This is a genomic window from Lysinibacillus alkalisoli (assembly GCF_014643595.1).
Taxonomy (GTDB): Bacteria; Bacillota; Bacilli; order Bacillales_A; family Planococcaceae; genus Metalysinibacillus; species Metalysinibacillus alkalisoli.
In genome coordinates this window covers 173,015-230,685 of sequence record NZ_BMJT01000004.1, presented here as the reverse complement: position 1 = coordinate 230,685, position 57,671 = coordinate 173,015, and the positions used below count along the sequence as shown (strand labels likewise).

Below are 57,671 nucleotides of genomic sequence, written 5' to 3'. Positions count from 1 at the left end.
CCTTCTTCAGAACCCATTAATGTAACACGTGATGTAGCACGGTCAACAACTAAGCTCAGATAATATTCTTTTTGAATATCCGATCCTTGCTCAATATAAAGGCGTTTAATTTCTTTACCTTCTGGTCCTGTTTGATGCGTTACTAAAATTTTACCTAGTAACTCTTTTGCATACGAGCGCACTTCCTCAAGCGTTTTTGCGATTTTTACGCCACCTGCTTTACCTCGGCCACCTGCGTGGATTTGTGCTTTTACTACAGTAACATTTGCATTTAATTCCTTTGCTACCTTTACTGCTTCGTCAGGTGAAAATGCGACATTCCCTTTTGGAACCGCTACACCATACTTTCGCAAAATTTCTTTCGCTTGATACTCATGGATATTCATATTCCATCCTCCCATCAGACATTTGCATGAATTGTGTTCACAATCTCTATTCTATACAAACATTCTGATAATGTCTATAATCCTCTTTTATGTTCTCAAATCTTTCTTTTATGCAGAATTTTCCTAGAATAACTAATCTGATTATTTCGAACTATTTATTATACTACTATTTCTTTCTTCGATGAAAATTGTGTTCTTGGTCGACATGATAAATGAAAGCAAAAACCTCAGCTACTGCTTGGTAAAGTTCTTCTGGTATGGACTCATTTAAATCAAGTTGCCCTAATAACTCCACTAAATTGGGATCCTCATGGACGGGAATGTCATGTTCAGATGCTTTTAATAAAATATTTTCTGCTATTTTCCCTTTACCTTTTGCTACTACTTTTGGACCCGCATTCTCACCAGGTGTATAGGTTAAGGCAATGGCTTCCTTTCGCGTATGTTTTTGCTCACTCATATGCGATAATCCACCCCTCCACTAGCAGTCGGCGCATGTCTAACAGTAGATTTTTTTGGTTGATTTTGTTCAGCAAATGTTTTCACATGGACAGCTGATAATGTATAGCCTTTTTCATTCAAACCAGTTGTTAATTGCGCTTGAAACGGCTCTGCTATGGTCTTTAACAAGGGCTCATCATTAAATAAGGTCACTGTTACAACACGATTTTGCACCTGCATGTCAATCACCGTTTCTTCTAATGAAGCCATCTGCAAATAAAATAGGACACGTGCATAATTGGCATCAATTTTACCATTTTCTTTCATTCGCCCATTCCATTGTAATGTAGCATCTAGGCGTTTCCCTAAGAAATCAAGCGGTAATTGCATAATAAGTTGATGTTGATGGCCATTTTCACCTGATAAAAGTTGTGTACCTTGCATACGTAGCATCATATGTTCCACAGCCTCTCTTGTTTGAGGTTGCATCGCTTGTTCTAGCAAACCTTGCAACTGAGGCTTTAACTGATGAGCAATAGCATGCATATCTGCCGCTTTTTGATTAAGCGCTGCTTCATAACTTATGCCTAAACCACGCGTAACATGTTGCATAGCATGCATCATCGCTTTACTATCCAATGAGGCTACTACTTGAGCTTCACTTACCGTTACCAAATTTTGAATAACAGGAGCTTGTGGTTTACTCATTTGCTGTACTAGTCGCTGTAATAGTTCTGTAGGTGACTGATTGCTATTTGGACGAATTAACGATAACAATTGTTCTCTAGCTGATGATTCATTTTGAAATGGTTGACTTTGCATAGCATCATTAAATGCCTTGGTCAATGTTTGATGTAACGTGTTACTAAAAGCTTTTACAGCCTCTGTTGTTTGGGGTAATTCGCCAAAACGATTTGCTAATTGTACAATAGTATTTTTTTGTTGATTGGTTAAATTAGGTTCTGCTAACACCCATTGTTTTAATTGTGTAAGAAGCGCTGGCATATCCTGTGTTTTAGCTTGACTAATTTGTTGTACAACACCGCCTGCTGTATGACTAGAAGCACCTGCTGTACTTTGCCAATTTTGCAACGTCGCCTTTTGAGACACCATGCCAACTTCTTTTAACAATTGTAAAGCCTGCAAACGATCACCAACAGGCATTTTATTATCTTGCAATAATTCTATCATTTTACCAAGCAATAAATTACTACTCTCTGTAGCAAATGGTTTCTGAATTGTTTGTATTTGATTCATAATATTTTGTTTTACTTGTAGTGGAATCATCGCATCTTTTTGTAAAACACTTGATAAATTTTCTAAAATATTATTCATCCCTGCCATTTGTTGACCACTCATTAATGCACGAAAGACCTCATTCGTAAAAGGCATTTTATTTTCTATCATTTTGCTTAGTGCTAACAGAGCTTGCTGTTTCTCAACTGGTGATAGATTTTTCAACCACGCTTCTGCTTGGATGAGCTGCTCTTTTGTCACAGGCATCTGCTCTTTCATAAAATGAGACATTAATTTCTGCATATCGGTTGTTTTAGACAAATTCATTGTATCTAATAATTGATTCATTTGTTGTTGTTGTGTCATTTGTGAACCCATAGGACCTGTGACCACTTTTAGCTCTGGCTGTGGTTGAGTAGTAGTGACTTGGAAAAAATGAGCATCGCCAGCTTTTAATGGCACTTCAAGCTTAGCAATCATCTTTTGCCCTCCCACTTGGATTTCCGCCATTTGGTCTGGATATAACTGTTTAATTGTGCCATGAAAGACTTGACCTTGTTTGAATGTTGTTGTACTCGTTACAGCTTGGGTATTTGTTGTTGCCATATTTTGTATCGAGACATTCACGTTAACCAACCTCCCTCCGTCATTGATTTTATTGGCTCAAAAGATTTACGGTGCTCATCTAATACACCATGTTTAGCAATCGCTGCTAAATGTTGTTTTGTACCATAGCCCGCATGCTGCTCAAAGCCATACTCAGGATACTTTACAGCCAAATCATCCATATAAGCATCTCTTGCTGTTTTAGCTAATATAGAGGCTGCTGCAATACTCAAGCTTTTTTCATCTCCTTTAACAATACTCTCTTGGTCATACGTAATAGGTAATGTCATAGCATCTACTAGCACAAAGTCAGGTATTTCATGTAACAAGCCTACACTACGTGCCATAGAGCGCTTCGTCGCTTCATAAATATTGAGTTGATCAATAATATTGACAGGTTGAAAATGAATCGCATAACTTAATGCATGTTCCTTAATTATGGTTGCATACTGCTTACGTTGCACACGACTTAATTGTTTTGAATCGTTAATCCCCATTAATGCTTCACAATCTACAGGTAGGATAACTGCTGCTGTTACAACTGGCCCTGCTAAAGGCCCTCTTCCTGCCTCATCTACACCAGCTACTCGCGTGCCATATCCCTTATCAAAATTTACCCGTTTGGTGTGCGCTTGTTGCTTTTCTTGTTGTTTGGCTTGCTTTGTATAAAATTGTTGTAAAGCTTTTTGCACACCTTTTCTCTCATCATTTTGTAAATCTTTAATCCATGGCTCTTCACCTATTGCTTGTTGCAAAGCTATTGTAATTTCTTTAATCGTTTTCACACACATACGCTCCTAACATTTCATTACTATTATTATCGGTTATTTTTCCTATTTCTCAAAGTAAAAGTATTTATGTCGATACTGTTAAAGAGAGGGAGGTGTCTTATGACAATTTCACGCATAGCCTTAGATCATCAATTACATATGTCTAATTATGAAAAAGAATCGACTATCATGGATAAAGTAACAGATGAAGAAGGCGTACGTATCACTGTTTTCGAAGAGGGCTTTCAACGTGAATATTTAGTAACTTCAAGTGGTAAGCGCATTTTACTTGGTCAAAAACTTATCTTTTGGTTAAAGGTGGCGGAAGAAAGCAAAAAACATGATGAAGAACACGTAACTCATCAACAGCCAGATCACAGTGAACTTTTAAAATCTCAACTTGCCACCACATTGCCACGCCTCTAAAAAAAAGAGCGCTATCTCATCACACTGGAGATAGCACTCTTTTTTATAAATCATCAACAAAATCTAAAGTTAATCGACCAAAATGTAAACCACGCACATCACGAATGATAAGTTCTGCCACTTGATCATAATCAATTTCGCCACCTTGTGCATAAACACGACGCAGCTTACCAATATGATCAAATGTTTCTACTAAGTCATCATGAACCATGCGAATCTGATACCGTGCTTCTAGACGCTCAGGATAATGTGCTGATAAAAAGTTCAAACCATACACAGCGACATCTTCCATATTCGTAATTGTATCTTTAATAGCACCTGTCAATGCTAATTTATAACCTACTTGTTGGTCTTCAAATTTAGGCCATAAAATACCTGGTGTATCAAGCAATTCAATTTCTTTTCCTACTTTAATCCATTGCTGTGCTTTTGTAATACCTGGTGTATTACCTGTTTTCGCTACATTTTTTTTAGCTAAACGATTAATTAATGTTGACTTTCCTACGTTAGGAATACCAATAATCATCGCGCGAATGGCTCTTGGCTTCATACCTTTTTGACGCATACGTTCAAACTTATCATGCAGTATCGTTTGAGCTGCTTTCGTTACTTTTTGCAACCCTTTACCCTCTAGAGAGTTAATCGCTACAGCTAACTGTCCCTGGTCGTTAAAATAGTCTATCCAGCGTTGGGTTTCTCTCTCATCTGCCATATCTGCTTTATTTAAGACAATTAAACGTGGCTTTTGATGAATGATGGCATCCAACATGGGGTTACGTGATGACAGGGGTAAACGTGCATCCACCAGTTCAAATACGATATCTACAAGCTTTAAATTTTCTGTTACTTCTCTTCGGGCTTTAGCCATATGCCCGGGAAACCATTGAATCGTCATACTATTACCTCCTATATAAAACCATTAAAAAAGGAAGCCTATGCTCCCTTATTTCACTGTTCGAATAGATGGGATTGGCCAAAAAACAAAGCTTGTTGTACCAATTACCTCATCTTGTTTAATTAATCCGATATGTCGACTGTCTTGACTAAAACGTCTATTATCTCCCATTACAAAGATATAGCCTTCTGGAATTTCTTTAATACGTGGGTCTACATCTTGTAAAGTAAAATCTTCTGTCAACGTACCTTCGTTAATTTCAGATTTATATTGCGCTAAATAAGGTTCTTCTATTTTTTCGCCATTAATATATAATTGGTCCTCATGATACTCTAGTGTATCGCCAGGTAAACCAATAACACGCTTAATATAATTTTTGTTTTGAGGAGCATGAAAGACGACAATATCAAAACGTTCTGGTCCCCCTATTGTATAGCCTATCTTATTCACAATCATGCGGTCTCGATCTTCTAATGTTGGCATCATTGACTCGCCATCTACTACAATGGGGGTGAATAAAAAATACTTCACTAAAGCAGCAATTGCTACTGCAATTAATATCGCTTTAATCCATTCCCAGAGTTCATTTTTAGGTTTTTCCTGTTTTACTGTTTGTTGCTCTTTTTCTACCATCTATTCATTCACTCCTTCACTACTTTATATTGTAGTTGAGTTCACTAATATTTGACAAGCCAAAAGAAAAGGAGCTTGATAGCCAAGCTCCTTTTTTTGCGTCGATTATCGAATTTCTCGGATACGAGCTGCTTTACCACGTAAATTACGTAAGTAGTAAAGTTTAGCACGACGAACTTTACCACGACGAGTAACTTCTAATTTAGCGATTTTTGGTGTGTGTACTGGGAAAGTACGTTCAACACCTACACCGTAAGAAATTTTACGAACTGTGAAAGTTTCGCTAATTCCGCCACCACGACGTTTAATTACAACACCTTCATAAACTTGGATACGCTCACGAGTACCCTCAACAACTTTAACGTGAACTTTCACTGTATCACCAGGACGGAAAGTTGGTAAATCTGTACGTAGTTGCTCTTTAGTGATTTCTGTAATAATGTTTGTCATTATAATTCTCTCCTTATACACAGATGCTCTTACAAGTAATTTACTTCAGCGGAACACCGTAATCCGGCACTTCTACAAAGAAGTACAAAATGTATGATAGCATAAATAAAATCAACTATCAAGTTTCTCTCGTTGTAAAGTTTGTAAAAAAGCGCTTTGCTCTTTCGTTAATGGGTAGTCTACTAATAAATCAGGACGACGCTCATATGTGCGCTTTAAAGATTGCTCATCGCGCCACTGTTCAATTTTAGCATGATGCCCTGATAACAGAATGTCTGGAACTTTCATGCCTCTAAAATCGGCTGGTCGTGTGTAATGTGGATGTTCAAGTAACCCGGTTGAAAAGGAGTCATGCACGTGTGAGGCTTCTTGCCCTAATACACCAGGTAACAATCGCACAACACTATCAATCACAGTCATTGCGCCTAATTCCCCACCTGTTAATACAAAATCACCAATGGAAATTTCATCTGTGACTAAGTGTTCGCGAATACGCTCATCATAACCTTCATAATGACCACATAAAAATACTAATTCTTCTTCTTTTGCGAGCTCTTCTGCCTTTTGCTGTGTATAGCGCTCGCCTTGAGGGCACATTAAAATAATACGGGGTTGTTTCCCTTTTGTAATCGCCTCTACGGCATTAAACATCGGCTCTGGCTTTAATACCATGCCTGCGCTGCCACCATAGGGATAGTCGTCAACTTGTTTATGTTTATTATCCGCATAATCTCGAATATCGACAACTTGAAGTGTCACAGCACCTTTATCTTGCGCTTTTTTTAAAATTGATTGCCCAAACACACCATCAAACATTGGTGGAAACAAACTTAACACTGTAATATTCATTTATAACAATCCTTCCATTACATGGATGATTATTGTTTTATTATCCACTTGAATATCTTTAACAATATCCTCAATATAGGGAATATAATATTCTTTTTCCTTACCCTTTACAACCCAGACATCATTCGCTCCTGTTTGTAAAATATCAACAATTTCACCAATGCTATCATTGTCCTCAGAGATCACTTGACAACCAATAATTTCATGAAAGTAGTATTCATTTTCCTCTAACACATCATCTTCCATTTGATCTTTAGTTATTTTTAAGAGACCTTCTTTAAAGGGTATAATATCGTTCATATTATCCATACCTTCAAATGTTAGTAAAATAAAATTTTTATGTCGTCGTACAGAGGCAATTGTAACCCAAGTAGGCTTCTTATCATCTTTTTTAAAGGCTGCTAAACGATTTCCTACATAAAAACGCTCATCTTCAAAATCTGTCGTTGATAAAATGCGTGCTTCACCACGTACCCCATGCGTATTCACAATACGCCCTACATTATACCATTCCATCATATTTCACCTCTTTTATAGTTTCACTTACCGTAAACTTGGCATAAAAAAGAAGGAACTTTAAACAAGCTCCTCCTTTTTCAATCCACTATGTCGACGTAAGTTTTCTTATGGTGACTGCCTGCTGCTGAATAAACAATTGTACGAATTGCCTTTGCAACACGCCCCTGTTTGCCTATGACTTTCCCTCGATCCTTTGGATGAACAAAAAGTTTATAAACAACTCGATTATCACTTTCTTCCGTCTCAATACGTACGTCGTTGGGATAATCCACTAATGGTAAAACGATTGTTTCAATCAGCTGCTTCAAAGCGGTCGCCTCCGATTATTTACCGATTTTTTGGTTATGGAATTTTTCCATGATGCCTTGTTCTGAGAACAGGTTACGTACTGTATCAGATGGTTTAGCACCATTAGTTAGCCATTTAAGAGCTTTCTCTTCATCGATTTTAACTGTAGCTGGTTGAGTAAGTGGGTTATAAGTACCTACTGTTTCAATTTGACGGCCATCACGTGGAGCGCGAGCGTCTGCTACTACAATACGATAGAAAGGAGATTTTTTAGCTCCCATACGTTTTAAACGAATTTTAACTGCCATTTTCTTTGCACCTCCGAATAAGTTTCACACAAGATAGTATATTATCAATGATTGGTTTGTTTGTAAAGTGTTTTTTCTTAACACACCATAAAATCATTTAAATAAAGCATCTAAACCTGGCATTTTCATTTTCTTTTTACCTTTGCCAGCTGACATACCTGTCATTTGTTTCATCATCTTCTTCATATCTTCAAACTGTTTTAACAAGCGGTTTACTTCTTGAATAGGGCGTCCTGACCCTTTAGAAATACGTTTTTTACGACTTGAGTTAATAATATCAGGGTTTGTTTTTTCTTCTTTTGTCATGGAATAGATAATCGCTTCGAGATGACCCATTTGTTTGTCATCTACTTGCACATTTTCAATTCCTTTCATTTTGTTTACGCCTGGAATCATTTTTAAAATTTCATCCAGTGGCCCCATTTTTTTAACTTGTTGTAATTGTTCAATAAAATCATCAAATGTAAAACTTTGTGTCTTAAATTTTTCTTCTAGTTCTTTCGCTTTATCTTCGTCTACTTGTGCTTGAGCTTTTTCAATTAACGATAGCATATCGCCCATGCCTAATATACGTGATGCCATACGCTCTGGATGGAATGGTTCTAATGCATCCATTTTTTCGCCCATACCTATAAACTTAATAGGTTTCTCTGTGACTGAACGAATCGATAAAGCAGCACCACCACGTGTATCACCATCAAGTTTAGTTAATACAACACCTGTTATGCCTAATGCTTCGTTAAAATTATTAGCTACATTTACAGCATCTTGCCCTGTCATAGCATCGACAACTAAGAAAATCTCATCAGGCTCTTTAATTGCACGAATATCTTTTAATTCTTGCATTAATTCTTCGTCAATATGCAAGCGACCTGCTGTATCAATAATAACAACATCATTATGTTCTTCTTTAGCTTGATCAATAGCCTTTCTTGCAATCTCTACAGGCGATACTTCTGTCCCCATCGAAAATACAGGAATGGACAATTGTTTACCTAATGTTTCAAGCTGTTGAATAGCTGCTGGTCGATAAACGTCAGCTGCAACTAATAAAGGTTTACGATTATACTTTTTTCGAATCAAATTAGCTAGTTTCCCAGTAGTTGTGGTCTTACCAGCACCTTGTAAACCAACCATCATAATAACAGTAGGTGGTTTATTGTTAAATTGAATAGGGCTTTGTTCGCCACCCATTAAATTCGTTAATTCATCTTGTACAATTTTAATTACTTGCTGTCCAGGTGTTAAGCTCTTCATAACATCTGAACCGACAGCACGTTCACTTACATTTTTAACAAATTCTTTTACGACTTTTAAGTTAACATCAGCCTCAATTAAGGCAAAGCGCACCTCACGCATCATTGCCTTAACATCTTGCTCTGTTACCTTACCTTTACCTTTAATTTTTTGGATCGTCTCCTGGAGTCGTTCTGATAATCCTTCAAACGCCACTAAAGTCGCCTCCTAATCCCATTCCTTTAATTGTTCTACTATGGCTAAAAGTTGTTGTTTTTGCGCTTCATTTTGAATTTCTGTTGTGAGCTGTTGTAATAATTCTTTACGTTTTTGAAACTTGGAGAAGAGCGCTAATTTCTCTTCGTAACCTTCAAGCATTTTCTCCGTGCGACGGATATTATCATATACTGCCTGTCTTGATACGCCATATGAATCTGCAATCTCGCCTAAAGAATGGTCATCTAAATAATAAAGTTCCATATACGTACGTTGTTTATCTGTAAGCAATGCTTGGTAAAAATCAAATAAAAAGTTCATACGCGTTGTTTTTTCAAGTAGCATACGTTTCTACTCCTTCGTCAGTCTACTGTATCATATCCAAAGTTAGGTATTACCGTCAAGGGAAAATACTTGTCTAAAACGTTTATTCTTCTGTCATCTTTTCTAATTCTTTTTCTAAGCCCTCTGCAAATAAACCATACACATAACGTTCTGCATCAAACGGTTGTAAATCATCCATCTTTTCACCTAAACCAACAAACTTGACAGGAATGTGTAGCTTATTACGGATTGCTAGTACAATGCCACCTTTAGCTGTGCCATCTAATTTTGTTAGTACAATACCTGATACATTTGTTGCTTCCTTAAATGTTTGCGCTTGTACTAGTGCATTTTGACCTGTTGTAGCATCTAGTGCTAATAATACTTCATGTGGCGCGTCTGGTACTTCACGCGCAATCACACGATGCACCTTTTCTAGCTCGTTCATTAAGTTCACTTTATTTTGCAAGCGGCCTGCTGTGTCACAAATTAATACATCAACATTACGCTTTTTAGCAGCTTGAATCGCATCATACATGACAGCTGCTGGGTCTGAACCTTCCGATTGTTTAACAACTTCACAACCTACGCGGTCTCCCCATACTTGTAACTGATCAATTGCACCTGCACGGAAAGTATCGCCTGCTGCTAACATCACCGTTTTACCTTCAGATTGTAAACGATGTGCTAATTTCCCAATTGTCGTTGTTTTACCCACACCATTTACACCTACAAATAAAATAACTGTAAGTTCACCCTGTGGCTGAATATTTAATGAAATGGTATCCTGTTCCCCTTGTTCATAAATCTCTACTAATTTTTCGGAAATTAAGGTTTGAATCCCTTCTGTATCTTTGATATTTTTACGCTGTACCTCATAACGAAGCTTTTCCATTAATTCCATTACTGTTTCAAAACCGACATCAGCCTGTAATAATACATCTTCTAACTCTTCAAAGAAATCTTCATCTACTTTGCGATAACGTGCAACTAAATCGTTTACTTTTGATGTAAAAGTATCACGCGTCTTTGCTAGCCCTTCTTTAAATTTAGCTGTAATTGACCAAGCAGAAGGCTTTTTCTCTTCCTCATTTACTGCTTCTGTTTCTTCGGTCTCATCAATGACTTCAATTTCTTCTTTCAATGGCTCTTTAACAGGCGTCACTTCATTTGATAGCGTTTGTTCTTCAACTGATGGATGCTCTACAGGTACAACAACATCTGGGGACTCAATTACAGCCTCAATGGTCTCCATTTCTTCTACGTCTTTTGGTTTATCTTCTGTTACTTCACCTTCAAGTTGATCTTGTTTTTCTGGCTCTGGATTACCCATTAGTTTATCTTTTAATCTTTTAAAAAAGCTCATTATGCTCGCTCCTCATCTTCTAGTTTAACTGATACTAATTTTGATACGCCAGACTCTTGCATAGTAATCCCATACAAAACATCGGCGCCTTCCATTGTACCTTTACGGTGTGTAATCACAATGAACTGTGTTTCTTGACTTAATTTACGCAAATATTGGGTATACCTTGATACATTTGCTTCATCTAATGCTGCTTCTACCTCATCAAGTACACAAAAAGGAACAGGTCGTGTACGTAAAATAGCAAATAAAATAGCAATTGCTACCAATGCTCGCTCACCGCCTGACAACAAGGAAAGATTTTGCAATTTCTTACCTGGAGGTTGCGCTACAATATCAATGCCTGTTTCAAGAATGTTCGTTGGGTCTACTAATACTAAATCTGCTTTCCCCCCACCAAATAACTCTTGAAATGCTTGTTGGAAATGTATCCGTACAGCTTCGAATGTTGTTGAAAAACGCGTAGTCATCTCATCATCCATCTCACGTATAGCCTCATTTAAGGTTTGCTGTGCTTCTAATAAGTCATTACGTTGCGCTTCTAAAAATGTATGACGCTCTTTCACTTGTTCATATTCTTCAATTGCATCTAAATTCACATTTCCCAACTCTTCTATAGATTGCTTTAGCAATTTGACATGGCGTCGCGCTTGTTCTATTGGCATTGTCAATACTGGCACTTCGCTCTCAGCACGCAAGTCCCACTCATATTGATCCCACAATTGTTCTTCCACATATTGAATTTGCGCTTGTGACTTCTCTATCGTTAAAGTATACGCATGAATTTGGGTTGTGTAATTTTTATGTTGTAGACGTAGCTTTTGAACCTGTTCATGATCTGTTTGGATATTTTGTTGTTGATGTGTGCGCTCTTTTTGTAATATTGCCACCTGTTCTTTTGTATCTGTACGTTTCACACGCCACAATGACAATTGCTCTACCACTTCTTCATGCGTGATGCTACTATCTTGTTGTTCAAATAATGTTATTTCCTCGGAAATGATCTGTAATTGATTAATGGTCTTATCAATCTCTGCTGTCAATTCAACAATGCGTGTGCTATGCATTTGTCGCTGCTCTTGTGCTACAGCTAACTGAGCTTTATTCTCACTTAATTGTTGTTGTAATATTTCTCTTTCCGACTCACCTTTTTGTTTCATGATTTCCAGATGATCAATAGTATCACTCAGAGTCGTTAGGGATTCTTGTAATATCTTAAGCTCTGCTAACGCTTGTTGATGTTGTGATTGCAAAGAATGAGATAATTGCTCGGCATCTTGCTGTTCATTTTGTGAGTAATTAGTTTGTGTTTCAAGTTGAATACGTTTATTTTGACATTGTTGAAAATAATGTTGGGCACTTTGCAAATGTTGTTCCACATCTACTAAAGCATCGCGCACTTCTTTTACTTGTTGCTCAGTGTCTTGAGCTTGTTGTGTAGCGACTTGTACATTTTTTTCGGCTTGGATAAGCTGGCTACTAAGCTGTGTAAGTTGTTGTGTTAATGTCTCTAATTCTGCTTTACGAGAGAACATATTGGACTGTCGTTTAGCCGCACCACCAGTTAGTGAACCACCTGCATTTACAACATCCCCATCTAACGTGACAACACGATATCTAAAGCCTGTCATCCGTGCAATCTCTGTTGCACCTTGTAAATGAGCTGCAATGATCGTAGCACCTAATAAATTATGCATGACTGTATCATACATTGCATCATAGGTAACGATTTCAACAGCTATACTACAAAAAGCTTCATGTTGCTTCATTTGTTGGTGCAAACTGCTTGGTATAGTACGTGCCTTTATTACAGAACGTGGTAAAAATGTAGCTCGACCTTTTCTTTTTTGTTTTAAAAAATGAATGGCTTTTTGAGCTTCTTTTTCGTCAGGTGTAATAATATGCTGTGTAGCTGCTCCGAGTGCTGTTTCAATAGCTTGTGTATATTTTGTTGGTACTTGCATAAGCTCTGCTACAGCACCATCTACTAACAACTGCCCCTTTTCTCTAGCTACTAATATCTCACGGACGCCTTCATAATAACCAGAAAAATCTGCTGCTAACTCTGCTAATGTATCCTTACGAGTTTTCAACTTATGCTGATGTTGATAAGCTTCGAATAACATATTCTGTTTTTTCGTTGCTTCTATTTGATATTCTTGCCACTTACTATTTGCTGTTGTTTCTTGTTGTTTCAACTGTTTATATTGCATTTGGTATTGTTCATATTGCTGTTTTGCAGATTGTTCTTGTTGTTGCACTGTTACTAAAGTTTCTTGCATTTGCAAATAAGCATCTGTATTTTTCGTCGATGCTTGATGATGATGTTTTAATTGTTGTTCCACATGTTTAACTTCATTTTTAAGCGCCGCTTCTTTACTTAATAAATCAATATACTGACTCTTCTTATCTTCAATCTCTATGGCAATCTCTTGTGCAGTACGTCCAAGTAAATGTTGTTGCTCTGTAATGACTGTTTTTAACTGTGCTAATTTTTGTTGCGCTTGTTGCAAGGCTTGCTCATGTGTAGATTTTGCTTGTTGTTGCTCTGCTAACTGTTGATGTAACAAGGTTTGTTCTTGATGTAATTTATCTAATTGTTGTGTGCGGTTATTGGACTGTTCTGTGACAAGTGCAATACGGCCTTCATAACGTTCCACTTCTGCACTGGCCTCAACAAGCTGTTGTTGTTCAGCATCCAATTGCTGTTCAATTATAGTTAGCCTTTGATTAGCTTCTTCAATTTTCTGTTCAAGGTCTGTTATATCAAACGCTAAAGCCTGTTCTTTGATTTCCCACTCTTTTTTAGCTTTTGTTGCGTCTTGCATCTTATGCAAGTGTGCTGTAGCATCTGTTACTAAAACAGCAATATCATAGTCTTTCATTTCATTTGTCATATGCAAGTAGTCTTTTGCTTTGGCAGCTTGTTCTTCTAGTGGTAATAGCCTATCTTGTAGCTCATGCAATATGTCTAAAATACGCAATAAATTTTCATCCGCTTCTAACAGTTTAAATTCAGCCTTCTTTTTTCGTGTTTTATATTTTAAAACACCAGCAGCCTCTTCAAAAATCGCACGACGATCTTGCGGACGACTATTTAAAATCTCGTCCACTCGACCTTGTGAAATAATTGAAAAGGCTTCTTTTCCAAGACCTGAATCCATGAAAAGGTCTGTTATATCTTTCAAACGACAAGATTGATCGTTTAATAAGTATTCACTTTCACCTGAGCGATGTACTCTACGTGTAACACTTACCTCTTGATAAGGTAACTTTAAGCGTTCATCTGTATTGTCTAGTATGAGTGTAACCTCTGCTACATTTACTGACTTATGTGCATCACTACCTGAGAAAATAATATCCTCCATTTTCGCACCACGCAAGGATTTAGCAGATTGCTCACCTAATACCCAGCGCACAGCATCTGTAACATTACTCTTACCACTACCATTTGGACCTACAACCGCTGTAACACCTTGTACAAAGTCAATGTTTGTACGCTTGGCAAATGATTTAAATCCCATCATTTCTAAACGTTTTAAATACATGCTAAGCCTCTCCTTGCTGCTCCGTAATTACACGCATGGCACATTGGGCTGCTTGTTGTTCAGCCTCTTTCTTTGACTTACCACGACCTATGCCTAATTCTTCTCCATTTAGCATAACACTAGAAACAAATGTACGATTATGCGCAGGCCCTCGTTCATCAATGATTTCATAACTTAATAAACCATTGTTGGATTGTTGAACCATTTCTTGTAATTGACTCTTGAAGTCCATTACTTGAGAAAATGCCCCTATCTCCACTTTAGGGAAAACAACACGTGCTAAAAATTGAACAACTGTATCTAAATCTTGATCTAAATATAGTGCGCCTATGAATGCCTCAAAAACATCGGCTAATAACGCTGGACGCTCTCTACCACCTGTTAACTCCTCGCCTTTGCCGAGTAGTACAAAGCGACCAAAGTTGAGCTCATTGGCAAAAATCACTAATGAAGGTTCACATACAATTGAAGCACGTAGCTTTGTGAGTTCTCCCTCGCTCATTTGTGGGTATGTTTCATACAAATATTTGGATACGGATAATTCTAAAACAGCATCTCCTAAAAATTCCAAACGTTCATTATCCGTAAATAATTTGCGTCTATGTTCATTAACATAAGATGAATGCGTAAACGCTTGATAAAGGAGCGCTTTATTTTTAAAAACTACTTCTAGCTGTCGCTGTAAAATTTCAAATTGTGCTTTTGCTTTCTCAGGGATCACGCCCTGTTTTTGAGCACTACCTTTTCTTTTATTGACCATACACATTCTGCCTTTCTTAAACAGTTTCTAACGCTTAGTGTACCTTTTTCAACACAATTGTGCAAAAATATTTCTGACTTTTTTTGTTCGCATTGGAATATAAAAGAGGCACGTGCTTGTTCGAAAACTCGAATGCATTGTGCCTCGTAGTGACTGATTAGTCTAATTTACTTTCGATGTATGCCACCGCAGCACCAACTGTAGTGATTTTTTCAGCATCCTCATCTGAAATTTCCATTTCAAATTCGTCTTCAAGCTCCATTACTAGCTCTACAACGTCTAATGAGTCTGCACCTAAATCTTCACGGAATGAAGCATCTACTGATACTTTGTTTTCTTCAACATCTAGTCGATCTACGATTACTTTTGTTACACGCTCTAATACTGTAGTCAAATTGGTCACCTCCCCTCAAATAAGTATAAACAAAAAAGGGCATAAAACATAGCCTATATTTACATCACCATACCACCGTCAATATGTAACGTTTGCCCTGTCATATAACTTGCTGCATCTGATGCTAAAAAGGCCACTACATTAGCAATATCTTCTGGTTGACCAAGTTTAGCAAGCGGAATTTGTTGTAACATTGCTTCCTTTACATCAGTAGGTAGCTCATCTGTCATATCTGTAGCGATAAAGCCAGGCGCTACTGCATTAACTAAAATATTACGTGCAGCTAACTCTTTTGCAGTCGTTTTAGTTAAACCAATTACGCCTGCTTTTGCAGCAACATAATTAGCTTGCCCAGCATTACCTGCAACACCTACAATAGAAGCTACATTAATAATACGACCTGCACGTTGCTTCATCATTTGGCGTGCCACTGCCTTTGTACATAAAAAGACGCCTTTTAGATTAGTAGCCATAACAGCATCCCATTCGTCTTCTTTCATACGCATTAATAAATTGTCACGTGTAATACCTGCATTATTGACTAAAATATCAATAGAACCGAATGTTTGTAAAGCTGTGTTCATCAGCTCTTTTACTTCATCAGCATTCGCTACACTTGCTTGTACAGCAATTGCTTGTTGCCCCATTGCTTGAATTTCAGCAACGACAGCTTCAGCTTTATCTTTAGAGCCACTATAATTTACCACAACATTAGCTCCGTCTTGTGCAAGTTTTAACGCGATCGCACGACCAATCCCTCGTGATGCTCCTGTTACTACAGCTGTTTTCATTTATACCCACTCCTTAGACGCTTCTAGAAATGCTTGTAAACTTGCTTCATCATATACACAATACGTTTTAACTGAACGATCAACTTTTTTTACTAATCCACTTAACACTTTACCAGGGCCACATTCGATAAAGACATCCACACCTTGAGCAATCATTTCTCGTACGCTTTCTTCCCATCTTACTGGGCTGCACACTTGGTCAATAAGCTCTGTACGAATAGCATCTGCTGCGGTAATACTCTGAGCTGTTACATTAGCAATCACTGGTGTTTTAGCATCATGAATTGACATTGGCATTAATACCTCCGCTAATTTCTGGGCTGCTGGAGCCATTAAAGAAGAATGGAAAGGACCACTCACAACTAATGGAATTGCTCGTTTAGCACCTTGAGCCTTGGCTAAGACACATGCTTGTTCCACCCCTTCTTTAGTACCAGAGATAACAATTTGGCCTGGACAATTCAAATTAGCTAACTGCACAGGATAACCTTCATTTGTAATTTGTGTTGTAACAGCTGCTAAAGGTTCTTGAGCCATACCTAAAATGGCAGCCATTGCTCCTTCACCTGCGGGAACAGCTTCTTCCATAAATAAACCGCGTTTATGCACAGCTTGCACAGCATCAGTAAAAGACATTACACCTGCTATAACAAGCGCGCTATATTCACCTAATGAATGCCCTGCAACAAATTGCGGTTGAATGCCCGCTTTTTTAATACGTTCCGCTACCATTACACCTGTTGTTAACAATGCTGGTTGAGCATTAAAGGTTAATGTGAGCTCTTCTTGAGGTCCTTCTAACATCAATTTCTTCAAATCATATGCTAAAACTGTATTTGCTTGTTCGTAAAATTGATTACTATCTTCATGTTGTATCACAAACTCTTGTCCCATCCCTACAGACTGTGAGCCTTGCCCAGGAAAAATAAATGCAATTGTTGCCATGTAACTAACCCCTTTATTTGTCTTTTGCAATCGTATCATGAATCGTTTGAATCACATCATGCTCTACCATTAAGCTTGCTTGACGTATCGCACTAAAAATAGCTTTGGCATTAGATGAGCCATGCGCTTTAATGACAGGTGCTTTTAAGCCGAATAAAGCAGCACCACCATACTCTGTATAATCCATTTTTGTTTTTAACGCCCTTAAACCATCTTTAGCTAAGACCGCACCTAATTTTGCTTTTGTGGATGCTGTAAATGCACCTTTTAACATACTAAATAATGTAGCCGCAGTACCTTCTACAGACTTCAAGACCATATTACCTGTAAAACCGTCTGTCACCACAACATCTGCTACTCCATTTAATAACTCTCTTGCCTCAACATTTCCGATAAAGTGAAGTGATTCTGCCTGAATAAGTGGATAGGCTGCCTTTGTCACTTCATTCCCTTTTTGTTCTTCTGTGCCAATGTTTAAAAGCCCTACTCTTGGCTTTTCATAGCCACGTACTTTTTGAGCATAAATGTTACCCATTAATGCAAATTGTGCTAAATTTTCTGCTTTAGCATCGGCATTAGCGCCTAAGTCTAACATTAAAAAACCATTGCCATCTGCTGTAGGTAACGTAGTTGCTAGTGCTGGTCGTGAAATACCATCAATACGTCCTACTTTAAAGAGGCCGCCTGCCATTAGGGCACCTGTATTTCCGGCTGATAAACAAGCGTCTGCTGTTCCCGTTTTAACTGCTTCTAACACTTTTGCCATAGATGAGTCTTTTTTACGTCTCACAGCTCTTGCTGCATCATCTGTTGCTTCTACTACTTCACTACAATGAATGACAGTTAAGCGCTCATGTTGTTGTAGAAAAGGCGCCATGACCTCTTGCTGTCCATATAAATGCACTGTTAATTGAGGAAATGCAGCTAATGCTTGCAACGCACCTTCAATCACAGATTGCGGTGCATGATCGCCACCCATACCATCTATTGCTATAATCATTTACTTTCACCTCTTGTACGATACATTTCAAATGTACCATGAAATACTTCTTTATTTTCCACTGTGGAAGATACGGTAACATACGTACGATTTTTAGCACTATCTTGCCCTGTTACAATCGCCTTTGTAATGACGCGATCACCCGATTTTACAGGCTTAGTAAATACAATTGTTGATTTTACAGTCAATGCTAGCTCATCATCAATTACAGCAACCGCTAATGAATTGGCTTGCGCAAATAAATGATGCCCTCTCGCAATCCCATTTCGTTGGAAAACATGTTCTTCTTTCACATCAAATATAGATAACGCTCGTTTATCAAGTTCAATATCAATAATTTCACCAATAACTTCATCAAGAGGTAAAGCTTTCACTTCATTCTCATAAGATTTGGAAGCAACATCTTTAATACGCTCTCTCAATTCTGGTATCGCTAACTCCATTCGATCTAAGCGAATTGTTTGTACACTAACTTGAAATTGCTTCGCTAACTGTTCATCCGTAACGAATGGATTGTCAGTAATCGTTTCTACTAACAATTGCTGACGTTCTTTTTTAGGTTTTCTCACGTCAACTTCCACCTTCTCTTATCTGATATTAGCACTTGGTACTAAAAACAGTATAATAATTCACAAAATAGATTGCAAGCTATTTTTAGTCAAAACGCTCACCATCTAATACCCCTGCCTCTCGCAACGTCTCTCTTAATGCATAATAAGTTTCATCTTGCCAAAATGCTTGAGATTGTAATAATTCGTTTGCATCTTGCCTTGCCACATCTAAAATACGGTAATCATGAATTAAATCAGCCATCTTGAACTCAGGTAATCCACTTTGTTTACTGCCAAAGAAGTCACCCGAACCTCTTAATTCCAAGTCCTTCTCTGCTAAAATAAAACCATCATTTGTTTCTGTCATCGCCAACATACGTTCTTTGCCCTCGTCTGTTTTAGGGTCTGCCACTAAAATACAATACGACTGATGCTCACCACGTCCTACACGCCCTCTTAGTTGATGCAATTGAGCGAGACCAAAACGCTCTGCATCTGTGATTAACATAAAGCTTGCATTCGGTACATTCACCCCTACTTCCACTACTGTAGTAGAGACTAATATATCGATGTCCCCATCTGTAAAAGCTCGCATCATTTTATCCTTTTCCTCAGACTTTAAACGCCCATGCATTAAGCCCACCTTCACCTTACCTTGGTAAAATTGCTGTAACTGTTCATATAAGTCGACGGCATTTTGCACATCTAATTTATCCGACTCCTCAATGAGTGGACAAATGACATAAGCTTGCCTTCCAAAAGCCAGTTCTTTTTCCATGCGGCGTAAAATAGCTGTCATTTGCTCTTTACGCAACCAATGTGTTTCTATTTCTTTGCGTCCAGCAGGTAACTCATCAATAGACGAGACATCCATCTCTCCAAATGCCGTAATTGCTAATGTTCTTGGGATTGGCGTTGCAGTCATAAATAATACATCAGGATTTTCACCTTTCTCACGTAATACACGGCGCTGAGCCACACCAAAGCGATGCTGTTCGTCTGTAATAACTAACCCTAACTGCGTAAAAATAACATCGGGTTGAATGAGTGCATGGGTACCTAGTAAAATATCAATTTCTCCTTGAGCTAACTTGGCTAATATCTCTTTTCTTGCTTTCATTTTAGTGGAGCCTGTTAGCAAAGCTACCTTCACCCCCAAAGGAGCTAACCACGTAGTGATCGATGTCTCATGTTGTTCTGCTAATATTTCTGTTGGTGCCATTAATGCACCTTGATAACCAGCTGTAACGACGGCATATAAGGCGAGCGCTGCCACGACAGTCTTACCTGATCCGACATCACCTTGGAGTAAGCGATTCATACGAATAGGCTGTAATAAATCACGACAAATTTCATTAACTACACGTTTTTGCGCATTCGTTAACTCATAAGGTAAAGTGGCAATTAATTGTTTTAAGCGTTCATTATCAAAGGGAATCGCTCTACCTTTCTCGTCTGCTAATCGCATCTGGCGTAAAGCTTGAATTCGTAACTGGAACAGTAATAATTCTTCATAAACAAAGCGACGACGCGCTTGTTTGACCATCTCATGATCTGTTGGAAAATGCAAAGCCTGTAAGGATTCTTGAAGTGACAATAACCGGTATTTCTCTCTTAATATAGCGGGTAATGGGTCTGCAAGCGTTGTACCATATTCTTGTAGAGCTTGTTTCACAAATTGGGAAAAACGCTTTTGAGGTATTTTCCCGCGCAACGCATACACAGGTGCAAAGTTCATCGCATCTGTATGGGGTCCTGGCATAAACTTGGAGCCATTAATCGTTTGACGTCCCCTATCCCACTTCCCTGTAATTGTAACAATAGCCCCTAACTCCATTTTATCCTTTAAATACGCTTGATTAAAAAATACAACTTTAACTAAATGCCGCCCTGCCATAACACGCACTTGTAAGCGATTTTTTTTACCCGTATAAAATACCGTAGGCTCACTCTCGATACGTGCCTCAATCGTTACTTTCTCATTATGTGGTGTATCTGCTAAATCTTTTAACGTAAAATCCTCATGTCTTGCTGGAAAGGTAAACAAAAGATCTTCAATTGTATGAATATGTAATTCATATAAATGAGCAGCTGTTTCTTTACCTACACCCTTTAGTGCCGTAATCGGTTGTGTAAGCTCATTTTTCATTTCACTTAACAACTCCTTTAATTGTTCTGTTTATTGCATTTATTGTATCATGACTTACGTATGTATGTTCTTAGTGGCATAATAAAAAGAACAAATTCATCATAAATAAACTGACAAATTTGTTCTGTATATTAATGAGATAATGATTTAATACTTTGTAAGGAGCCATTTTCTAAAATCGCTTTACTAATGGCCTTACCTGTAGGTGTAACTGCTAAGCCCCCTCGAGCTGTTTCTTTTAAATTGGGGCTCATCGATTGTCCAATGCGGAACATTGCGCCAATAACTTCATCACATGGTATACGACTCGTAACACCTGCTAATGCCATGTCTGCTGCTACCATAGCATTTGCAGCCCCCATAGCATTACGCTTTACACAAGGCACTTCGACTAAACCTGCTACAGGATCACATACAAGGCCTAGCATATTTTTCATCGTAATAGCAAAGGCCTCTGCACTTTGTTGTGCAGTACCACCTGCCATTTCTACAACACCGGCTGCCGCCATTGCTGCTGCTGACCCTACCTCTGCTTGACAGCCTCCAGCCGCTCCTGATATCGATGCATTATTGGCAACAACAAAGCCAAAAGCACCTGTAGTAAAGAGAAAATCAACCATTTGCTCTTTTGTTGGTTGCAATTGATTTTTTACAGCAAAAAGCACACCTGGTACAACACCTGCCGAACCCGCTGTTGGCGTTGCACAAATGGTTCCCATCGCTGCGTTCACTTCGTTTGTAGCTACAGCCTTACTCACAGCATCTAACAGTAAATTGCCTGAGAGCGCTTTGCCTTCTTTCATGTAATTTTGAATGAGTACAGCATCGCCCCCTGTTAATCCTGTAACTGATTGCACGCCATTTAAACCACGCTCAACAGCTGCTTCCATTACTTCTAGGTTTTTTAACATTTGTGTACGAATTTCATCTTCTGTGCGCCCACTAATTAACATCTCTTGTTCAATCATGAGATGAGCAATTTTCTTATTTTCATTTTCCGCTCGCTCTACAAGCTCTCTTACATTGTGAAATAAAACGTCCATAACTCTTCCCTTCCTTTACGTGTTGATTTTAGATACTTTTGTGATATTAGGAATTAAAGAAATTTGTTGTAATACTTTAGGCTCTATATTTTGATCAACCTCAATAACCATTAAAGCCGTGTGCCCTCTTTCGATACGCGACACTTCCATATGAGCAATATTAACATCATGCATGGCTAGACAATTCGCTACATTGGCAATACATCCTGCACGATCATCATGTACAACTAAAATCGCTGGCATGCCTCCTGTTAAACGTAATTTGAAACCGTTTACTTCACTTACTTCAATTTTACCGCCACCAATTGAAATACCAACGACAGACATCTCACCCTCATCATCTTCTAGCACAATACGTGCGGTGTTAGGATGTTCTGTATGTGCTGTTTCAGGTATAAATTCAAATGATAGGCCTTGTTTTTCAGCCTCAATAAATGACGTTTTAATGCGTTCGTCATACGTATCATAATTAAGCAGACCGCCTATTAATGCCACATCTGTACCATGTCCGCGATAGGTCTCTGCGAATGACCCAAATAAATGAATCGTTACTTTTTTAGGTTGCCTACCAAATAAATCACGTGCTACACGTCCAATACGCGCTGCGCCTGCTGTATGAGAAGATGATGGCCCAATCATAACAGGGCCTATTATGTCAAACACAGATGTAAATTTCATCACGTTCCCTCTGCTTTCTTTCCGTTTTGTCACCATTTTATCACAAATTAACTAAAATAAGAACTTTCACGCATGATGGAGAAATTATTCGTTTTAAAGACCATTTTTTATAAAAGCTTGTCTTTATATGATAAAAATAAAAGAGAGAATCGTATTATTATTACGACTCTCTCTTCTTTATTCGGAATTTCCTCTATTCTACGGAAATAATAAATGGATATAAACTTTGTTTTCCATTAAATAATTCAATATCTACGTCTGGATATTGGGTAGAGACAAATGTAGATAGCGCTTCTGCTTGCGCTTCTGTTGTATCTTCGCCATAAATGATTGTTACAATCTCAGCATCTTCATCTATCAATGCTGTCATTAACTGCTGGGCTGCATCTTCCAATGTTTTTGTAGATAAAATAATTTTGCCTTCTGCTAATGCCATAAAATCATCTTTATGGATTTCAACACCATCAATAGATGTGTCGCGCACTGCAAATGTTACTTGACCTGTTTTTACATCTTCAAATGCTTCTGTCATCGTTGCTTGGTTAGCTGTTACATCCGCCATTGGATTGAAAGCTAAAATTGCTGCCATGCCTTGAGGTATCGTCTTTGTTGGCACTACTGCGGCTTCAATATCTAACAACTCTACAGCTTGATCAGCTGCCATTAAAATGTTTTTATTGTTAGGCACGATTAACACTTTCTCTGCACCAATCTCACGTACAGCTTTTACAATATCTTCTGTTGAAGGGTTCATTGTTTGTCCACCCTCAATAACATATGAAGCGCCAATACTACGTAACATATCCGCCACGCCCGTCCCCATAGCGATGGTAACAATAGCATAAGGGTATTGTTGTTGCGTTGGTTGCTTCACTTCTTCACTCACAATGGCAGAGTGTTGCTCACGCATATTATCCACTTTAATTTTCATCAAGCTACCGTATTTTTGACCAATACTCAACACAGTACCTGGCGTTTCAGTGTGCACATGTACTTTTGCTACTTCTTCATCTGAGATAACGAGTAATGAGTCACCTAACTCTGACAACTCTTCGCGGAAGTTTCCTTCATTAAATGGTTCCTTATCCTCTTCTAGACGCACCATAATTTCTGTACAGTAGCCAAATTCAATATCTTCTGTGCTCATAAAATCTTGCACACGATGATGCTCTGCATTAATTAAATCATCTAATGTAGCATCATTGCGTTCTGGCAAAGGCTCGCCTTTAAGAGAGGCTAAAAAACCTTCATAGACAAATAAAAGTCCTTGCCCACCACTATCTACTACCCCTACTTCTTTTAAAACAGGTAATAGTTCAGGTGTTTGCTCAAGCGCCACTTTAGCTTGCTCTGTCACCGTTGTCATAATGGCTACAAGGTCTGTTTCGTTCTCTGCTTTCTCTACTGCCTGCTCAGCTGCAATACGAGCAACTGTTAAAATTGTTCCCTCAACTGGCTTCATTACCGCTTTATACGCTGTATCAACACCTGCTTGAAATGCTTGTGCAAATTGCTGTGCATTTACTGTTTCTAAAGCTTCTACTGATTTACCAAAGCCTCGGAATAATTGCGATAAAATAACGCCTGAGTTACCTCGAGCGCCCATTAAAAGCCCTTTAGATAAAGCTTGTGCTGTACGACCAATATGTGCGGATGCTTGTGCTTTTGTTTCTTCAGCACCTGAAGTCATAGATAAGTTCATATTTGTTCCTGTATCGCCATCAGGCACAGGAAATACATTTAAAGAATCTACATAATTTGCATTTTGCGAAAGATGATGCGCACCCATTTGCACCATCTCTGCAAATTTCAATCCGTCTAAAGATTGCATGAGTTAAAGTTCCTCCTCTTATACGTTCATCACACGAACGCCTTGCACATAAATATTAACAGCCTTAACATCCATGCCTAGCGTTTTATTCACTGTATACTTTACTTTGGATTGCACTTGATAAGCAACCTCTGAAATTTTTGTGCCATAACTTACAATAATGTACATATCAATATGTAGCCCATCTTCTAAATGACGAACAATGACACCTTTTGCAAAGTTTTCTTTGCGTAGTATCTCGGTTAAACCATCTCGAATTTGATGTTTTGATGCCATACCTACGATACCGTAACATTCAATCGCTGCCCCTCCAGCAATTTGTGCTACTACATCATTTGCAATATCAATTTGGCCGAATTCATTTTTAAGTTCAATTGACATAACAATGCCTCCTTGGCTCGTTTTGACTATCTTGTATTGTACCATTGATTCGTTCTTTTAAGCAACAAAGTACCTGTGCTTTTCCTTATTGCAATACGCCAATTGGCTGATTCATCTAGTAAAATAAAATATGCTATATTAAAACGTGGAAAGTGAGGAATACTTATGACAAAACAACCTTATCGCGTATTACTTTATTATAAATATGTCACAATCGAAGACCCTGTAACCTTTGCAGCAGAGCACCTTGCCTTATGCAAAGATATGGGGTTACTTGGGCGTGTGTTAGTTGGAACAGAAGGCATTAATGGCTGCATCTCTGCTACAGCAGAGCAAGCAGAACGATATATGGCTTATATGAAAGAGCATCCCCTATTCCATGACATTATGTGGAAGGTTGATGCATCATCTATCCAGGTGCATCGCAAAATGCATGTGCGACCAAGAAAGGAGATTGTACGCTTAGGTTTAGGCGATGATATTAACCCTCTTGAGATTACTGGTGACTATTTATCACCTCGTGAATTTATGACGCGTATGCAAGAAGAAGACACTGTTATTATTGATGCACGCAACGACTATGAATATGATGTGGGACATTTCCGCAATGCTATCCGCCCTGATATTCATAATTTCCGCGACTTGCCACAATGGATGGAAGATAATCGTGAATCATTTGAAGGAAAACATATTTTAACTTACTGTACAGGTGGCATTCGCTGTGAGAAATTTTCTGGTTGGTTAAAACGTGAAAACTTTGGCGAAAGTGTGGGACAACTTCATGGCGGTATTGCCACATACGCTAAAGATGCTGATGCTAAAGGACAATTATGGGACGGTCAAATGTTTGTCTTTGACGATCGTCGCACAATACCCATTAATCAAGTGGAGCATGTAGTAGTGGGGAAAGATTATTTTACAGGAGAACCTTCAGAACGCTATGTAAATTGTGCTAATCCAGATTGTCATAAATTAATATTATGTGAGGAAAAACATGAGGCATTTTATATGCGCAGCTGCTCCGATGATTGTCGTCGCGCAGAGCGCAATTATTTTGTAGCACAACAGCAATGGACACCCGAGCAAGTAGAAGAACAAATTCGAATCATTGCACAACAACAAATGATTCCGCAATAAATTTAAGCTGTAAAGGTTTTTTTCTTGAAAGGTTATGTAAAATGTCTTGCGCTCAATTTGTCAGTATGTTAAATTATTATGGTATGTGAAATACCGAACTGAAAAGTAATCTTTCAGCATTAACTGTAAGGAGGGAATACAACATGCCAAAAAAATGTGTCATCACTGGTCGTCGTGCGCGTACTGGTAACAACCGTTCACACGCTATGAACGCTAACAAACGTACTTGGGGCGCTAACCTTCAAAAAGTTCGTATCCTTGTAGATGGTAAGCCTAAGCGTGTATGGGTTTCTGCTCGTGCATTAAAATCAGGTAAAGTAGAACGCGTATAATAACGCTAAAAACACCGATAGTCATCGGTGTTTTTTTATACAGTAAAAAGAACGTGTCTCGTAACGACACGTTCTTTTTATTTTTAATATGCGCGACCGAACCACACTGTATGTTTCGCTTCTTTACCACAATTAATACACACTTTTTTCTCTGTTGGTGGATTAAATGGCATATTGCGTGTTGTGAATTTTGTTTCTTGCTTCACATGCTCTTCACATGCATCATCGCCACACCAACCTGCTAACACCCAACCTGGAATCTCCTCCATTGCTTGTTTTTCTGTAATATGTTGGTGCAATTGCTCTAATGTATCTACATCCGTATGTGAATGTTCTTCACGGAAAGCTTTTGCTTTATCGTATAAACGTTTTTGCATTGTTGTTAATTCAGTCTCTACAGTTGCTACTACAGCATCTATATCAAGCTCTAATGTGACTTTATCTGCTTCGTCACGCGCCTTCATTAAAATTTGTGCATTATCAAAGTCACGAGGTCCTAATTCTAAGCGGACAGGTACACCTTTTAATTCCCATTCATTAAATTTATATCCTGGTGATTGGTCTGAATCGTCTAAGCGTACACGAATACCTTTTGCTTTCAACGCTGCAAAAATCTCATCTAATTTTTCAATAATTTCAGGACGCTTCTTCCATGGTCCTACAGGGATTAATATTACTTGTGTTGGCGCAATTGTTGGTGGTAAAACCAAACCTTGCTCATCACCATGCACCATAATTACTGAACCAATCAAGCGAGTTGATGTACCCCAAGATGTTGTATGTGCATACACATGTTTATTTTCCTTATTTAAATATTTAATATCAAATGCCTCAGCAAATTTTGTGCCTAAATAATGTGATGTACCAGCTTGTACCGCTTTGCCATCCTTCATCATTGCTTCAATGGAAAATGTATCTACAGCACCAGCAAAACGCTCTGAAGGTGTTTTTTCACCGTCATAAACAGGAATGGCTAAAAAGTCTTCAACGACTTCTTTATAAATTTGTAACATGCGCATTGTCTCTTCACGTGCCTCGGTCTCGTCAGCGTGCGCCGTATGCCCCTCTTGCCATAAAAACTCAGATGTACGAATGAATGGTAATGTTTTCTTTTCCCAACGGAATACATTAGCCCATTGGTTAATTAATACGGGTAAGTCACGGTAACTTTTAATCCAGTCAGAGTATAAATGGCCAATCATGGTTTCTGAAGTGGGACGCAGTGCTAAACGCTCTTCTAACTTTTCGCCTGCTGCTTCTGTTACCCATGGTAGTTCTGGTGAGAAACCTTCAATATGATCTTTCTCTTTTTGGAAGAAATTTTCTGGAATCAACATAGGGAAATAAGCATTTCTATGCCCTGTCTCTTTAAAGCGACGATCCATCTCTCCTTGAATATGTTCCCAAATTTCAAAACCATCTGGTTTAAAAGCGATACAACCGCGCACTGGAGTATAATCCATTAAATCTGCCTTTTGAATTGTGTCGATATACCAACTTGTGAAATCATTTTTCTGATTTGTCATTACAAATTCCTCCTTAAAATAAATAAAGCACGCCCTAGAAAAAGGACGTGCTTACAAAGACGTGGTACCACCTTAGTTAAAGCTATAACAGCTCACTCAACATTCATTAACGCGAATGACACGGTTAGGATTAACTAACTTCTCCGTGGTAGGTGTTCAATACATAGTCATGTACCTAACTCTCAGCAAATATTAGGCTTTCTGTCCATATATGTTATTTACTTGGCCACATCATTGAAATCATATTTGTCTCAAATATACCAAACTTCGCTTTTTTAAACAACTAACTTTCCACGTTTGCTTCAAATATTTTATACAAAACAGCGCCAAAACAAACACCGATAAATGAAATACTAGCTAATACAAGATAAAATTGCTGCCCTGCTAAAATGCTGTACAAATAACCGCCTAAATAAGAAGCAACAATACCAGAAATCCCAAAGAATAATAAGGCAAGGATTGTTTGACCTGTTGCTCGCCATTCTGCTGGTACAATTCGGTATAAATATTGAATAGCTGCTGTATAAAAAATAGGGAAGGTCAACATTTGCAACACTTGTAATAAAGCGACAAGTTGTGGATCTGTTGTTAAAGCTGTCGCTAAAAAACGAAGACAATAAAAACTTGTAGCGATTGTAATTGTTAATAATTCTTTGCCTTTACGTAACCACCAAAAGCTCAGTGCAAAAATAATAATCTCACTACTCGCTGCAAGGAAAAAAGCTTGCCCAATAAGCTCTGTGCTTCCATTCAATGCCCGTATATGCACACCTAGAAAAGTATCATTCATCCTGGCTGGTATGGAGCTCATAAAAACGAGCAATAAAAATAATACGGTTTGTTTATCTTGTAAAAATGACTTTAACGCCGTCACAGTGACAGATGATGAAGCGGTTGTTACATTGGGCAAAGTTAACATCACAACAAACCCTAACAGACCTAAGCCAACAAATAGATAGGCAATGGCATTCATTCCTAAGCCATTCATAATATAGCCTGCGCAAAGAGAAGCAAGTGCATAGCCTAGGGCGCCATATGTACGAATAGAACCATAACTAATGCGTGCACGTTCTGCTATTGTAAAATTCAAGCTTTCTGTTAAAGGATCAATAGCCATTAAAAAGAAGTAGACAGCCATTGAAAATGTAACGAGCGCACCAAATTGCTGTGAAGTAAATAAAAAGTAACCAAACCATGTCGATAAAAGTAATAATATACTTAATACTTTTCGAATGGCTTGTGTCTTATCACTAATAATGCCCCACAAGGGTTGTGTAATAATCGTGACAATTCCTCCTGTGCCCACAATAAATCCAATAGCTTTTGTAGTAAGCCCTTGCTCTTGCAAAAATACAGGTAAAAAAGGAATGAATAAAGCAAGCATACCAAAATACAATAAATTAAAGCCTTTTAACCTTTGATGTGTTTGCATAATTTGGCTACCCCACTATTTTTCATCACTATGTATGACCATTACCATACCTGTTGAAAACTGAATTACAGCTGTCTCTTTAATAATCTCATTACTGGTGAAACGTGATGAAGTTAATAATAAAGGTTCATTTGTTGTTTCGTACTTCACACCTCTAATGGTCATATCTTCAATATCTGCTTCATAGGCAAATAATGATAAATACTTAAAGTGATGTTTTTTTATCGCATGACTGCCTGGTGCTAGAAAAGCGATACGATTCATTTTATTTTCAATGCAAAAAGCAATATGTGGGTACTGCTTTTGCAAACGATACATCACGCGAATCACACTTTCATAGTGATCTAATCGACCACCTGTCACACCTGTGATAATTATTTCTTTAGGTTGCCACTCTACAGCGCGCATAAGTGCTAACTCTGTATCTGTCTCATTTTTTTCATCTTCAAATCGCTCAACTTTCGAAGCTACCACTGATACCCATTGCCATTCTGACTCTGTTAGGGAATCAAAGTCACCAATAATTAGCTTTGGTGTGATGGCTCGTTCAATACAATACAAAGCACCACGATCTGCGCCAATGAAAACCGCATCACCTTGTTTAGAGTAGCGAATAATATCTGTCAATTCATCAGCTGGTCCTCCAGCACAAATGACAACTTTGGTCATTGAATTGCTTGTTCTCCAGCCTGTTTAATCGTTTGTAATGCTTTGGCGCGATCTTCTTGATTATAAATGGCTGAGCCTGCTACAAAAATAGTCGCACCTGCTTGTGCACAAGGTACAATTGTTTCCGCATTAATGCCACCATCAATTTCAATTTCAATATTTAAGTTACGCTCTTTAATAATAGCTGATAATGCTGCCACTTTAGGTATAACAGAAGAGATAAATTGCTGACCGCCAAACCCTGGATTAACTGTCATAAATAACACCATATCAATATCTTCTAACACATGTTGAATACTTTCAATAGGTGTATGAGGATTTAAAACCACACCTGGTTTAACACCAAATGAACGAATTAATTGAATCGTACGATGTAAATGTTTACAAGCTTCGACATGGACTGTAATATAATCTGCGCCAGCTTTCGCAAACTGTTCAATATACTGGTCTGGATTTTCAATCATTAAATGCACATCCATAGGTAATGTCGACAACGGACGTATTGCTTCCAATGCAATAGCACCAAATGAAATATTTGGCACAAAATGACCATCCATCACATCAATGTGAATCAGTGCTGCACCAGCAGCCTCTACTTCTTTGACTTCTTCACCTAATTTTGCAAAATTTGCAGCTAGTATAGAAGGGGCAATTTTAATCATAATTAGTACCTCGGCTTTCTCTCTATAATTTCATTTACAATTTGTTCATAATGCTTAAAGCGATATGTTAAGATATCACCGTTAGCAACAGCTGCTTTAACAGCACATTTTGGTTCCTTTAAATGCAGACACCCTCTAAATTTACACTGTTCTGCATATCGCGCAATCTCGGGGAAACATTGTGTCACGTCTTCTTTATCTAGCTCATCAAAATCAAACGAACTAAATCCTGGCGTATCTGCTAATAGACCACCTGCTACCTCGATTAATTCAACATGCCTTGTTGTATGACGCCCTCGACCTAAACTTTGTGAGATCTCTGCTGTTTTTAAAGCTAGAGATGGTAGTAATGTGTTTAGTAAAGTGGATTTCCCTACGCCAGATTGTCCTGCTAATACTGTTGTTTTATGTGCTAAATGGGGCATTAACTTTGTCTGTAATTCTGCTTCATCTTTATACGCTGTTAATACTGTGTAACCAATATGTTCATAATCTTTAATGTAAGTCGCTATAGCTGATTTTTCTTCATCATCTAATAAATCTAGCTTTGTTAAGCAAATAATAGGCTGTACATGAAAAGATGATAACACTACTAAAAAGCGATCTAATAATACTGTATTAAAATCGGGTTCCTTTACAGAAAATACAAGTAATGCTTGATCGACATTCGCAATTGGTGGTCGCACAAGTGCATTTTTTCTTTCATGTATACGCTCTATGCTACCATCAGAGCCTGCTGTTTCAACTGTATAATCTACATAGTCACCCACAAGTGGCGATTCGCCTCGATTGCGAAAGATTCCTCTACCTCGGCACTGAATCAATTCACCATTATCAAATACATAGTAATAGCCACTTAATGCTTTACGAATTTGTCCTTCCCCCATTGGTCGCCTCCTTATAAATCTTCGTAACGAATCGTTTCCTCCATCACTACTTTGCCTTCACTCATAATGCGGAAAGCCGCTTTTTGTCCCTGTTTAATTTCCATACGCACATGATATTTTGTATCATCTGTAATTTCAATAGTTTCTACAGGGGCTGCCATAGTATGTCGATTATCTTGTACGTAAATTTGTACTTTTTGTTTGGGTCTTTCAATAACTTCCTCAGTTTCCTCATCAATAACACCTAATTCATAAGGAATTGTTACTGTTTGTGTATAAGATTTTGTAGGTTGCTCTGCTGTGCCTTTTGAAATATAAACTGTCACAACACTTCCAGCCTCTATTTTTGCGCCTGCTGCTGGAGATTGTCTCAACACATTCCCTGCAGAAACAGTATCTGAATTTTCTTCGCCAGCTACATGTATTTTCAAACCTGATGTTTGTTCATAACTCGCAATAGCTGAGCTATTGAAACCTTTTAAATCGGCCACAGTCACTAAATCTTTACCTTTACTAATGGTAATTGTAATTTCAGTATTCGCCATGACGACTTTTGTGCCTGATGTAGGATCTTGCGCAATAATCTCACCTGCTGGACGCTCCGAATATTCTTCTTCCACATTTACTTTTTTAAATTCTTCTTCCAGGTTTTCTCTTACTTGTTCATATTTCTGACCAATAAAATCTGGCACTTCAACTTCTTCTATCCCTTTGCTTACAACAAGGTCAATATCCGCATTTTTCATGCGTAATGTACCTGCCTTTGGTGAGGTTTCAATAATTTTCCCTGTCTCTACTTCTTCATTAAAACGCTCTGTTGTTTCACCTACTAAAAATCCTGCTTGTTCAATTTTAACTGTGGCTTCAGCTACCGTTAAATTCGTTACGTCGGGTATTGGTGTTTTTTTAGGCTGAAAAATATCTGTGAACATAAATAAAATCGCAAATGTCGCTAATAAAGAACCAAATAGCCCTAACAAAACAAGTGGCCAGATGCGCTTTTGTTTGCCTGGCTTTTGTGGTTCTTCTTGCTTTTCCATCACCATTGTTTTACCTAAATCAACATCCTCATCTTCGGCTGTATCTTTAATAACTGGCATTGCTTTTGTTGCGTCATCATCAATTGGTACAACAAATCGCTCCTCATTCGCACGCTCTGGAGATAGTACTGTCATCAAGTCTTCATGCATTTCTTCAACTGAGGTGTAGCGTTGGAATGGGTCTTTAGCTGTTGCCTTTAATACAACATTCTCAAGACTCTGCGGAATGGTAGCGTCGAAATGTCTCACTGAAGGTGTCTCACTTTGCAAATGCTTTAAAGCAATTGCCACTGCTGACTCACCCGAAAAAGGTAACTCGCCTGTGAGTAGCTCATAAAGTACAATACCTAGTGCATAAATGTCTGATTTATTCGTTGCAGAGCCACCTCTTGCTTGCTCTGGTGACAAATAATGCACCGTCCCTAAAACAGAATTCGTTTGTGTAAATGATGTCGCCGATAACGCCATCGCGATACCAAAATCCGTAATTTTCACATCGCCACTTTCATCCATTAAAATATTTTGTGGTTTAATATCTCGATGAATAATTTGGTTATCATGCGCATGTGCAATGGCTGATGTTAATTGCTTCATAATATAAACAGAACGTGCTGGTGATATCGGTGCATACTCTTGAATATATTGCTTAAGTGTTTTACCTTTAACATACTCCATCACAATATAATGTAAATTATCTTCATCACCAACATCATAAACATCTACAATATTAGGGTGAGTTAAGCTTGTTGCGGATAAGGCTTCACGTTGAAAGCGCTTCTGTAACTCGGTTTCACTTGAAAAATCATAGCGCATAATTTTAATGGCTACATCGCGGTTTAAAATGATGTCATGAGCTAAGTAAACATTAGACATGCCACCTCCGCCAATCATTTCAATAATTTTATAGCGGTCATTAATACGTTGACCTTCTAACATATCAGCTCTCTCCTTCCTTCATAAGAAGTACGAGCGAAATATTGTCCTCGCCACCGCCATCATTCGCACGTTTTACGAGTTGCTGTCCCTTTTCTTGCAAAGTTGTTTGCTTATCATAAATAATAGTAGCCATCTCTTTTATTGATAGTTTGTTACTCAATCCATCTGAACAAACTAGCACAAAAGAAGTAGGCGTTAATGTCATGCTATAAATATCTGGCTCTACGGATGGGTCTGTACCTAGTGCTCTTAAAATAACATTTTTAGTGGGATGATGTACCGCTTCTTCCTCGCTAATCTCCCCACTATCAATCAATGCATTCACATACGAGTGATCTTTCGTAATTTGTTCGCCTGTACCTGCTGAGAAATGATACACGCGGCTATCGCCAACATGTGCAATTAAACAGCGACTTTCATTCACTAGCACTAAAATTAATGTTGTGCCCATACCACTACAATCAGGATTTTCTTTAGCATGCTGGTACAAGGCTTGATTGAGTTTTCTTACGGTTTGTAATAACCATGCTTTCTTTGTAGATGGCGTCTCAAAATGTTCGGCATGAGCTTCATAAAACAATTTTCTCGCCTCTACAGTAGCCATTGTACTAGCAACATCTCCTGCATTATGTCCGCCCATACCATCAGCAACAAGAGCTAACTGCACACCATCTTCTCTTCTAAAAAAGGCAGCGCGGTCTTCATTAATAGAACGTTTCAATCCGATATCACTTTCGACTGTATATTTCAATCGTGGTCACCTCGTCTCTTGTTCTCTCTCTTTCGCACGTAATTGGCCACAAGCAGCATCAATATCTGAACCTTGCTCGCGACGAATTGTAGCATTAATGCCATGTTTTTTTAATGTTTTCTCAAAATCAAAAATTTTATTGCGAGGCGTCCGTGTATAATCACGTTCTGGCACATAGTTTACAGGAATTAAGTTCACATGACATTTAATATCTTTAATTAAAACAGCTAACTCCTCAGCATGTGCTACAGAATCATTTTCGCCTCCAAACAAACCATACTCAAAACTAACTCGGCGTCCTGTTTTGTTCGTGTAGTAACGTATTGATTCCATTAGTTCTTCTAGTTTATAAGCGCGTGCAATTGGCATTAACTTTTGGCGCAACTCTTGATTTGGTGCATGCAAAGATAAGGCAAAATTAATTTGTAATTGCTCATCTGCAAACTTATAAATTTTAGGCACAATACCTGATGTAGAAACTGTAATATGACGTGCCCCTATATTTAAGCCTTGCTCATGGTTAATGACTTTTAAAAAGCTCATCATAGCATCATAGTTATCAAACGGCTCTCCAATGCCCATAATTACAATATGTGACACACGTTCATTTGTTTCATCGAGTGCTTGTTGCACTTTAACCACTTGTTCAACAATTTCTCCAGCTAACAAATGTCGCTTTAAGCCACCTAATGTTGATGCACAAAAAGTACAGCCAATACGGCAGCCCACTTGTGTTGTAACACAAACAGAATTTCCATATTCATGACGCATTAGCACGGTTTCAATCGCATAACCATCTTGTAATTCAAATAAAAACTTAATTGTACCATCTTGTGACTGTTGTTTAATAATCGTAGAAAGTGTTGTAAGAGCAAAAGCATCCGTTAGCTTTTCACGTAGAGCCTTAGATAAATTAGACATCTCTTCAAATGTTTTAACACGTTTTTCATATAACCATTCATAAATTTGTTTCGCACGAAAAGCTTTCTCGCCATTCTCTTCTAACCACTGTTTTAATTCATGTGGCTCTAAAGAATAGATTGAGGGCTTTAAATTTACTTTCTCTTTCTTTTTACGGATAGGCTGTTCTTTAGCATCATCAACTAAATCGTTAATTCGTTCATTAAATGTTTGTAGTCTATTTTGATCCATTAGTTAGAATCTCCTTTTTTGTAAAAGCAGCGACAAAGAAGCCGTCACTACCAAAATCTTGTGGGAATACTTGCAACATACCATCTTGTTGTTTTTCCATTAATGCTTGTGGTAGAGAATCAATTGCTGTAGATTGCATAGTAGAATGTTGCTGTAAAAACTGTTGTACTGTGCCTTCGTTCTCTACTTTATCTACTGTGCAAGTACTGTAAATCAGCTTACCATTAGGCTTTAACAAAGTTACAGCTGCATCTAATAATGCGAGTTGAATCGTTTGTAGTCGCGCCAAGTCTTGTTCTTGCTTTGTATATTTAATATCTGGTTTACGACGCATTACACCTAAGCCGCTACACGGAGCGTCTACTAAAATCGCATCGAATGAATTAGCTTCAAAGTGCTCAATGGCTTTGCGACCATCTACATGTAAAGTTGTAATATTCGTCAAACCTAATCTCGTCATATTTTGCTGAATCAGTGCTAATTTATGCTCATGCAAATCAAGTGCAATAATAGTGCCTTCATTATTCATTCTTTCTGCTACATGTGTTGTCTTTCCTCCTGGAGCTGCACACATATCTAATACGCGCCAGTCACGCTGAGGTTGTAACACATGAGCAGGAATCATAGAGCTCTCATCTTGAATTGTAACCCATCCTTGACGAAATGCAGCTGTGCGTGATGCTTGTCCTTCTGTAATATAAATACATTCAGACAGGAGTGGGCTCTTATTAGCGGTTACACCATCCTCTGCTAGACTTGTTAACACTTGTTCTACAGTTGCTTTTGTTACGTTAACACGAACCGTTTGGATCGCTGGCTTGTTATTTTCTTCTAACATAGCACGTGTTTTTTCAACGCCATACATCTCCACCCAACGCTCTACTAGCCAATGTGGGTGACTTGTTGTAATAGCAAGTTCATCAATTTCGTTAAAGACATCTACCTCACTAACGCCTTCACGTAAAATCGCACGTAATATGCCATTAACCATTGAGGCTGTCCCTTGATGCCCTCTACGTTTAGCAATTTCGACAGCTTCGTTTACAGCTGCATGAGGTGGAATACGCGATAAATAATGCATTTGGTAGAGTGATAAACGAAGTAACCAACGCATCCAATCCTCCACTTCACCTCGAATATAAGGTTCTAAATAGTAATCCAAAGTCATTTTATATTGCAATGTACCATACGTAATTTCGGTTAATAACGCACGGTCCTTTGGCTCAATTTTATGACGTTTAATTGTGTCATTCAATAATAGATTGCTGTAAGCTTGATTTTTATCAACGGCAAGTAGGATGGATAATGCAGCATCTCGCACATTACCATCCCAAATCATCACATGCTTTTTTTTACTCATTCAAAGCGCTCCCCAATTTGTAGTTTAGCTCCAATACCATTTAAATAATCTTCAGCTGTCATACGTTTTTTACCTGCCACTTGTAAATCATAAATAGCTATAGTACCAGCTGTCGTTGCCACTTCAAAATGGTCCTTATTAATAGCTACCACCTCTCCAGGAGCACCTGTTTTATCACTTGTTCCTATTTGTGCCCACCACACCTTAACATTATGTCCTTGCAAAGTAGTATAAGCGGTTGGCCAAGGGTGTAGCCCTCTAATTAAATTGTATACTTGGTCAGCAGTATGTGCCCAATTGATACGTTCTTGTTCACGCGATATATTACTAGCAAACGTTACTTGTGACTCATCTTGTACAACTCGTTGATTCGTACCATCTATTATGCTTGGTAATGTTTCTTTTAATAAGTCACGTCCGACAAGGCTCAGTTTATCAAATAATAAACCCGTGTGATCTTGTGCCTCAATCGGTATTGCACGTTGGGAAATCATATCACCTGCATCTAACTTCTCGACCATATACATAATAGTAACACCTGTCTCTTTCTCGCCATCAATGACTGCTTGGTGAATGGGTGCACCACCTCGATATTTTGGCAATAAAGAAGCATGTACATTAATACAACCTAAACGCGGTGTCTCTAACAATGTTGCAGGTAAAATTTGACCAAATGCAGCTGTTACAATTAAGTCGGGTTGTAAAGCAATAATTTGTTGTAATGCTTCGCTATCACGTAATTTTTCTGGTTGAATAACAGGTAAACCTAATGTTAACGCTTCTTCTTTTACAGGAGGGGGTGTTAGGATACGCTTTCTTCCCACAGGGCGGTCAGGTTGTGTCACAACAGCTAATATATTGTATCCTTCCTCATGCAACATGCGTAAAATAGGGGCTGAAAAGGCTGGTGTCCCCATAAAAATAATTGAAATCATGCCTCTTCCTCCTCATACATCTCTTCTAACTCTTCTGGTGTGTATTGACGAGTGATTTTATCATGGAAAAGTATGCCATCTAAATGATCTATTTCGTGTAAAATAGCACGCGCATCAAAATCCCATGCCTCTAATTCATAAACACGTCCGTCTCGATCACAAGCCTCTATTTTTACATACGTAGGACGCTCTACATCACCAAAGAGTTCAGGAAAACTTAAACATCCTTCAATATCTTTGGCTGTACCCTCAACCTTTATCACGCTCGGATTAATCATTTCTAAAATATCACGTTCTTCACCAATTTCAACAATAGCGACACGTAAATCTACATTAATTTGTGGTGCTGCAATACCTACACCATCATGCTCAATCATCGTATCGTATAAATCATCAAGCAATTGAATAATATCTTCATTTATCATCGTTACTTCTTTAGTTTGTGTTGTTAAAATCTCCGCTGGATACTTTACTACTTCTTTAATCATCTTTATCCTCTTTTCTAAATCATTGACGGGTCTAAATCCACAGTCAAATGAACACCTTTTTTTTGCCACTCTGCGCGGTACAATGCAATGAGTTGATGTAATACAGGAATCAAATTTGGTTCAATTTTATATTTTATCAAACATTGATAACGATATCTATTTTGCAAACGGCTTATTTGTGCTGCAGCTGGTCCTATAATACGTACATGAGGCAATTGATGACGTAAATAATCTGCGACATGATTGGCATAATCTTGTGCTTGCCATACCTCCTCATGTGCGATTTGTATGAGTGCAATATAAAAGTACGGGGGATAGCCTGCCAAGCGACGCATTTGCATTTCTTGGGTATAAAATGTTTCATAATGTTGCTGTTTAGCTAAGTCAATAGCATAATGCTCAGGAGTATAGGACTGAATAATAACTTGTCCTTCTTTATCATGACGCCCCGCTCGCCCACTAACTTGCGTTAATAACTGAAATGTTTTTTCTGATGCCCGAAAATCAGCAAGATGTAAAGTTGTATCTGCACTCAATACTCCTACTAATGTAATATTAGGAAAATCTAAACCTTTAGCAATCATTTGTGTACCTAATAAAATATCAGCTTCTTGCCGACCAAATGCGGATAGAATCTTTTCATGTGCGCCTTTTTTCCGCGTAGTGTCAACGTCCATTCTTAACACGCGTGCTTCTGGAAATAAACGATAAAGTTCTTCTTCTACTTTTTGTGTCCCTGTACCAAAATAGCGAATACGATCACTCTCGCATGCTGGACATTGTGTAGGCACTGCTTGTTCATGTCCGCAATAGTGACATCTTAAATGCTCTTGTGAACGGTGATAAGTTAATGAAATATCACAGTTTACGCATTGCACAACTGTACCACAATCTCTACACATTACAAAAGAGGAATAACCTCTACGATTTAAAAATAAAACCATTTGTTCTTTTTTTGTTAAGCGCTCTCGTATAGCTTCAATTAAAATTGTAGAAAACATGGAATGATTACCTTGTCTCAACTCTTCACGCATATCCACTACATCAACAACAGGTAGCGCTTGATTGGTCGCTCTTTTTGTAAGCTGTAATAAAGTATACACCCCTTTAGTTGCACGTGCATATGACTCTAAAGCTGGTGTTGCACTCCCTAATACTACAGGGCATTGATAATATTCGCTACGCCAAATCGCAACATCTCTTGCATGATAACGTGGTGTGTCTTCTTGTTTATAGGTTGATTCATGCTCTTCATCTAAGATAATTAAACCTAAATTGGTAAAAGGAGCAAAAACAGCTGAACGAGCACCTACAACTACTTGCACTTCCCCTCGTTGAATCTTACGCCATTCATCAAACTTCTCACCTACAGAGAGCCCACTATGCATCACTGCTACTTGATTGCCAAACCTACCTCTAAAACGCTCTGTCATTTGAGGTGTTAACGAAATTTCGGGTACTAGCATAATCGCTTGTTTCCCTTGCTGTAACGCTTGTTCAATCGTTTGTAAGTAAATTTCTGTTTTTCCACTTCCTGTTACACCTTGCAATAAAAACGTGGTTGCTTTTTTTTGTTTTAATGCATCATGAATGGCATCGGTGGCCATTTGCTGTTCACTTGTCAAAGTATGATTGCTCGTCTGTTCTACAGAATTTTGATGTGGGTCACGCAATACTTCTTTTTGCACAAATTGTAAGCCACCTAATGCAACAACAGCTTGCAGTACAGAGAGGGATGTCGCACTATCATCTAGCACCTTTTGTGGTAAGTATACTTGCTCGGCATGTTGTTTTGCCCAATGTAAAAGTTGGATTTGCTTCTTTGCTCTTTTATTTACTTGCTGTAGCGCTTGTTCAATCTCAGTGTGTGTACCTATTTGCACATAGCGTTGCTCTTTCACTGTGCCTCGTTGTTTAATTACGGTTTTTAACCTTACTTGTTGTTGTTGAATAGCTTTTTTCACTTCAGCCAATACATGTGCTTGCTCAAATACTTCTATCTTAACTTGTGTTTTATCATCAAAATACGATTGCAATCGCTCATCTAATATGGCGCCAGGTACTATCTCTATTATTTTCTCATATTTGGCACGCAATGCTGAGGGGAGCATCACTTGTAGCGCATCAATCTCAAAACAAATCGTTTCATGCTTTAACCACTTGGCTAAAGCTAATAACTCTGATGTGATCACCGGTTCTAAATCTAGTAAGGCTGTAATGGGCTTTAATTTCTTTTGAGGGACTTCGGTTGTAGATGATAAACCTACTACAAAACCTAAAACAGGTCGCCTACCAAATGGCACATGCACACGCATACCAGGCTCAATAATAGAGGCAAACTTAGCAGGTACTCTATAATCAAACGGACGGTCTACATGATACGTTGGCACGTCCACAATGACTTGTGCATACATCGGTTCACAACCCCTTTAATTCATTTATAAGCACTTGTTCTGCTTCTTCTTGCGAATGGAAAGCATGTACACCTTCTAATGTATAACCTTTAGGCAATAAAACATCTGTTAACACAAGGCCATTAGGATGCTGTTGTTGCCATTCTCTCACATACTTTGTAACATCGTCAGCCATCATCATTTGCTCTGTGAATAAGAAGCGGTACTTCCGAGGTTGTTGCTCATGTGTGATTAGTCTTGTGTAAATTTGACGACTTGCAAAAGCCTTTGCTACTTCTGTTGCTAACATGGCAGCGTGAACAGGAGCCGTCAATTGATTGTTCGCTATAGTCCCCATCGCTCCACCTACAACTAGCACTTGTTCATGTGCTGTTGTTCTAAAGTGTTGGAGAGCCAGTGCTGTAATTTTCTCAGGTTCTTCTAGTCTTCCTTTACCCACATAGCCGCAAGCTAAATAACCTTCTGATGGTTCAATAAAGCGATACCCATCTTGATATAATTGCTCAATATTACGTAAAACAGCAGGATGGTCATACATATGAACATTCATAGCAGGCGCAATCCAAACAGGTGCTGTTGTTGCCAGTAATGTCGTTGTCACCATATCATCAGCTAAGCCATGCGCCAACTTCCCTATAATGTTAGCTGTAGCAGGCGCTATAATTACAAGGTCTGCCCAGTCGGCTAAATCGATATGTGCAATAACTTGTGAGTCTTTTTCATCAAACGTATCGTAAAACACATCATTTTTTGACATAACTTGAAAACTTAATGGCTGAACAAATTGTTGAGCGCTTTTTGTCATAAGTACTTTTACTTGAAAGCCTGCTTGTGTCAATTTACTCGTCAAAGCCACTGCCTTATAAACAGCAATTCCTCCTGAAACACAGAGTAAAATATTTTTCATTGTATCCCTCCTATTTTGAGTTTGTAATAAGAAAAGAGTTGCCTCACTAAACGGGGCAACTCCTTTTAACAACAGAAAACTTAAATTTCATCCTCATAAACCGTTGAAGCATCTTGAGCTTTAGGTGTTAAAGCACCGACCACTACTTCCTCTAATGCTTTACCAACGTATTTATATGAACGATATGCCTCTAATTGCTCAGTATTTTGGTGCTCTTGCATTTGGCGTGCACGTTTAGATGCAAGGCTTACTAAGGAATATTTTGAATCGATTTTTGCTTTTAACTTATCAACTGATGGATATAACATATTTTTATTCTCCTTTTAACATGGACAAATAACGTTTTTCTACACGTTCTCGTCGACAATGTTCTGCTTTTATAATAGCATTAATTTTATCACATGCATGTTGAACTTCATCATTTTCAACAACATAATCATATAAACTCATCATTTCTAGTTCTTGACTTGCAGTTGCAACACGCTTAGCAATCACATCTGCTGGCTCTGTGCCACGCCCTTCTAGACGATTTTGTAATGCTGTCAAACTAGGGGGTGCTAAAAAAATAAATAAAGCATCAGGCGCTTTCGCACGAATTTGTGCTGCTCCTTGAACTTCTATTTCTAAAAAGACATCACGTCCCGCATCTAAGGTTTCATTAACATAGGCTAAAGGCGTACCGTAATAATTCCCAACAAACTCAGCATGTTCAAGCAAACCACCAGCATGAATTAAACCTTCGAACTCCTCTTTTGTTTTAAAGAAGTAATCAATACCATCTACCTCTCCCTCACGAGGTGCTCTCGTTGTCATTGAAATAGAATATTCATAATTTGTATTGGGTTGTGTAAACAGCTCTTTACGAACTGTACCTTTACCTACACCTGAAGGGCCTGATAACACAATCAGTAGGCCACGTTGTTTATTCATTTAGACATTCTCCTTACCTATATTCTATTCTACATTTTGTACTTGCTCTCGCATTTTTTCAAGTATTGTTTTTGCTTGTACTACCGCTACTGACACAACTGTAGATTGATTTTTAGAGCCAATCGTATTAATTTCGCGATGCATTTCTTGCATAATGAAATCCAGTTTGCGTCCAATGGCCTCTGTTGATTGTAATGTCGTTTCGAATTGATGAATATGACTATGTAATCGGTCTAACTCTTCAGAGATATCCACTCGGTCTGCAAAAATAGCAACCTCCACTACGGCTCTCTCGTCCACATAATCATCTGAACTTAACATACTTAGGCGTTCTTGTAGGCGTTCACGATATTTACTCACAGCAAGGTCTGATTGTTGTTCAATCAATGCAATTTGTTGTTGGAGTTGTTGTTTTTGTTCCATTAATACGTTAGCTAATAGCTCCCCTTCTGCTTGACGCATAGTTAATAAGTTAGCTAACGCCTCCTGCAGTGCCGTCAACACAGCTTCATTCACTTGTGTTAATGCGACTTCTTCTTGCTGTTGAATAAAGACATGATCCAGAGCATGTAATTCAGCCATATCCCATTGTGTAGGGAGCGGTGCAATTTTTGCTACTTGTTGACGTGCTTTTTCATAGGCTTGAACTAAATCCATATTTACTTCAATGGTTGGTACAGATTGAGTTAGTTCTTTGAAATGAATAGACACATCCACTTTACCACGAGATAATGCTCGTGAAATGGTCTTCTTAGCTAACATTTCAGCTTCCATCCAATCTTTAGGAAAGCGACTATGTACTTCTAAAAAACGATGATTAACTGAACGAAGTTCTATAGTTAATTGGAAATTTGTTGTTGTTGTGACACCTCTGCCAAAACCTGTCATGCTACGTACCAAAGAACGTCACATCCTTCATGCGCAATTTGTCATTAATTATAACATAAGCCGATTATAATCGAAATGTTAGCGTATGGGTATGGATTGCCTCTACAACATGTTAAAATAGGGCAAGAACATAAAAAAATTCGAACGAAAGAGTGAAATTATTATGGCTTTTGATGGCTTATTTACACGCGCTATGACGACGGAGTTACAACAAATCGTCACAGGACGTATTGCAAAAATACACCAACCTAACGCACAAGAAATAGTAATGCATATTAGAGCAAATGGCAAAAATGTAAAATTGTTATTTTCCATTCATCCTTCTTATGCACGCGTTCATTTGACTGAACATACCATTGAAAATCCTTCAGAGCCACCCATGTTTTGTACACTATTACGCAAACATATTGAAGGGGGCATTATACATGCTATCACGCAAGTAGACTGCGACCGCATTTTGTTATTTGAAATCCATAGTACTAATGAGATTGGCGATGCTACTGTTAGACAATTATACGTCGAAATCATGGGACGTCATAGTAATCTTTTACTAGTTGATCCAACAACTAATATCATTATTGATGCATTAAAGCACTTATCACCATTAATGAATCGCCATCGTACTATTATGCCTGGACAGCCATATATTGCACCTCCACAGCAAAATAAAGTAAATCCCTTCTTAGGAGCTGGTGACTTCTTTAATACTGTAAGAACCGCACAAGAAATTACGCAACATTTTGCTGGTTTTAGCCAATTACATGCGCAAGAAGTAATTGTACGCAACGAGTTTGAGCAATACGTGTCACATTTTGCAACGGGTGGCGAACAGCCCACCTATGTTGAAATAGGGCAAAAAATTTATTTCTCTCCCAACAAATTAACGCAGTTTGAAAATCCTATAGCTTATCCCAATAATAGTGCTTTACTTGATCGTGTTTTCTATGCGCGTGCTGAGCGTGACCGTGTCAAACAACAAGCTGGCGATTTAGAACGTTGGTTGCAGAATGAAATTAGTAAATTACATTTAAAAAGTAAAAAATTAACGAAAGACTATGAACGTGCTACTCGTCTTGACGAGCATCAATTATATGGTGAATTGTTAATGGCTAACATTTATGCTTTTCAAAAAGGTGCTACAGAAGTAACTGTGACAAACTATTATACAAATGAAGAGGTAACAATCCCTGTGAGCGCACGCAAAACACCTATTGAAAATGCGCAACAGTATTATACAAAATATAATAAAGCAAAAAATGCACTCATCATGATTCAAGCGCAATTAAATAAAACACAAGATGACATTCAATATTTTGAAATGTTGATGCAGCAAGTGGAGCAAGCTTCTCCTACTGATATTGAAGAAATTCGTGAAGAATTAGCTGAGCAAGGCTATTTAAAACGTCGCATTTTAAAAAAGAAGAAAAAGAATACATTAGCTACACCGGAAAAATTTATATCTTCTACAGGTATTCCAATCTCCGTAGGTAAGAATAATAAACAAAATGATGCATTAACATTTAAAATTGCTAAAAAGTCAGATACTTGGTTACACACTAAAGATATTCCTGGTTCACACGTAGTCATTCATAGTGATGCACCTGATGAAACAACGCTACAAGAAGCGGCTATGCTTGCAGGTTATTTTAGTAAGGCACGTGCATCATCTGCAATCCCTGTTGACTATACTCTAATTAAACAAGTTAAAAAGCCTAGTGGCGCAAAACCTGGCTTTGTTATTTATTTCGAACAAAAAACCTTATATGTAACACCTGATGAAACTAAAGTGATTGCTTTGAAACAATAACTTAGGGATATACTTGCTGATATAGAAAAGTGGTACAGCGAAATGCTGTACCACTTTTTAATAGGCTATTTTACCGACTACTTATCCAAGTGTTTACGACTTGTTCTGTGCCATAAACAAAATGTTCTTCATCCACTTCATAGTATGTAGCATTCTCTGGCATCTCTTGGTGCTCATAAGGAATACGTACACGACGTTGCTCAGACAGTGGATCTGGTAAAGGAATGGCTGATAATAACGACTTTGTATAAGGATGAACAGGATGATGATAAATATCATCTGCCTTACCAATTTCTAAAATTTTACCTCGGTACATTACTGCTATGCGATCACTAATATACTTCACCATAGACAAATCATGCGCGATAAATAAATACGTTAAACCTCGTTCTTTTTGTAAATCTTTTAGCAAATTGACGACTTGGGCTTGTATGGATACATCAAGTGCAGATATTGGCTCATCCGCAATGATAAAGCTCGGGTCTAAACTAAGTGCTCTTGCAATGCCTAAGCGTTGACGTTGCCCACCTGAAAACTCATGAGCATAACGGTTAGCATGTTCACTATTCAGTCCAACCGCATGTAATAACTCATAAATTTTCTTTTGTCGCTCTTGTTTATTTCGATATAAACCATGAATTTTAAAACCTTCACTAATAATTTCACCCGCAGTCATTCTTGGATTCAATGACGCATAAGGGTCTTGGAAGATCATTTGCATTTCACGGTTAAACTGTTGTTTTTCTTTCTTTGACTTATTTGTATGCACATTTTTACCTTTAAAGATAATCTCGCCTGCTGTAATATTGTATAAATTAATGATGGAGCGCCCTGTCGTTGACTTACCACAACCAGATTCACCTACAAGCCCTAGAGTTTCACCTTCATAAACATCAAAACTAATATTATCTACGGCTTTAATTGTCGTTGAACCACTTTGAAAATATTGTTTCAAGGCTTTTACTTCTAAAATTTTATTTTTAGTCATGATGCATGGCCTCCTTCGCTAAAAAACTATCAATGCGCTTTCTAACAATATGAGGCATTTCAATATTTGGTGATTGTTCATGTAACAACCATGTTTTGGCATAATGTGTATCACTTACTTTAAACATAGGTGGCTCCATTTCATAATCAATTGCTAGCGCAAATTCGTTACGAGCTGCAAACGCATCTCCTTTAGGTGGATGAATAAGATCTGGTGGTGTACCCGGAATAGTATATAGTCTTTCTTCTGCTTCATTATCTAAATCTGGCATTGATCCTAATAATCCCCATGTGTAAGGATGTTTTGGATTATAAAAGATATCATTAACCGTACCATACTCTACAATCTGTCCTGCATACATAACAGCAACACGATCTGCCACATTTGCTACTACACCTAAATCATGTGTAATAAAGATGATTGATGTTTTTGATGTTTCTTGAATCTCTTTCATTAACTCTAAAATCTGTGCTTGTATTGTTACATCCAATGCTGTAGTTGGTTCATCGGCAATCAACAACTTTGGGTCTGCTGCTAAAGCAATAGCAATGACAACACGTTGCCTCATACCGCCTGAAAATTCATGAGGATATTGACTATAACGCTTCTCAGGAAACGGGATGCCCACTTTATTTAATAATTCAATTGCTTTTATTTTTGCTTCGCTTCGACTAATAGTCTTATGTTGTAAAATTACTTCTGTAATTTGTTTCCCTACTTTCATAGTAGGATTTAAACTTGTCATAGGATCTTGGAAAATCATAGAGATATCGTTACCTCTAATCTTTGACATCTCTTTATCCGTTAATGGAATCAAATCTGTGCCATTTAATAAAATTTCACCAGCTGCATAAATGCCTGGTGGCTGTGGAATTAATTTCATTAGAGCATTACTTGTTACACTCTTTCCAGAACCAGATTCGCCTACAATTGCTAACGTCTCACCTTCAAAAAGTTCAAAGTTCACACCACGTACTGCCTGCACAGTGCCACTAAATGTTTTAAAATGAACGTGCAAATCTTTTACTTCAATTACTTTTTTAGCCATAACAGCCACCTCCTTATTTACGTAATTTAGGATCTAATGCATCTCGCAAGCCATCGCCTACTGCATTAAATGCAAATATTGTAAGTGAAATAAATATTGCTGGGAAGAATAAGCGCCACGGATAATCCGCAATGGCCTTTGCACCATCAGAAGCCATTGTACCCCAAGATGCTTGAGGCGCTGGTACACCTAAACCTAAGTAACTTAAAAATGCTTCTGTAAAAATAGCTTGTGGAATGGTTAGAGTCATCGTTACTAAAATAGCCCCTAGAGCGTTAGGTACCAAATGCTTTAAAATCAGATGCCATGTATTTGCTCCTAATGTTCTAGCTGCTAATACATACTCTTGATTTTTAATAGATAATACCTCACCACGTACGATACGCGCCATGTTAATCCATCCTGTAATAGATAAAGCTATAATCATCGGTATAATACCTGGTTCCATTACAACTAGTAATACGATTACAACTAATAAATAAGGAACCGCTGTTAATACATCCGCAATACGCATCATGATATTATCAACACGTCCACCCACTAAACCTGAAATACTCCCCCATACTACACCAATAATTAAATCAATTAATGCAGCCACTACACCAATTAACAGTGAGATACGTGCTCCCGCCCAAACACGAACAAAGATGTCTCGGCCCAACTCATCTGTACCAAACCAAAATTGTGCACTTGGTGGTGCATTATATACACCAGACTGGTCGCTGTATTTATATTGAGATACCTCAGGTACGATTAAAGCCATTAATACTACAATAATTAATATAAATATACCGCCTAAAGCGAGTTTGTTTTGAGAGAAACGAAGACTTACTTCTTTCCAAAAGGAAACCGATTTAGCTGCTAAAGCATCTGAATCTTTATCACTCCCACCTACAACTTTAAATAAATCTTGATCTAATGGTTGTTGTGTCATGACTTTTTCTCCCCTTTCAGCTTAATACGAGGATCGATTATACTGTACAAAATATCTACAATAAATACGGTAAAGAGTAAAATAATAGAGTAGAATACCGTAGTGCCCATAATTACAGTGTAATCACGATTCGTAATACTTTGCACAAAGTGTTTACCTAAACCAGGTATTGCAAAAATTTGCTCTACAATAAAACTACCCGTTACAACACCTGCTGTTAAAGGTCCTAAATAAGTGACAACTGGTAAAAGTGCATTTCGTAAAGAGTGTTTAAACACTACCTTCCATTTACCGAGCCCTTTCGCACGCGCCATCTTCACATAATCACTATTGGATTGTTCTAACATGCTAGAACGCGTTAGTTTTGCTATAAAACCCATGTGAGCAAGTGCGATTGCAAATGCGGGCAAAATGCTATAAATAAACCCATTCCACCCTGCTGTGGGGAACAGATCTAATTTATAAGCTAAGAAATATTGCATAACACTAGCTAAAATAAAGGACGGTACAGAGATACCTAACACTGCAATGATTGTCGCTGCATAGTCCGGAAATTTATTATGATAGAGCGCCGATATCACTCCCAGTAAAACCCCCATACCAATCGCAATTAACATGGCTTCGATACCTAGGGTTAAGGACACTGGAAAGCTTTCTGCAATCATGTCATTAGTTGAACGCGCCTTATACTTCATTGATTCTCCGAAATTAAATGTAGCCGCATCGATTAAATAATCTTTATATTGTATATACCAAGGGTTATTTAATCCATACGTTTCGTTTAATTTTTCCTCAATAGCTGGAGGAAAATTACGCTCGCTAGCAAATGGGCTACCAGGTGCTAAGCGCATTAAGAAAAACGTAACCGTAACAATGACGAAAAGCGCGAGAAGCATGTAACCTAATCTTTTTAAAATATATTTAAACATTTCTACGCCTCCTCTTATTTGTCATAGACAAATGTTGCTCTCGTAATAGCAAAACAAAAGCTGCCTATCAACCGACACTTCGGCTATTTAGGCAGCTATTGGTTGTTGAGATTAGTTAATCCAACTTAACATTTTTCAGTTGGAAGTTACCTAATACATCAGGTGCCATATTTTTAACATGGTCACCTACTACATAAAGATTTGTGTAGTAGTAAATAGGCGCTACTGGGAACTCTTCCATACCGATTGCTTCCGCTTGTTTTAATAAATCTAAGCGTTTGTTAGCGTCTAATTCTTTAATCGATTGTTCCATTAAAGATTTATACTCTGGATTCTCCCAACCTGTGTCATTGTTACCGTTATCTGCAGTTGTATACATCTCTAAGAATGAATAAGCATCATTGTAGTCAGCAATCCAGCCCATACGTCCGACTTGATAATCCAACATATTTAATTTTTCTAAATATACTTGCCATTCTGAGTTATCTAAAGTTGTTTTAATACCTAGCTCTTTATTCCAACCTTCTTGAATAAATTGCGCAATTGCTGCATGAGCCTCACTTGTATTCATTGAAATTTTAATTTCTAAATCTTCTGCCTTAGCAATACCTAGCTCTTTTAAGCCAGCCTCTAATGCTTTTTTTGCTTCTTCAATATCGTTATCTTTATAGTAACCGCGGTCTTCTTCAAAACCTTCAATCGCCACTGGTACCATACCTAAAGCCGGTTTTTGTTCACCTTTTGTTACACTATTAATTAATTCTTGACGGTTAATTGCTAAAGTTAACGCTTTACGAATATTTTTGTTTTTCATTACTTCATCTGTTGTGTTTAATTTATACCAATATACACCCGCTTGGTCACTAATATTCAATTTGTCTTCAGATTTGAATGAATCAATAGAATCTAACGCTACTGTTTGGAATGGTGAACCTAAGAAATCAATCTCACCTTTTTTAAATTGGGTTACAGCTGTAGATTCTTCCTCTACCATACCAATTGATACTTTCTCAAGGTCTACATTAGCTGCGTCCCAGTAATCTTCATTTTTCTCTAAAACGATTGAATCATTATGTTTCCAAGAAGCTAATTTAAATGGACCATTCGTCACATAGTCATCACCAGCATCTGTATACCAATCTTCATTAGCTTCTACTGCTTTTTGGTTTAATGGAGCCATTGTTTTAAATGCTGTTAATTGTAAGAAATAAGGTGTTGGGTTTTCTAATGTTACGACTAATGTTTTGTCATCTTCTGCTTTTAAACCTAAGTCTTCTACTGAACCTTTACCTTCATTAAAAGCTTGCGCCCCCTTAATTGGATATAAAATGGAAGCATACTCTGACATGTTCTCTGGGTCTAATCCCCATGTCCAAGCATAAATAAAGTCTTCTGCTACTACAGGGTCACCGTTAGACCACTTAGCATCACGCAAATGGAATGTATAGGTTAGACCATCTTCACTTTCTTCCCATTCTTCCGCCATACCAGGCTGTGGCACTGTATCTGAGTCTAAACGTGTTAAACCTTCAAATACCTCGTTTAATACTGCTCCTGATGTTGTATCTGTTGCTAATTGTGGATGTAGTGATGGTGGTTCTGATGCTACAACTAACTTCAATTCTTTTTTACTAGAACCACTATCGTCTGTTTTGCTGTCATCAGTCGACTTATTATCGTCGCCTGATTTGCTGTCGCCGCCAAAGCCACATGCCGCTAACACTAACGAAAGAGCCGCTATTAATGCCAGCAAGAAAAACTTTTTGTTTTTCATATGATAGATCCCCCTTGCGAAATTTTCTAAGCTTTCTGAAAGCTTAGTATTACTATACCAAATAAATCACTATTTAAAAATAGATATTTTACTTTTTTCTGCTTTATACGTTTTTTTTGTGTTTACCGCATCATTTATCTGAATAGATTTAAAGTCGCAGAACTCTTTATCCTTAGTCTTTTTATTGTTTTAATAATCTTTAAACATTTCAAAATAACAAATAGTTATTAAACACCTGAAATGATATGTGTTAACCTATGTACTATATTTTTGTAAATAAAGAGAAAAAAATTTTTATATTAGTTTTATAAGGAAGAACAGATGTAAGCGTTTGATTAACATTTTTTTCATAAAAAAATATTATATTAGATCACATACTTTATTATGCTAAAGTAACAAAAAAGCGCCTTGACTATAAATATAGCCAAGGCGCTTATTGTCTATTATTTCATTGGTGATTCAGCTGTTAACTCAATTTCATGTAAGTTAGTATCTGAACCTGAAACATAATCAATCGTATAATTTTTCACTCGTTTGTTGATTGGGAAAATTTCTGTACGGAAGTAAGTTGGCACTAAGAATGCTTCATCATTCATGTACTCTTGCCATTTTTTGAATGCTTCTGCACGGTAATCTGCATCCATTGCTTTATCCGAATCAATATCATTTAATAATGCTGTTAAGTCATCTGATACAAAACGTGCAAAGTTAAATTGTGCACCTTTACCAAATAAACCATTTGGCGATGGGTTAGTACCTGTACCCCAAGCAGCCATAAACATGTCGATTTCAGGATCATCAGCTTGTACTTTATCGTAGAAACTGTTGAATTCAATTAAACGTCCTGTTGTTAACTCTACATCAATACCTACATCTTTCCAGTTTTGACGATAGAATTCAACAATTGCTTCATCTGTATCAGAACCAGCCATAGAAGCTAATTTGATAGAGAATTTTTTACCATCTTTGTCTTCACGGATGCCATCACCGTCTGTATCTTTATAACCTGCTTCATCTAGTAATTGATTAGCTTTTTCTGGATCATATTTATAGCCTTCTAAAGACTCATCATAGAATGATGCAAATACTGGTGGAATTAATGAGTTACCACGCTCACGTAAATCTTGATAGAATTTTGATGATACTGATTCAATATCAATAGCATAAGTTAAAGCTTGACGTAATTTTTTATCATTCATTTTTGCATTAGGGTCCATAACATTTTCTTTTGCTTCATTATCATATTTACCTAATTTAAATGCTAAATAAGAATATGAAAGCTCTGGACGACCTACAATATCAATATTTTTAAGATCTTTAATACCATCATACTGTGTTGTTGGATATTTTTTAATAATGTCATACTTACCAGACTTCATTGCTGTTGCAGCTGATGAAGAAGGTACAATCGTAACAATGACTTTATCTAATTTAGGCTCACCTTTCCAATAATGTTCGTTTTTAACGAATTGTACAGATTCACCTGGTGTAATCTTATCTAATTTGAATGCTCCTAATGTTACAGGATTTTTACGCACAGCATCTGATGCTAATAAATCTTTCACAGGAATCTCTTCTAATTGATGTTTTGGTGCTGCATAGCCCCATAAACCATCACCTACACTAAATACTGCTGGTGATACTTTTTTGAATGATACTTCTAATGTTTGCTCGTCTATTTTTTTAAGACCTGAAATTGTTTCTGCTTTACCATCATGGTACTCTTCAGCACCTACAATGTTACGGAAGTCATCATCATAACGTACACCTGTATAATCTTTATGACCAATAATTTCATATGGATAGATTACATCTTCTATTTTTAACGGCTCACCATCAGACCACTTTACGCCCTCACGGATTTTGATTGTTGCCTTATTGTTATCTGCATCAACCTCAAGAGAGGCAATTCCCTCATCTGTTGCCATAAAATCGCCATCTGTTTCAAATAGGCTATTTGTCATATATTCCATGATGTCTGCATCATATCCATCTTCATATAACTCCCATGAGAAAATCCCTTGGAATGGTGTATCATTAACTAAACCTACTTGTAACGTACCACCTTTAATAGCTTCACCTTCATTGTTTACTTCAAGTGCTAATTCAGCTGTAGATTGCTCTTTTTCTGAATCTTTACCATCGCCCTTATCTGTCTCTTTTTCTTTGTCACCACTACATGCTGCAAGAGCAAATAATGCTGCAAGTAAAAGTGTTAATAGTGCTAAACTTTTTTTCTTCATTACTTTTCCTCCTTTGTTTACCCTAATCTTTGTTTTGCGTCAGCCGCACGGCGAAGTGCTTGACCAACATAATTTATACCAAGCATCATTAATAAAATGAATAATGATGCGGGTAACCATACCCACCATTTCTCGGCTAATACAATTGGGTTTGTAGCATAACTCACTAAAGTACCTAAACTAGGCTCTGAAGGTGGTAGACCAAACCCTAAGAAAGAAAGGCCTGTCTCTATCCCCACATTACCCGCAAAACTCAAGGTTAAATCCACGATGATAATGGAACTTAAGTTTGGCAAGATCCCTTTAAACATAATAGCAAAGTCGCTTGTACCCATTGTTTTAGATGCATTAACATAGTCACGACGCGACTCTGATAATGCTTTACTACGCACTAATCGTGCTGTACCTACCCAAGCAAATATACTAATAATTAAGATTAAATGAATCGTAGTATATTTTGGAATCATAGTAACAAAAACAATAATGAACATCAGCGTAGGAATTGTCATAAAGAAGTCAATAATACGCATAAATAAACTATCAACAAAGCCACCATAGTAACCTGTTACAATACCTAAACTAATCCCTACAATTGCTGAGATAACCGTTACAGAAATAGCAATTAATAATGAGTTTTTAGCACCAATAATTAATTGCACTAAAATGTCTCTACCTGCTTCATCAGCCCCTAAAATATAACCGGCTGTTCCTGGTTCTGTATAACGCTCTAATAAGTTAATTTTCATTGCCGCTTCTTGATCGACAAAGAAAAAGGCTGTAATCATTACACCAACAATTAACAATGTGATAAACACGAAAGAAAACATTGCTAACTTATCTTTCTTGAATTCTCGTAATATAACTTTAAAACCTGTAGGTGGTGTACTTTCTGCCACTACAGTTTGTTCAACTTGTTGTTCCATCTTTATTCACCTCTCCTCAATTCATTAATCGATACGTATACGTGGGTCAACAATACTCATAATAATATCCGATAACAAACTTCCTAATAATGTTAGGAAACCAAATAACATAACAAGTGCTGTAATAACACTGTAGTCACGACTTTGAATAGATTGTACGAATAATTGACCCATTCCTGGATAGCCAAATACAGTTTCAATAAAGATTGAACCACCTAATAAACCTGTAATGGTAAATCCAAAGAATGCAGCGATTGGTAATAATGAATTTCGGAAAATATGACGTGAGTAAACTTTACGCATTGGAATACCTTTACTGCGTGCCGTTTTTACATAGTCTTGCCCACTCGCATCAATAATTTCAGTACGTAAATATTGAATAATACTTGTTGTACCTAATAAAGCGAATGTTATAGATGGTAATAAAATATGATAAAACTTACTCCAATAATAATCCATCGTTCCTGGCTCTAAACTAACATCCACTGTACCACTTGTTGGGAACCACTCAAACTGATAGCCAAATAGGAATAAGAAGATTAATGACAATACAAATGTTGGTATTGCATAACTAAGAAAACTATAAAGTACAATTGATTTATCTAAAAATGAATTTTGATAGCGTCCTGCTAATACACCTAAAGGAATAGCAATTAAATACACTAAGATTGCACTTAATAAAGATAACAAGAATGTATTATATGCGCGTTCACCTATAATAGAAGAAACGCTGCGTTTATACGTATAACTCTTACCTAAATCTCCTTGCACTACACCTGATATCCAATTGTAATATTGCACTACTATAGGGTCGTTTAGCCCTGCCTCTTCACGTAGCTCAGCAATACGGTTAGCATCTGTTTCTGGTGTGATTAACCCTGTAAATGGATCACCTGGCATCTGCTTTGCCATAATGAATACAATTAAACTTAAGATGAAAAGCTGAGGTATCATAACTAAGAAACGACGTAATATTGTTTTCCACATATTAGTTGCCCCCTTCTGCATTCAACATAGCAACAAAATGCGTATCTGTAATTGGTTGCAAAGGATGCACTTTACCATTCTCATCATAGTAATTATGTTGCTTATCTTTGTAGTCTTTTTCAACTTGTAAACGCTCTACTTTACGTTCTAAGCGTGTTTCAGGTTCAATATTAGGAATTGCTGATAATAAACGATGTGTGTAAATATGTCTTGGGTCTGCATATATTTCTTTACTCGTACCGCGCTCTACAAAACGTCCACGATACATAATGGCTATATCATCACACATATGTTTAACAACACCCAAATCATGGGAAATAAATAAGTAACTTAAGCCGTATTCATCTTGAATATCTTGCATAAAGTTTAACACTTGTGCTTGTACAGATAAGTCGAGAGCTGATACTGGCTCATCAGCAATAATAAGTTTTGGGTTACAAGCTACTGCTCTTGCAATACCTAAACGCTGTCTTTGACCACCTGAGAACTCATGGGGGTATTTATGTTTTGCGTCTTCAGGCATACCGACAATCGCTAACAACTCATTAATTCTGCGACGTTCCTCATCGGGTGTCATATTTGTAAAGTTACGAATAGGCTCTGCTAAAATGTCTGATACACGTTTTCTAGGATTCATACTTGAATGCGAATCTTGGAAAATCATTTGCACATCGCGATTATAAGCTGAATTACGCTTTCTACGTTGATTTGTTACTTCTTCGCCTTCATAAATAATACTGCCAGAAGTAATGCGTTCTAAACCAATAATTGCTTTGCCTGTTGTTGACTTTCCACAACCTGATTCGCCAACTAAGCCATATGTTTTACCTTTATCAAACTCCATTGTAATACCATCAACAGCATAAACTTGATCAACAACTGTGTTGAAAAAACCACCACGAATTGGATAGTGTACACATAAATCTTTAATTTGCATGAAACTCATTGTACGCTACCTCCCTCATCTTCAAAATGAAACGTTTTCCAACATGTACAACGTACAAAATGGTCTGGTGCTACTTCATGTAATGTTGGGTTATCTTCATGAGTTGCTCGGTCAATCCAAGGTATACGTGGTGAAAAACGGCAACCCGTACGTGGGAGGTTTTTCAATGATGGTACAATACCATGAATGACATTTAATTTATCGCCTTCACTATTCATTTGTGGAATCGAATTTAATAGTGAGCGTGTATAAGGGTGCTTAGGGTTTCTGAATAATTCTACAACAGGTGCTTCTTCAATCACTTGCCCTGCGTACATTACAGCTACTCGGTCAGCTACCTCTGCCACAACGCCCAAGTCATGGGTAATCAAAATAATGCCGGATTCGGTTTCTGCCTGTAACTCTTTTAATAAATCTAAAATTTGCGCTTGAATCGTAACGTCTAATGCCGTCGTTGGTTCATCTGCAATTATGATTGGTGGCTTACATGCCAAAGCAATGGCAATCATAACACGTTGTCGCATCCCTCCAGATAATTGATGAGGGAATTGCTGAGCTACTCGTGGTGGGTTGGGTATACCAACTTGCTCTAACAATTGTAGTACGCGTGCTTGTCTTTCTGCTTTAGCTAATTTCGTATGATAGATCAACGATTCCTCAATTTGTTGTTCAATTTTCATTAGCGGATTTAATGCAGACAATGGATCTTGGAAAATAAATCCGATATCTGCACCTCTGACATTGTTGAATTGTTCGTCTGTCATCGTAACAAGATTTTTACCTTTATAGTTAATTTCACCTGTCACCTTCGTATTATTAGGATTATGTAAGCCAACGATCGATGTAGCTAAGGTACTTTTACCACAGCCTGACTCACCTACAATTGCTAAAATTTCATTTTTCTTTAATGTTAATGAAACATCATCAACCGCAGGGAAAAAATCATCCTTAATACGGAAACTTGTGCTAAGATTTTTAATCTCTAGCAATTCATTTGCTCCACTCAAAACGTTACCTCCTTCAAAAATGAATATTCCGAAATTTCACTTCAAAAGAAAAGCTTCAGAAATTATATTCATACAGTCGATTATCACGCAAATATTGCATAAAGTAAACCTTTTTTATTAAAATTCTAAATATTTTCTCGATTATTTTTATAAGTTTTTGTAAAATTCAAGCACTTTTATGCAAATAGTATTGCCTTAGCATGATTATTATAACTACTCTGTATATAATCCACTTTTTTTATCATTATGCAAAGTTATTGTATAAAAAAATCATCTATTATTTTCAGATAATTTTAAAAAGTGTGAAAGCGTTTTCTGTTTTTAGGACTCTGATACTTTAATACGTTAAATTGAACGTAAAAATAACAGAAGAGGAAAGTGCTATACACTTCCCTCGAAAATATTAGTTCATTTATTGTTTCAAATGTTGGTTCATTTTTTAATTGGCATTACTAAGTCATTTTAATACATGAACTCATTTTTTGTAAAGAGTGTTTTTTATTTTAATGCCCCTGCTTTCAATTTTGCATGCCAATCTTTCAAAAATGGTGCTTCATTTTCCTGAATAACTGCCATATCAATCGCCGCTTCAACCAAATAATCAAAATTGGTTAAACTT

Annotated in this window: 57 protein-coding genes (2 of these 57 running past the window's edge); 4 read left to right on the top strand and 53 right to left on the bottom strand. The window is 37.6% G+C overall.

Going from position 1 to position 57,671, the window contains the following annotated elements; all coding sequences use genetic code 11:
- From sucC to rnhB, 4 genes are all read right to left on the bottom strand, one after another.
- On the bottom strand, positions 1-386 hold the beginning of the coding sequence (gene sucC / locus IEW44_RS07510; protein ID WP_188614431.1) for an ADP-forming succinate--CoA ligase subunit beta. Its footprint begins 775 nt before the window's first position; the window shows 386 of its 1,161 coding nt (coding positions 1-386); its start codon is at positions 384-386; the stop codon falls past the left edge of the window.
- 166 nt (positions 387-552) lie between these two features.
- Positions 553-846, bottom strand: coding sequence for an EscU/YscU/HrcU family type III secretion system export apparatus switch protein (locus IEW44_RS07505; RefSeq protein ID WP_188614430.1), 294 nt, complete (start codon positions 844-846; stop codon positions 553-555).
- Positions 843-2,690, bottom strand: coding sequence for a TP0910 N-terminal domain-containing protein (locus tag IEW44_RS07500; RefSeq protein WP_188614429.1), 1,848 nt, complete (start codon positions 2,688-2,690; stop codon positions 843-845). Before IEW44_RS07500 ends, IEW44_RS07505 begins: the two co-directional genes overlap by 4 nt.
- Positions 2,687-3,454, bottom strand: a complete 768-nt coding sequence (gene rnhB / locus IEW44_RS07495; protein WP_308421631.1) for a ribonuclease HII — start codon at positions 3,452-3,454, stop codon at positions 2,687-2,689. Before rnhB ends, IEW44_RS07500 begins: the two co-directional genes overlap by 4 nt.
- Before the next feature lie 105 nt (positions 3,455-3,559).
- Here rnhB and IEW44_RS07490 point away from each other — a divergent pair, with 105 nt between their 5' ends.
- Positions 3,560-3,865, top strand: a complete 306-nt coding sequence (locus IEW44_RS07490; RefSeq protein WP_188614427.1) for a hypothetical protein — start codon at positions 3,560-3,562, stop codon at positions 3,863-3,865.
- A gap of 43 nt (positions 3,866-3,908) precedes the next feature.
- Here IEW44_RS07490 and ylqF read toward each other — a convergent pair whose 3' ends face one another.
- From ylqF to IEW44_RS07380, 22 genes are all read right to left on the bottom strand, one after another.
- Positions 3,909-4,760, bottom strand: coding sequence for a ribosome biogenesis GTPase YlqF (gene ylqF, locus IEW44_RS07485; protein WP_188614426.1), 852 nt, complete (start codon positions 4,758-4,760; stop codon positions 3,909-3,911).
- A 48-nt stretch (positions 4,761-4,808) separates the two neighbouring features.
- Positions 4,809-5,393 carry a signal peptidase I gene (gene lepB, locus IEW44_RS07480; RefSeq protein WP_188614425.1) on the bottom strand — a complete coding sequence of 195 codons (585 nt, stop codon included), beginning with the start codon at positions 5,391-5,393 and terminating at the stop codon, positions 4,809-4,811.
- A gap of 105 nt (positions 5,394-5,498) precedes the next feature.
- Entirely contained in the window at positions 5,499-5,843 is a 345-nt protein-coding gene (gene rplS / locus IEW44_RS07475; protein WP_188614424.1) for a 50S ribosomal protein L19, read from the bottom strand.
- 111 nt (positions 5,844-5,954) lie between these two features.
- Positions 5,955-6,692, bottom strand: a complete 738-nt coding sequence (trmD, locus tag IEW44_RS07470) for a tRNA (guanosine(37)-N1)-methyltransferase TrmD (protein ID WP_188614423.1) — start codon at positions 6,690-6,692, stop codon at positions 5,955-5,957.
- Entirely contained in the window at positions 6,693-7,208 is a 516-nt protein-coding gene (rimM, locus tag IEW44_RS07465) for a ribosome maturation factor RimM (RefSeq protein WP_308421633.1), read from the bottom strand. It lies immediately after the preceding gene.
- Positions 7,209-7,288: 80 nt separating this feature from the next.
- On the bottom strand, positions 7,289-7,519 hold the full coding sequence (locus IEW44_RS07460) for a KH domain-containing protein (protein ID WP_188614421.1): 231 nt from the start codon (positions 7,517-7,519) through the stop codon (positions 7,289-7,291).
- Between the two features lie 15 nt (positions 7,520-7,534).
- Positions 7,535-7,807 carry a 30S ribosomal protein S16 gene (gene rpsP / locus IEW44_RS07455; RefSeq protein ID WP_188614420.1) on the bottom strand — a complete coding sequence of 91 codons (273 nt, stop codon included), beginning with the start codon at positions 7,805-7,807 and terminating at the stop codon, positions 7,535-7,537.
- A 93-nt stretch (positions 7,808-7,900) separates the two neighbouring features.
- Positions 7,901-9,259 (bottom strand): signal recognition particle protein, encoded by a 1,359-nt coding sequence (gene ffh, locus IEW44_RS07450; protein ID WP_188614419.1) that lies wholly within the window; start codon positions 9,257-9,259, stop codon positions 7,901-7,903.
- 12 nt (positions 9,260-9,271) lie between these two features.
- Positions 9,272-9,604: a putative DNA-binding protein gene (locus IEW44_RS07445; protein WP_188614418.1), complete on the bottom strand. Its 333-nt coding sequence runs from the start codon at positions 9,602-9,604 to the stop codon at positions 9,272-9,274.
- 82 nt (positions 9,605-9,686) lie between these two features.
- On the bottom strand, positions 9,687-10,949 hold the full coding sequence (gene ftsY / locus IEW44_RS07440) for a signal recognition particle-docking protein FtsY (protein ID WP_188614417.1): 1,263 nt from the start codon (positions 10,947-10,949) through the stop codon (positions 9,687-9,689).
- Positions 10,949-14,497 (bottom strand): chromosome segregation protein SMC, encoded by a 3,549-nt coding sequence (gene smc / locus IEW44_RS07435; protein ID WP_188614416.1) that lies wholly within the window; start codon positions 14,495-14,497, stop codon positions 10,949-10,951. The genes ftsY and smc overlap by 1 nt, the downstream gene beginning before the upstream one ends.
- Before the next feature lies 1 nt (position 14,498).
- On the bottom strand, positions 14,499-15,257 hold the full coding sequence (rnc, locus tag IEW44_RS07430) for a ribonuclease III (protein ID WP_188614415.1): 759 nt from the start codon (positions 15,255-15,257) through the stop codon (positions 14,499-14,501).
- A 157-nt stretch (positions 15,258-15,414) separates the two neighbouring features.
- Positions 15,415-15,651, bottom strand: a complete 237-nt coding sequence (gene acpP / locus IEW44_RS07425; RefSeq protein ID WP_188614414.1) for an acyl carrier protein — start codon at positions 15,649-15,651, stop codon at positions 15,415-15,417.
- 59 nt (positions 15,652-15,710) lie between these two features.
- Positions 15,711-16,442 carry a 3-oxoacyl-[acyl-carrier-protein] reductase gene (gene fabG / locus IEW44_RS07420; RefSeq protein ID WP_188614413.1) on the bottom strand — a complete coding sequence of 244 codons (732 nt, stop codon included), beginning with the start codon at positions 16,440-16,442 and terminating at the stop codon, positions 15,711-15,713.
- Positions 16,443-17,387: an ACP S-malonyltransferase gene (gene fabD / locus IEW44_RS07415; RefSeq protein WP_188614412.1), complete on the bottom strand. Its 945-nt coding sequence runs from the start codon at positions 17,385-17,387 to the stop codon at positions 16,443-16,445.
- 13 nt (positions 17,388-17,400) lie between these two features.
- Positions 17,401-18,387 carry a phosphate acyltransferase PlsX gene (gene plsX / locus IEW44_RS07410; protein ID WP_188614411.1) on the bottom strand — a complete coding sequence of 329 codons (987 nt, stop codon included), beginning with the start codon at positions 18,385-18,387 and terminating at the stop codon, positions 17,401-17,403.
- Entirely contained in the window at positions 18,384-18,956 is a 573-nt protein-coding gene (gene fapR / locus IEW44_RS07405; protein WP_188614410.1) for a transcription factor FapR, read from the bottom strand. The genes plsX and fapR overlap by 4 nt, the downstream gene beginning before the upstream one ends.
- 85 nt (positions 18,957-19,041) lie before the next feature.
- A complete protein-coding gene (recG, locus tag IEW44_RS07400; protein WP_188614409.1) occupies positions 19,042-21,087 on the bottom strand; it encodes an ATP-dependent DNA helicase RecG in 2,046 nt (681 codons plus the stop codon).
- A gap of 131 nt (positions 21,088-21,218) precedes the next feature.
- Positions 21,219-22,130 (bottom strand): L-serine ammonia-lyase, iron-sulfur-dependent, subunit alpha, encoded by a 912-nt coding sequence (gene sdaAA / locus IEW44_RS07395; RefSeq protein ID WP_188614408.1) that lies wholly within the window; start codon positions 22,128-22,130, stop codon positions 21,219-21,221.
- 15 nt (positions 22,131-22,145) lie between these two features.
- Positions 22,146-22,808, bottom strand: coding sequence for an L-serine ammonia-lyase, iron-sulfur-dependent subunit beta (gene sdaAB / locus IEW44_RS07390; RefSeq protein WP_188614407.1), 663 nt, complete (start codon positions 22,806-22,808; stop codon positions 22,146-22,148).
- Positions 22,809-23,001: 193 nt separating this feature from the next.
- Positions 23,002-24,639 (bottom strand): DAK2 domain-containing protein, encoded by a 1,638-nt coding sequence (gene fakA, locus IEW44_RS07385; RefSeq protein ID WP_188614406.1) that lies wholly within the window; start codon positions 24,637-24,639, stop codon positions 23,002-23,004.
- An 18-nt stretch (positions 24,640-24,657) separates the two neighbouring features.
- Entirely contained in the window at positions 24,658-25,020 is a 363-nt protein-coding gene (locus IEW44_RS07380; RefSeq protein ID WP_188614405.1) for an Asp23/Gls24 family envelope stress response protein, read from the bottom strand.
- Positions 25,021-25,185: 165 nt separating this feature from the next.
- Here IEW44_RS07380 and trhO point away from each other — a divergent pair, with 165 nt between their 5' ends.
- On the top strand, positions 25,186-26,157 hold the full coding sequence (trhO, locus tag IEW44_RS07375) for an oxygen-dependent tRNA uridine(34) hydroxylase TrhO (protein WP_188614404.1): 972 nt from the start codon (positions 25,186-25,188) through the stop codon (positions 26,155-26,157).
- 143 nt (positions 26,158-26,300) lie between these two features.
- On the top strand, positions 26,301-26,489 hold the full coding sequence (gene rpmB, locus IEW44_RS07370; RefSeq protein ID WP_188614403.1) for a 50S ribosomal protein L28: 189 nt from the start codon (positions 26,301-26,303) through the stop codon (positions 26,487-26,489).
- Between the two features lie 83 nt (positions 26,490-26,572).
- Here rpmB and proS read toward each other — a convergent pair whose 3' ends face one another.
- The 16 genes from proS to IEW44_RS07290 all read right to left on the bottom strand — a co-directional run bounded on the left by proS (position 26,573) and on the right by IEW44_RS07290 (position 43,478).
- Positions 26,573-28,015, bottom strand: a complete 1,443-nt coding sequence (gene proS, locus IEW44_RS07365; protein WP_188614402.1) for a proline--tRNA ligase — start codon at positions 28,013-28,015, stop codon at positions 26,573-26,575.
- 283 nt (positions 28,016-28,298) lie between these two features.
- Complete coding sequence (locus IEW44_RS07360; RefSeq protein ID WP_188614401.1) at positions 28,299-29,447, bottom strand: MFS transporter; 1,149 nt, start codon at positions 29,445-29,447, stop codon at positions 28,299-28,301.
- Positions 29,448-29,462: 15 nt separating this feature from the next.
- Complete coding sequence (locus tag IEW44_RS07355; RefSeq protein ID WP_188614400.1) at positions 29,463-30,116, bottom strand: thiamine diphosphokinase; 654 nt, start codon at positions 30,114-30,116, stop codon at positions 29,463-29,465.
- Positions 30,113-30,778 (bottom strand): ribulose-phosphate 3-epimerase, encoded by a 666-nt coding sequence (gene rpe, locus IEW44_RS07350; RefSeq protein ID WP_188614399.1) that lies wholly within the window; start codon positions 30,776-30,778, stop codon positions 30,113-30,115. Before rpe ends, IEW44_RS07355 begins: the two co-directional genes overlap by 4 nt.
- A 2-nt stretch (positions 30,779-30,780) precedes the next feature.
- Entirely contained in the window at positions 30,781-31,665 is an 885-nt protein-coding gene (rsgA, locus tag IEW44_RS07345; protein ID WP_188614398.1) for a ribosome small subunit-dependent GTPase A, read from the bottom strand.
- A gap of 11 nt (positions 31,666-31,676) precedes the next feature.
- On the bottom strand, positions 31,677-33,641 hold the full coding sequence (gene pknB / locus IEW44_RS07340) for a Stk1 family PASTA domain-containing Ser/Thr kinase (RefSeq protein ID WP_188614397.1): 1,965 nt from the start codon (positions 33,639-33,641) through the stop codon (positions 31,677-31,679).
- A gap of 1 nt (position 33,642) precedes the next feature.
- Positions 33,643-34,392, bottom strand: coding sequence for a Stp1/IreP family PP2C-type Ser/Thr phosphatase (locus IEW44_RS07335; protein WP_188614396.1), 750 nt, complete (start codon positions 34,390-34,392; stop codon positions 33,643-33,645).
- 6 nt (positions 34,393-34,398) lie between these two features.
- Positions 34,399-35,544, bottom strand: coding sequence for a dual-specificity RNA methyltransferase RlmN (gene rlmN / locus IEW44_RS07330; RefSeq protein ID WP_188614395.1), 1,146 nt, complete (start codon positions 35,542-35,544; stop codon positions 34,399-34,401).
- The gene (gene rsmB / locus IEW44_RS07325; protein WP_188614394.1) at positions 35,531-36,904 is read right to left on the bottom strand and encodes a 16S rRNA (cytosine(967)-C(5))-methyltransferase RsmB; all 1,374 of its coding nucleotides are present in this window, start codon (positions 36,902-36,904) and stop codon (positions 35,531-35,533) included. The genes rlmN and rsmB overlap by 14 nt, the downstream gene beginning before the upstream one ends.
- Positions 36,901-37,839, bottom strand: coding sequence for a methionyl-tRNA formyltransferase (gene fmt / locus IEW44_RS07320; RefSeq protein WP_188614393.1), 939 nt, complete (start codon positions 37,837-37,839; stop codon positions 36,901-36,903). The genes rsmB and fmt overlap by 4 nt, the downstream gene beginning before the upstream one ends.
- Positions 37,836-38,327: a peptide deformylase gene (def, locus tag IEW44_RS07315; protein ID WP_188614392.1), complete on the bottom strand. Its 492-nt coding sequence runs from the start codon at positions 38,325-38,327 to the stop codon at positions 37,836-37,838. Before def ends, fmt begins: the two co-directional genes overlap by 4 nt.
- Positions 38,328-38,341: 14 nt before the next feature.
- Positions 38,342-40,741, bottom strand: coding sequence for a primosomal protein N' (gene priA, locus IEW44_RS07310; RefSeq protein ID WP_188614391.1), 2,400 nt, complete (start codon positions 40,739-40,741; stop codon positions 38,342-38,344).
- Positions 40,742-40,745: 4 nt separating this feature from the next.
- Entirely contained in the window at positions 40,746-41,648 is a 903-nt protein-coding gene (gene coaBC, locus IEW44_RS15890; protein ID WP_229704186.1) for a bifunctional phosphopantothenoylcysteine decarboxylase/phosphopantothenate--cysteine ligase CoaBC, read from the bottom strand.
- An 80-nt stretch (positions 41,649-41,728) separates the two neighbouring features.
- The gene (gene rpoZ, locus IEW44_RS07300) at positions 41,729-41,956 is read right to left on the bottom strand and encodes a DNA-directed RNA polymerase subunit omega (protein WP_188614390.1); all 228 of its coding nucleotides are present in this window, start codon (positions 41,954-41,956) and stop codon (positions 41,729-41,731) included.
- A gap of 4 nt (positions 41,957-41,960) precedes the next feature.
- Positions 41,961-42,578, bottom strand: coding sequence for a guanylate kinase (gmk, locus tag IEW44_RS07295; protein WP_188614389.1), 618 nt, complete (start codon positions 42,576-42,578; stop codon positions 41,961-41,963).
- Positions 42,579-42,602: 24 nt separating this feature from the next.
- Positions 42,603-43,478, bottom strand: coding sequence for a YicC/YloC family endoribonuclease (locus IEW44_RS07290; protein WP_188614388.1), 876 nt, complete (start codon positions 43,476-43,478; stop codon positions 42,603-42,605).
- Positions 43,479-43,629: 151 nt separating this feature from the next.
- On the opposite strand from IEW44_RS07290, the gene IEW44_RS07285 reads away from it, so the two are divergent.
- A complete protein-coding gene (locus tag IEW44_RS07285) occupies positions 43,630-45,273 on the top strand; it encodes an Rqc2 family fibronectin-binding protein (protein ID WP_188614387.1) in 1,644 nt (547 codons plus the stop codon).
- 70 nt (positions 45,274-45,343) lie between these two features.
- Here the strand turns inward: IEW44_RS07285 and IEW44_RS07280 are convergent, their stop codons facing one another.
- The 11 genes from IEW44_RS07280 to pyrE all read right to left on the bottom strand — a co-directional run.
- Positions 45,344-46,261: an ABC transporter ATP-binding protein gene (locus IEW44_RS07280; RefSeq protein WP_188614386.1), complete on the bottom strand. Its 918-nt coding sequence runs from the start codon at positions 46,259-46,261 to the stop codon at positions 45,344-45,346.
- Positions 46,254-47,309 (bottom strand): ABC transporter ATP-binding protein, encoded by a 1,056-nt coding sequence (locus IEW44_RS07275; RefSeq protein WP_188614385.1) that lies wholly within the window; start codon positions 47,307-47,309, stop codon positions 46,254-46,256. Before IEW44_RS07275 ends, IEW44_RS07280 begins: the two co-directional genes overlap by 8 nt.
- A gap of 13 nt (positions 47,310-47,322) precedes the next feature.
- On the bottom strand, positions 47,323-48,243 hold the full coding sequence (locus IEW44_RS07270; RefSeq protein ID WP_188614384.1) for an ABC transporter permease: 921 nt from the start codon (positions 48,241-48,243) through the stop codon (positions 47,323-47,325).
- On the bottom strand, positions 48,240-49,172 hold the full coding sequence (locus tag IEW44_RS07265) for an ABC transporter permease (protein WP_188614383.1): 933 nt from the start codon (positions 49,170-49,172) through the stop codon (positions 48,240-48,242). Before IEW44_RS07265 ends, IEW44_RS07270 begins: the two co-directional genes overlap by 4 nt.
- A 115-nt stretch (positions 49,173-49,287) precedes the next feature.
- Positions 49,288-50,946: a peptide ABC transporter substrate-binding protein gene (locus IEW44_RS07260; RefSeq protein WP_188614382.1), complete on the bottom strand. Its 1,659-nt coding sequence runs from the start codon at positions 50,944-50,946 to the stop codon at positions 49,288-49,290.
- A gap of 443 nt (positions 50,947-51,389) precedes the next feature.
- On the bottom strand, positions 51,390-53,189 hold the full coding sequence (gene opp4A / locus IEW44_RS07255; protein WP_188614381.1) for an oligopeptide ABC transporter substrate-binding protein: 1,800 nt from the start codon (positions 53,187-53,189) through the stop codon (positions 51,390-51,392).
- A gap of 17 nt (positions 53,190-53,206) precedes the next feature.
- A complete protein-coding gene (locus IEW44_RS07250; RefSeq protein ID WP_188614380.1) occupies positions 53,207-54,112 on the bottom strand; it encodes an ABC transporter permease in 906 nt (301 codons plus the stop codon).
- 24 nt (positions 54,113-54,136) lie between these two features.
- On the bottom strand, positions 54,137-55,099 hold the full coding sequence (gene opp4B, locus IEW44_RS07245) for an oligopeptide ABC transporter permease (protein WP_188614379.1): 963 nt from the start codon (positions 55,097-55,099) through the stop codon (positions 54,137-54,139).
- Position 55,100: 1 nt separating this feature from the next.
- Positions 55,101-56,045 carry an ATP-binding cassette domain-containing protein gene (locus IEW44_RS07240; RefSeq protein ID WP_188614378.1) on the bottom strand — a complete coding sequence of 315 codons (945 nt, stop codon included), beginning with the start codon at positions 56,043-56,045 and terminating at the stop codon, positions 55,101-55,103.
- A complete protein-coding gene (locus tag IEW44_RS07235) occupies positions 56,042-57,052 on the bottom strand; it encodes an ABC transporter ATP-binding protein (protein ID WP_188614377.1) in 1,011 nt (336 codons plus the stop codon). Before IEW44_RS07235 ends, IEW44_RS07240 begins: the two co-directional genes overlap by 4 nt.
- A 498-nt stretch (positions 57,053-57,550) precedes the next feature.
- Positions 57,551-57,671, bottom strand: the 3' end of a protein-coding gene (gene pyrE / locus IEW44_RS07230) for an orotate phosphoribosyltransferase (protein ID WP_308421630.1). 512 nt of this gene lie beyond the right edge of the window; only the last 121 of its 633 coding nucleotides appear in the window; its start codon lies beyond the right edge, outside the window; the stop codon is at positions 57,551-57,553.

Excerpts from the sequence above, each read along its gene's own strand:
- IEW44_RS07505 (WP_188614430.1), bottom strand. The coding sequence starts at position 846 with ATGAGTGAGCAAAAACATACGCGAAAGGAAGCCATTGCCTTAACCTAT.
- IEW44_RS07490 (WP_188614427.1), top strand. The coding sequence starts at position 3,560 with ATGACAATTTCACGCATAGCCTTAGATCATCAATTACATATGTCTAAT.
- ylqF (WP_188614426.1), bottom strand. The coding sequence starts at position 4,760 with ATGACGATTCAATGGTTTCCCGGGCATATGGCTAAAGCCCGAAGAGAA.
- lepB (WP_188614425.1), bottom strand. The coding sequence starts at position 5,393 with ATGGTAGAAAAAGAGCAACAAACAGTAAAACAGGAAAAACCTAAAAAT.
- rplS (WP_188614424.1), bottom strand. The coding sequence starts at position 5,843 with ATGACAAACATTATTACAGAAATCACTAAAGAGCAACTACGTACAGAT.
- trmD (WP_188614423.1), bottom strand. The coding sequence starts at position 6,692 with ATGAATATTACAGTGTTAAGTTTGTTTCCACCAATGTTTGATGGTGTG.
- rimM (WP_308421633.1), bottom strand. The coding sequence starts at position 7,208 with ATGGAATGGTATAATGTAGGGCGTATTGTGAATACGCATGGGGTACGT.
- rpsP (WP_188614420.1), bottom strand. The coding sequence starts at position 7,807 with ATGGCAGTTAAAATTCGTTTAAAACGTATGGGAGCTAAAAAATCTCCT.
- IEW44_RS07445 (WP_188614418.1), bottom strand. The coding sequence starts at position 9,604 with ATGCTACTTGAAAAAACAACGCGTATGAACTTTTTATTTGATTTTTAC.
- ftsY (WP_188614417.1), bottom strand. The coding sequence starts at position 10,949 with ATGAGCTTTTTTAAAAGATTAAAAGATAAACTAATGGGTAATCCAGAG.
- smc (WP_188614416.1), bottom strand. The coding sequence starts at position 14,497 with ATGTATTTAAAACGTTTAGAAATGATGGGATTTAAATCATTTGCCAAG.
- rnc (WP_188614415.1), bottom strand. The coding sequence starts at position 15,257 with ATGGTCAATAAAAGAAAAGGTAGTGCTCAAAAACAGGGCGTGATCCCT.
- fabG (WP_188614413.1), bottom strand. The coding sequence starts at position 16,442 with ATGAAAACAGCTGTAGTAACAGGAGCATCACGAGGGATTGGTCGTGCG.
- fabD (WP_188614412.1), bottom strand. The coding sequence starts at position 17,387 with ATGGCAACAATTGCATTTATTTTTCCTGGGCAAGGCTCACAGTCTGTA.
- plsX (WP_188614411.1), bottom strand. The coding sequence starts at position 18,387 with ATGATTATAGCAATAGATGGTATGGGTGGCGATCATGCACCGCAATCT.
- recG (WP_188614409.1), bottom strand. The coding sequence starts at position 21,087 with ATGAAAAATGAGCTTACACAACCGATTACGGCACTAAAGGGTGTAGGT.
- sdaAA (WP_188614408.1), bottom strand. The coding sequence starts at position 22,130 with ATGGACGTTTTATTTCACAATGTAAGAGAGCTTGTAGAGCGAGCGGAA.
- sdaAB (WP_188614407.1), bottom strand. The coding sequence starts at position 22,808 with ATGAAATTTACATCTGTGTTTGACATAATAGGCCCTGTTATGATTGGG.
- fakA (WP_188614406.1), bottom strand. The coding sequence starts at position 24,639 with ATGCAATCTTTAGACGGATTGAAATTTGCAGAGATGGTGCAAATGGGT.
- IEW44_RS07380 (WP_188614405.1), bottom strand. The coding sequence starts at position 25,020 with ATGTCAATTGAACTTAAAAATGAATTCGGCCAAATTGATATTGCAAAT.
- trhO (WP_188614404.1), top strand. The coding sequence starts at position 25,186 with ATGACAAAACAACCTTATCGCGTATTACTTTATTATAAATATGTCACA.
- rpmB (WP_188614403.1), top strand. The coding sequence starts at position 26,301 with ATGCCAAAAAAATGTGTCATCACTGGTCGTCGTGCGCGTACTGGTAAC.
- proS (WP_188614402.1), bottom strand. The coding sequence starts at position 28,015 with ATGACAAATCAGAAAAATGATTTCACAAGTTGGTATATCGACACAATT.
- IEW44_RS07360 (WP_188614401.1), bottom strand. The coding sequence starts at position 29,447 with ATGCAAACACATCAAAGGTTAAAAGGCTTTAATTTATTGTATTTTGGT.
- IEW44_RS07355 (WP_188614400.1), bottom strand. The coding sequence starts at position 30,116 with ATGACCAAAGTTGTCATTTGTGCTGGAGGACCAGCTGATGAATTGACA.
- rpe (WP_188614399.1), bottom strand. The coding sequence starts at position 30,778 with ATGATTAAAATTGCCCCTTCTATACTAGCTGCAAATTTTGCAAAATTA.
- rsgA (WP_188614398.1), bottom strand. The coding sequence starts at position 31,665 with ATGGGGGAAGGACAAATTCGTAAAGCATTAAGTGGCTATTACTATGTA.
- pknB (WP_188614397.1), bottom strand. The coding sequence starts at position 33,641 with ATGTTAGAAGGTCAACGTATTAATGACCGCTATAAAATTATTGAAATG.
- rlmN (WP_188614395.1), bottom strand. The coding sequence starts at position 35,544 with ATGGATCAAAATAGACTACAAACATTTAATGAACGAATTAACGATTTA.
- rsmB (WP_188614394.1), bottom strand. The coding sequence starts at position 36,904 with ATGAGTAAAAAAAAGCATGTGATGATTTGGGATGGTAATGTGCGAGAT.
- fmt (WP_188614393.1), bottom strand. The coding sequence starts at position 37,839 with ATGATTTCAATTATTTTTATGGGGACACCAGCCTTTTCAGCCCCTATT.
- def (WP_188614392.1), bottom strand. The coding sequence starts at position 38,327 with ATGATTAAAGAAGTAGTAAAGTATCCAGCGGAGATTTTAACAACACAA.
- priA (WP_188614391.1), bottom strand. The coding sequence starts at position 40,741 with ATGTATGCACAAGTCATTGTGGACGTGCCAACGTATCATGTAGACCGT.
- coaBC (WP_229704186.1), bottom strand. The coding sequence starts at position 41,648 with ATGAAAAATATTTTACTCTGTGTTTCAGGAGGAATTGCTGTTTATAAG.
- rpoZ (WP_188614390.1), bottom strand. The coding sequence starts at position 41,956 with ATGTTATATCCATCAGTTGATAAGTTAAAAGCAAAAATCGATTCAAAA.
- gmk (WP_188614389.1), bottom strand. The coding sequence starts at position 42,578 with ATGAATAAACAACGTGGCCTACTGATTGTGTTATCAGGCCCTTCAGGT.
- IEW44_RS07285 (WP_188614387.1), top strand. The coding sequence starts at position 43,630 with ATGGCTTTTGATGGCTTATTTACACGCGCTATGACGACGGAGTTACAA.
- IEW44_RS07280 (WP_188614386.1), bottom strand. The coding sequence starts at position 46,261 with ATGACTAAAAATAAAATTTTAGAAGTAAAAGCCTTGAAACAATATTTT.
- IEW44_RS07275 (WP_188614385.1), bottom strand. The coding sequence starts at position 47,309 with ATGGCTAAAAAAGTAATTGAAGTAAAAGATTTGCACGTTCATTTTAAA.
- IEW44_RS07270 (WP_188614384.1), bottom strand. The coding sequence starts at position 48,243 with ATGACACAACAACCATTAGATCAAGATTTATTTAAAGTTGTAGGTGGG.
- IEW44_RS07265 (WP_188614383.1), bottom strand. The coding sequence starts at position 49,172 with ATGTTTAAATATATTTTAAAAAGATTAGGTTACATGCTTCTCGCGCTT.
- IEW44_RS07260 (WP_188614382.1), bottom strand. The coding sequence starts at position 50,946 with ATGAAAAACAAAAAGTTTTTCTTGCTGGCATTAATAGCGGCTCTTTCG.
- opp4A (WP_188614381.1), bottom strand. The coding sequence starts at position 53,189 with ATGAAGAAAAAAAGTTTAGCACTATTAACACTTTTACTTGCAGCATTA.
- IEW44_RS07250 (WP_188614380.1), bottom strand. The coding sequence starts at position 54,112 with ATGGAACAACAAGTTGAACAAACTGTAGTGGCAGAAAGTACACCACCT.
- opp4B (WP_188614379.1), bottom strand. The coding sequence starts at position 55,099 with ATGTGGAAAACAATATTACGTCGTTTCTTAGTTATGATACCTCAGCTT.
- IEW44_RS07240 (WP_188614378.1), bottom strand. The coding sequence starts at position 56,045 with ATGAGTTTCATGCAAATTAAAGATTTATGTGTACACTATCCAATTCGT.